The organism is uncultured Sphingomonas sp., from assembly GCF_934560975.1.
Taxonomy (GTDB): domain Bacteria; phylum Pseudomonadota; class Alphaproteobacteria; order Sphingomonadales; family Sphingomonadaceae; genus Sphingomonas_I.
The window spans coordinates 52,421-110,091 of record NZ_CAKTFO010000003.1; the positions used below are offsets into that span (position 1 = coordinate 52,421).

Here is a 57,671-nt window from a genome sequence, read left to right on the forward strand (position 1 = left end):
AGCAGCCGGCTGGTCCGGCCGATGTCCAGCAGCGTGAAACAGGCGTAGGCCAGCAGGAAGGTCAGCGCGATCGACGCCGCGCCCAGCAGGTCTAACACGACCTCCGCAGCCGGCGTCTCGACGCCCAATATTGCATAAACCGCTGCCATCAACAGCGGCGCGACCGGGCCGGTATGGGCGGTAGGCCCGCTATCCGGCCGGAACGCACCAGCATAGCCATGATGCTCCGCCAGGGCCACGGCCACCATCTGGTTCTCGACCGCGAGCGGTTCGACGCCCTTGTACCAGAGGGCGGCGGCAAAGCGCAGCAGAACGCACAGCAGCACCAGCGCCAGCGCCAGCCGCCGCTCGCCGATGCGGCCGATCAGCAGGTCCAGGCGCCCGGCCGCATCATCCAGGATGGTCATCCCTGCTCGTCCATCGCGGAGATGCTCATCGTGCCGGTTGCCGCTTCCAGCCGCCGCATCCGCTCCAGCGTCATTTCAAGCAATTGCCGGTTGTGGTGCAGCAGGTCAGCGACCAGGCCGAGCACGAAGGTGATCAGGCCGATGGTCAGCAGGGACGATCCCAGCACCAACGACTGGATCTTACCCCCGCCAGTACCGGTAAAATAGAAATACAGAAAACGCAGCATCGGGACCGCGCCGATCAGCGCCATCATCATGCCGATCATGGTGAACACCCGCAGCGGCTGGTACATGGTGTACATGCGCAGCAGCGTTGAGCCGGACCGTTCGATGAACGTGAACATGTTCTTGAACAGTCGTGAATCACGGGTCTTGGGATTGGTGTCGATCGGCACGCTGGTGAAGGCCATGCCTTTCATGCCGACCTGGATCAGCATTTCGATCGTGTAGCTGAATGGCGAAATGATGTTCAGCCGGAAGGCCGCGTCGCGCGATATGGCGCGAAACCCGCTGACCGCGTCGGGCACGTTGACGCCCGAAAACTTGCGCACGACCCAGCTGCCGAAGCTCTGCAACGCCCGCTTGCTGGGAGAGAAATGGGCGATGGCGGATGTCTGGCGATCACCCACCACCACGTCGGCGCGCCCTTCGATCACCGGCTGCACAAGCTTTGCAATGTCGGCTCCACAATATTGATTGTCGCCGTCCGTGTTTACGATGATGTCGGCGCCCAACATCAGGCAGGCATCGAGTCCTCGGCGGAAGGAACGGGCAAGACCCATGTTCCGCTTGTTGATGACGATGTGATCCACCCCGATCTCACGCGCAATCTCGATGGTGCGGTCGCGCGAACCGTCATCGATGATGAGTACCTCCACCGAGTCGATCCCGGGAATCGACCTTGGGATATCGGCAACTGTTTGAGGCAGCGTCATTTCTTCGTTGTAGCACGGGATCTGCACAATCAGCTTCATGCAGTGTCCTTCCTCAACAAGGATAATTCTAGTTGATTAGGCGAAGATACTAACGTCTAATATGTGCACTGCAATAATCCTTGGGGCAAGTCCTATGGTCGTTAAGCGGGCATATGTGGGTACCATGCATGGGCTGGGACGTGCCGCGTCTGCGTTCGACGTGTCGCAACGGCTGGAACGCCGGGGCAAGGACAGCCGCCTGGCCCGCTGGATGCGCAGCCTGTTCGCGATCTACGACATTGATCAGATGGTGGCCCTGGATATCCCCTGGTGGACATTCGAGGCGATCGACCGGGTGGAGGCGTTTCTGGGCTCGCGCCCCGGTGCCCGGGTGTTCGAGTATGGCAGCGGTGCCAGCACCATCTGGCTCGGCCGCCGCGCCGGTTCCGTCACCAGCGTCGAACATGATGCCGACTGGTATCCCGTGGTCGCCGCCCGCGCCGCGGCCCATCCGAATATCGATCTGCGGCTGGTGCCGCCCGATGGCGAGCCGCATGGCGACCCCGCTTATGCCTCCACCAAGCCGAACTGGCGCGGACGGACCTTTCACGATTATGTCCACGCGATCGACGGCGTGGCCGGCACGTTCGACGTGATCGTGATAGACGGCCGCGCCCGCACCGCCTGCCTGGCCCATGCCCGCGGCCGCCTGGCGCCCGATGGGCTGATTGTCTTCGACAACACGCATCGCCCGGCGTATCGTGATGCGATCGCGTCTTCCGGTCTTCGTGCGACGCGCACAAAGGGGCTGACCGCTTGCCTTCCCTATCCGGACGAGACGACCCTGCTCGTGCGCACCTGAACGAAGGGGGGCAGGCGAACGGGGATGCGGCGCCGGCCACGGGCCTGGCCGGCAGTCCGGCGGCGCAACGCTTGCTGCTGATCCTGACCTCGCGCAACCATCCGGTGTCGCAGATCCTGCGCTTCGGCCTGATGACCGGCATGAGCGCGGCAATCACCATCGGTCTGCCGGTGCTGTTGCACGAGGGCGCGGGGGTGGCGCCGCAGCACGGGGCCGCGATCGCGTTCGGCGTGGCCTTCGTGGTCAATTTCATCAGCCTGCGCCGGCTGGTGTTCCGCAGCGGCAACGCCGCCACGCGCGACCTGCTGACCTTTGTGGCGAGCAGCCTGGTGTTCCGGGGTGCGGAATATGTCTGCTTCCTGATGCTGTTGACGATCCTGCATGTCTATTATGTGGTGGCGTTGATCGGCGTGCTGGGCCTTTCGGCTTTGGCCAAGTTCTTCTGGTACAGGCGCGTCATGCATCGGACGGTACCGGCTGCCTGAGATGGCGGGGTGCTGCCGCGGCCGTGCCGGTGAACGCCGGGCCACAACTATGCCCGGACTGGCGGCAGCGGGATCGGACGCGCCGCTAAGCAGTTGGAAACCACGATAGATTACACGGGCGTATGATTACATCACACGCGCTGGAGATACTGCGGGAACATAGGGCCGGGATCGTGGCGCTCATCGACACGGCGGCGCGGTTGGTTGAGAGCGAACCGGGCCAGGCACGGCCGCAATTGGCGGCGACCCGCTGGACGGTCGCTCGCCTGCTCGGGCAGTATCAGCTCTTCAAACATTCGGAGATCCTTCAGCCTGCGATCCGCTATGGCTCGGCAGGGCGGGCCAATCGCGCGCGGGAGTTGCTGGCGCTCTGCAATGCGCGTGGCGAGCAATTCCATGTCTATCTGAAATATTGGGCGAGCCATGATGTGGGTCAGGATTGGGCGACCTATCGGCAGGCGATGCTCGACATGGCGGTGACGTTGCGGTCTGCCCTGGAGAAGGAGGATGACGAGATTGCCGGCTTCCTGGCGGGCGTGGAAAGGACGCGGCAACCCAATGGCTGGCCCGACCTGTAGCGGCGTGCCGCGTCCAACCGGGTCGATCGGCGGTTGAGGAGAAGCAGCCCGCTAGCCCCAAGAACTACTCCCCCCGCGTCATCGACGCCGGAACGGCGCTGTCCCACGATGGCTGCGCAAGCAGGGGAGGACGCCATGTTGCCTATGGTGGTGCGTTGCTGCGCGGTCGCCGCGTCGTTGACCATGGTGGTGACGGCCGCCGACGCTGCCCGCTACATCCAGGTCAGGTTTGAGACCGATCCGGTGACCTACTGGCGGCTTCATGCCCCGACACCGCCTTACTTCCTGGAGCCGTATCAGCAGATCGTGTCGGGGGAACTGCTGATCGACACGGCGCTGTCGACGCCGCAGCCGGACGGATCGTTCATGAACGGCCTGCCCGGCGCGTTCGTGAGGTTCACGGACGCATCGCTCTACGTTTACGCGCAGGATGTAAGCTTCAGCTTCAGCTTCAGCTTGAGTCCTGTCGACCTTGGTGCGAACGCCTTCTCGGCGTCGGGGGTCGGGGGCGCTTTCACGCAATATTTCCGGCAAGGCGGCAGCCGCTTCGATCCGCCGCCATTCTCCACCGCACCGTTCCACACCGCCGCGATCCGCGGCTTCAACTCCGCCGAGACGCTCACTCCCTATCGGCGGACCGGATGGGCGAGCCCCAGCCCGACGCCCGAACCGGCATCCTGGGCGCTGATGATCGGCGGCTTCGGCCTGGTTGGCGCCGCACTGCGCCGTCGGCGCCGGCCTGCAGCGGTTGCGACAGGCTGATCCGCCTGCGGCCAGGCGATACTTCAGGAATGATGCGGCGTGTCCGCTGCTCTCTTCCGCAGCCCTGGCAGTGGAAGTCAGGGAGCAGCGTCAGACCGTCCTGGTACGATCACGGCCGAAGCCGAGCAGAGTGAGCCAGCCATGATGGCGGGCAAGCATGTACAGGACGTAAGGACCAAGCAATCCGGCGATGGTTACGAAGACCAGGGCAAAGCCGGGAAACTCCATCGCCCATCCGGCCGTGACCGTCCTTGCCGCCGCGCTTATGATGACATGCGCCAGATAGATGGCCATTGAGGCCTCGCCGAGCTTGGCCAAGATCGGTGCGCGATCCGCCAGCGCGAATGCCAGGCCCAACATGCCACCGATTCCCACCACCGCCAGTGCATATCGACCCACCACGCCGCCTGCTGGCCAGATCGCCAGCAGCGCGAAGCTGCCCCAAGCGAACAGGGTCAAGGCGATTGCCGCCCGGCGGTCCTGCAACCAGCGCGCGACAGGCTGCGCCGTCAGGATCGCGCCCGCGGCAAAATAGGGCAACGCATAAACGGCGCGCGCCAGGATCGATGTCACCTCGAAATGGGTGGCAACGAGAAACCCTGCCGGCGGAAGAATATACAACCAGATACGAGGAAGCAGCAAGGTGAGCTGGCAAAGAAACAGAATGTAGAGAAACCAGAACTGATCGATTGGTCGCCATGCAATGGAAGCCAGCGATCCAAAGGTCTCCGGATTGTTGGCATGGCTGCCGGCGATCATGGACAGGCCTCCTTGCACAACGGACCAGAGTGCATAGGGGTAGACGATCGCCATCAGCTTGCCCCGCAAGAAGCGTCCCGCGGCATGGCTGTCCACCTGACGAGATACGAGGCCTGACAGGAAGAAGAATAAAGGCATGTGGAATGCATAAATCAAATGGTCTTGCCACATGACCGCATCCGTTGACGGCAAAAGGCCCGCTGCCGTCTGGCCGCGTACCGCATGTCCGTAGACGACCAGAATGATGCCGAGCCCTTTCGCTACATCAATCCAAGGCAGTCTCGACATGCTGAGCTGGCTATTTCTATTTAGAAGTGTGTGTGTTCCAAGCAGGTGTCGCAAGGATGAGCCAGGTTCGCGCAGGCGGAGCACCGGTGCGTATTCATCGCCGTTCGTGTCCAACGTACCACTACCCCAATACGTGATCCTGCCTCTGCAACGCGCATGTTCAATTTATCTGGAACAATGCGAGCAGCGATCGTCCCTATGTCGAAAGGACGTATATTTACCTTGTTCGTGCTCATCCCCGCCCCAAACTGCCCCCCAGTTTCAAAGAGCCTGTGCACGACCGGCGCGCTCGCATGCAACATAAATCAACCGACGGAGTAAGCCGAAATAGGGGCTTGATTTCCTTGGATGCATCGTAAGCGGTGATGTTACGGTGCTCTAGAAGGTTAATTTGGCAAACCTCCGAACTCTTGAGCATCGACACGCAATCAGCAGGTCGGAACGATAGCGGCGGCAGCCGTTGCGCAAAAAAGCGAATCACGATGCGGTGGCGGGCTGTTTGCCCGGCCGATCCAGGGCAGCCGCGATCAGATCCACCTGGCGGAATAAGTGTCCGGGGCCCGCTCGTGTGTCAGTGCGCCAGCAGCCAATCCGCCGTTGCCGAGCAGCGTGGAGCCGCGCGTCGGCTTCTCGTTGGCGCGTACCGGATGCATGTCCATCCCGTTACAGCACATCTCCGAACATGAACCACAACAGGGCCAGCCATGCGGCGAGCGCGATCACGCCCACCGGCCAGCCGGCATTGCGACGGAAGAAGTCGAGCATGGACGATGACCTTGCTGATCGGTTCTGTTGGAAGCGCCGGCCATTGGCGATAGCGGCCGGGTCTGCGAGAGTGTTGGAGTGGGTGAAGGAAGCTGGTCGATATCGTAAGCTGGCCACAGCGAAGGTCTGAAGTCCAGCCCAGGTCGATGTGGTCGGACCGGTCATAAGGGCACGCTGGGATGAATAGTAGATGGCGACTATGACGATGTGGTCGCGCTTCAGCGCCCATACCGGGGCGATCGCATGACGGTGCGAGGGCCAGAGTTTCCGACGCGACAGGCGCAGCAACCGACGTTGTTATGAGCGGCTTCGGCTGATTGCGCCAGCCGCTGCGGCGCGCCCTTCGATCACCATCTTTCGCAGGAACAGACGGGTTTTCGCCGATGCGTCGTCTGACAGCGACAGCAGCATGCGGCGCTTGTCGTCCGGATCTGCGCGCCGGACGATCGCGCCCGACTCTTCAAGACCGGCTATGTGGCGCAACGCTGTCGTGGCCGGAACGGCGGAGGCAACGCAAAGGCTGGACACTGACACCGGCTGGCCTTTCGCCTGCTGCACGAACAGATCGAGCAGCATGTCCCAGTTCGGATCGAAGAAGGTGAGATCGCCGAATATCTCATCTCGCACCCTTCGGGCATGGGTGATCCGTGCAGCGCATCTCGCCAGATCGTCGTCTGAGATCCCGACCGCCACCGCTGGCGCATCGTTGCGGATGGCGGCCTCAAGGTGATCCTTCGCGTCTGCGTTCAACTCATCGGCAAGCGAGGTGAGTGAGCGGCCGACATCAGCCAGCATGGCGATCAATTCCGTTTTCAAGCACGCTCTCGTCGTATGGCCGATCGGTTAAACCTAGATCTCGCCGGAGTAGATCGATCGCCATTGCCAAATGCGCCGCCGCCATAAAAGCTTGATTTTGCAATAACTTCGTTTCCGCCTGCTCCATCGTTGCGAGAGTATCGAGCAGGCCGGTTTTGCAGACAGGATAAAGCATGGGGCCGGGTAGGGTTGGTATACTGTCCGAGCAACCAACCAATAGTTACTAACACCGCCACGCCTGCCCAGTTGTGGAACATAGCCGGACATCTGTGCCCTGCGCGTGCATATCCGAAACGACCATCAGGCCACCGATGAACAGGCCCGCTGCCGTCTACGTGCAGGAATATCACGAGGAGTATGCCCGCAACGCCGCTCAGATGAAGCGCGATGGTTTCAAGCTGGAACGCCGCCAGAGCGAAGCGGCGCGCAACGTCGAAAACCTTGTCGCGGCCGTTGCCGCCGGCGCTGGCGACTTTGCCGAGTTCAGGGAGATGCTGACCCAGGCGCGCGCCGATCGCGATGCCGCCGGCGCCGCGCTGGACGAGATCAACGCGCTGCCGGTGGTCGCGCTCCACACCCGCCTGGCAGACAATTATCGCAGCGAAGTCGCCGCCCTCCATGAAGCGCTTGCCGACCCGCAGGCCCGCCTCGAAGCCGCGCCGCTCGCCCGATTGCTGATTGAACGCATCGTGATCTCGCTTGCCGAACAGGGCAGGGCTGCGCAGTTGATGTGGAAGGGCGACTCGCAGCGATCATTGCGCGCGCCATGCGCAATCCGATGCCCAGCCTGTAGCACTTACTGCAACGGTGGAGCGGGTGAAGGGAATCGAACCCTCGTCGTAAGCTTGGGAAGCTTCTGCTCTACCATTGAGCTACACCCGCATAAGGCGGTCGCCGTGGCGATCCGTTCTCACGCAAAGGATCAGGCGTGACCCCGAGGCGGTCGTCATGCTGACCGGGATCCGGACTGCCACAACACAATTGGGTCGTCAATCCGGCCGCGTTCCTAACGGTGCATGGCGAAGGAAGGGGCAGGGGCGGCGGGGTGGGGCCAATCACGCGGCGGCGCGCGTCCATCTTCGCCGTTGGCACGGACGCTTCGCACCTATATCCCATATCGCTTCATAGGCTTGCCGGACGACGCGTGCCGGGCCGCTATCCAGGCTGTTGAGGGACCATGATGCATTCCATCCTCGCTTTGCTTGCCGGCACGATGCTGGCCGGGACCGCCGTCGCTCAAGGTGCGGCGGGCGATGCCAACCCGGACGTCAGCGCGGCCCGGCTCGCCACGCCGCGTTATGGCGATTTCGGCTTCGACATTGCGGGAATGGATCGTTCGGTCAGGCCGGGGAACGACTTCTACCATTTCGGCAACGGCACCTGGGAAAAGCGGACGCCGATCCCCGCCGATCGGTCCAATTTCGGCATGTTCACGGTGCTGGACGAACTCAGCCAGACCCGCACGGTGGCGATCCTGCAAGAGGCCGCGAAGACGCCGGGCAGCCGGATCGGCGACCTTTATGCCAGCTTCCTCGATACGCGCGCGATCGAGGCGAAGGGCATCACCCCGCTGAAGCCGCAACTCGCCGCGGTCGCCGCGATCAAGGACAAGGCGGGCGTGATGGCGGCGCTGGGCGGCATGCGCGGCTGGGCGGGCGGCCTCTATGGCGAGGTCAGCACCGCCGGGCCGATCGACGCGCAGGTGACGCTGGACAGCAAGAATCCCGATCGGACCATCGTCGGGATCAGCCAGGGCGGCCTGTTCCTGCCGGACCGGGATTATTACCTGCAGAATGACGCCAAGATGGCGGAAGCGCGCCGGGCGGCGATCACCTACCTGACGCAATTGTTCACGCTGGCGGGCGAGAAGAACGGCGCTGCCCGCGCGCAGGCGATCCTGGACCTGGAGATGAAACTGGCCCGGGCGCAATGGACCCGCGTCGAGAGCCGCGACGCCGACAAGACCTACAATATCTGGACCCAGGCCGACTTCGCGAAAAATGCGCCGGGGGCGGATTGGGGCGCGTTCCTCCACGCGACGGGTTTCGATCGTCAGCAACGCTTCCTCGTGGCGCAGCCCTCCGCCATCGCGGGGGCGGCCAAGGTCATCGCCGACACGCCGCTGCCTGTGCTCAAGGATTATCTATGGGCGCTGACGGTGGACGACGCGGCGGATTACCTGCCGCAGGCGTTCGTCGATGCCCATTTCGCCTATTACGATAAGGCGCTGAACGGCACGCCGCAGGATCAGCCGCGCTGGAAGAAGGGCGTCGGGCTGGTCAAGTCAGCCATGACCGACGAACTCGGCAAGGCCTATGTCGACAAGTGGTTTCCGCCCGAAACCAAGGCGGCGGCCGACCAGCTGATCCGCAACATCCTGGCCGCGTGGAAGCCGCGGCTGGAGCAGCTCAATTGGATGTCACCGGAAACCAAGGCCAAGGCGCTGCAGAAGCTGGCCGCCTTCACCCCCAAGATCGGCTATCCCGAGCATTGGCGCGATTATGCGTCGCTGACGATCGATCGCGGCGACCTGTGGGGCAATGTCCAGCGCGCCCGCGAGGCCACCTGGGCTTTCAACGCGGCCAAGCTCGGCCGACCGGCGGATCGCAGCGAATGGGGCATGACTCCGATGGAGATCAACGCCTACGCCAACCCGGTGTGGAACGAGATCGTGTTCCCGGCCGCCATCCTGCAACCGCCATTTTTCGATCCGAAGGCGGATCCGGCGGTCAATTATGGCGGGATCGGCGCGGTGATCGGCCACGAACTGAGCCACCATTTCGACGATCAGGGCCGCAAATACGACCCCACCGGGCGGCTGGCCGAGTGGTGGACGCCGCAGGACGTCACCCGCTTCACCGCGCTGACCGACCGGCTGGTGAAGCAATATGACGCCTATGAGCCGCTGCCCGGCGAGCATGTGAACGGCAGCCTGACCCTGGGCGAGAATATCGCGGACCTTGCCGGGCTGACGGTGGCCTACGACGCTTATCGCCTGTCGCTGGGCGGCAAGCCCGCGCCGGTGCTGGACGGGCTGAGCGGGGATCAGCGTTTCTACCTCGGCTGGGCGCAGGTATGGCGGCGCAGCTATCGCGAGAACAACCTTCGCCAGCGCCTGAAGACCGATCCGCATGCACCCTCCGCGCAGCGCGCGGACGTCGTCCGCAACCTCGATCCGTGGTATGGCGCGTTCAAGCCGGCGCAGGGCGATACGCTGTACCTTGCCCCCGATGCGCGGATCAAAATCTGGTAAGGGGATGATCCATGGCGGCCCGGTTTGCGCAGGCCGCCATGTCCGCGCGGGTCAGTGCAACGTGCGCTCCGCCATGTTCCAGGCGCGCAGCCTTGCCACGGCAGGGCCGCGATGCCGTGGATAGCGGATCGTGATCTCGCGTGACTCGCCGGGCAGCAGCGACAGGTAATTGTCGCTGAAATATGCCGGCAGGATCTGTTGGCCATGGCTGTCGAACAGCGTCAGCTTGGCCTGGATGGCGGGGGTGGAGCCGGCATTGGTCAGGTCCACCGTCAACGTGCGCTCTCCCCCTTCGACGCCCGTCTTGAGCGTGGTCCGCAAGGAGGCCTGCGGCATCGTCGTCAAGGCGCGCATGGCGGCTGGATCGGCGGCCTGCCAGTAGAAATTGTCGGACAGGCGTCGACCAGTCTGGTCCAGTGCCTCCAGGCGGACCAGCACCGGGCCCTTCGCCAGGGCCTGGTCGAGGTCGAGCCGCATGACCGGCGCTGTCCCGTTGGCGGGAACGTCCAACTTTTTCTCCACCGTCGCGACATTGCGATTGTCCAGCGTCACCGCGTGGGCGCGGACCGTCACACCGGTCAGGGCGGCGCGGGTGGTGTTGACCATCAATACATGCCGGTCGGGCAGGTTCATCTGCACATGGATCGGCTCGGCGCCCTTTCTGGTGCCGTAGAAGGAGCCATGCGTGTCATAATCGGATGAATAGATCTGGAAATCGGTGGACGGCCAGGTCGGGTGCGTCATCCACAACATGCGCGCGCTGTTGGTGGTCCACAGGCCCGCATTGAATCCTTCGAAGATGGCGCGATGCGATTCGTAGTTCAGCATCTGCGCCTTGCGCTCGAAGTCCGCGAGGTCGGTGCCGGCACCGAAGCACGTGGCGAGCGCGTCCATGAAGCTGGTGACCGCTACCGCCCGCTCCTGATGCCAGTCGTGATAGGCCCATGTGTCGTTGATCGGCCAGCGATCCTCGGCCGGGACGGCGCGGGCCCATGCTTCCCGCGTGGGGAAGCTGTAGGTGCCGACCTCCACCGCGAAGCCCCTGGCGAAATCGGTGAAATAGCCCGCCGGTTCGCGCCAGTCATAGGGGCCGGAGCCGGCGAAGTTGATGATCCGCGAATTGCCCTTGTACATCCGCGTGCCGTCTTCTTGCCAGATCAGGTCCTGCAATGCGGTTTGCAGGATCGGCTGGGGCACGCCTTCGTTGCGGCCGATCCACAGCACGATGGAGGGATGGTTGCGGAAGCGGCGGACGGTGTCGCGGGCATTGGCGACGAACAGCGGCACGTCCTCCGCCTCGGCATCATTGTCCTGGGTGGATTCCCAGAAGTCGTTCATCACCATGATGCCATATTGGTCGGCCAGCGCGTAAAAGGCTTCCTCCGTGCTCTGGCCCATCCAGTTGCGGACGATGTTCATGTTCGCATCGCGATGGAGGCGGAAATAGGGTTCGAGCCGTTCGGGCTCGACCCGCTTCATCATCTCGTCCATCCCCCAATTGCCACCGCGCGCCGCGATCGGCACGCCGTTCACATGCAGCACGAGGTGCGGCGAAAGCCTGGGATCGGAATGCGCCGGCGTCACTGCGGGCGATGTTTCCGCGCCGGGGAAGAGCGAATCCGCCCATCCGCCGGCGACCTTGCGCAGGCTCTGGTGGCGTTCGTCGATGATCGGCGTGCCGAGCCGGCGCGCTTTTGCGAGATCGACCTCGATCCGGCGGAGATCGCCATGGCTGTCGAGCGAGGACAACTCGTAGGTGACCTGGCGCATGCCGAAGCGCAGCTGCTTGCTGTCGGACACCCTGCCGTCGGCGGTGGCGCTCAGCCGCAGCGTGTGGAGCGCGGGATCGCCATAGCCGTTCGGCCACCACAATCTTGGGTGGACGACGCGCAGTTGCGGGTGGGCGGCTGGCTTGAGCGTGACGGTGACGGTCGCGCCGGCGGGGATGACGGCGGGCTGCTCCACCGCCACATCGTCGAATGCGGCACGGATGGTGGTAGCGAGCGGCGTGGAGCCGTGGTTGGTGACGGGTACGCCGATCTCCACCTCCGCCACGGAATGGTCGGAGTCGGGCAGGGTGGTGACCACCTGCGGATCGCCCAAGGTCACGACATCGGTGGCGGCCAGATCCACGCTTTGCCACAGGCCGGTGTTGCGGTCGCGGATGCCGGGGATCCAGTCCCAGCTTTCGCTCGCGTGAAAGGTCGGCCCGTCAATCTGCATCGCGCCGCCATTCTCGCCGCGACCGGCGGTCATGGACTGTTCGTGCGGAATGCCCGGATGGGGCGGGGGCGAGACGCGCACGGCGACCGCGTTGCGCTGCCCCGGCACCAGCAGGCGCGTGACGTCGAATTGCCCCCGGATGAAGGCGCCCTTGATGTCGCCCGCCGGCGTGCCGTTCACCCACACGGACGCGGCATAGTTGATGCCGTTGAAGATCAGCGTCAGCCGCTTGCCTGCTTGATCGGCGGGCAGGGTGAACTCGGTCCTGTACCAATAATCCTGGCGCGCCAGCCGTTCGGGGATCGCCATGTTGTTCAGGCCGATGCGCGGATCGGGGTAGACGCCGCGATCGACCAGGGTGGTCAGCGCCGTGCCGGGTACGGTCGCGGCATACCAACGCGCGGCGTCGAAGCCGGCGCGTGACAGGGCGCCGCCGTCGGCGCTCACCTGCGGTGCCTCCGCCATCCGCCAGCCGTTCACTCGAAAACGCCCGTCGCCTTCGCGCGCCAGGGCTGGACGGACGGGAACGGGGATGGCCTTCGGTTTGGAAAAGGGCGCCTTGCCCTTGGGCAGTGTCCAGGCGCGCTGCGGCGCCGCCTCGCCATATTGGGTGCGGATCTGGAGCGGCCAGCTCGGGCTCGCATCCTCGAACGCCACCAGATCCTCGTTCGGCAGCGTTCCCGCTTCGGCGCGGAGCGTGGCTGCGTCACGCAGTTGCGGCATGTAGGTCAGGTCCGCCACGCGACCGGTGAACACCGGCTCGCCCGCGATGCGGGGACCAACGGCGATCACGGCCAAGGGTGCGGGGGCATCCGCCGCGCCGTGCGCAATCTCTTGCCCGTCGAGCAGCAGGCGGACAGCGCCGTCCTCGCTCGTGGCGGCCAGATGGTACCATTGCCCGAGCGGGAGCGGGTCGGGGCCTGTCACCAGCGTGTCGCCCACCAGCAAGGCTGGCCTGCCGTCGATCAAGGCGAGCGCGCGCAATCCGGCACCCGCCGTCGCACCCACGCCACCCACGATGACGCGACCGGGGGAGGCCCGTTCCGGCTTGATCCAGGCGCTCAGCGTCCAGCGTGGGGCGGGGGGCAGGCTCTCGCCCTCGGCATAGCCCTGCACGGGCCGCACGATGCCGTCTCCCCCGGCAACGAAAGCGGCATTGTACGGGCCGATAGTGGCAAGCTTCGGCCGAGCCAGGCGCGGCGAGGGCCAATCCACCTGCTGTGCAGGCGCGATCCCCGCCAGCAGCAGCAGGCTTGCGCCCCACAGGCGGACCGCCCTCATGCAACCTCGCCGATATAGGCGACGCCGGGCGCGGCGGTGCCGGACCCGTGCGGCGCCAGCCGTCCGTCCGTACCGATCCGGAACGCCGCTATGCCGCCGCTCCGCTGATTGGCCACCAGCAGCCGCGACCGCCCTTCCAGCAGGTGTATCAGGCGCGGCCAGCGCCCGCCGCAGCCGACATGCTGGATCAGGCTGGCCGTCCCGTCCGCCCCAATGCCGAACACCGCGACGCTGTCATGGCCCCGGTTGGAGACGTAGAGCCGCGTCCCCGCTGTGTTGATCACGATGGCGCCGGCGAAGCTCTTGCCCGTGAAATCGGCCGGCAGGGTCGACAGGGTCGCGACCGCGTGCAAGGTCGCGCCGTTCCCCAAGCGCAGCACGGTTACCGTGTTGGCGAGTTCGCTGGCCAGATAGGCAAAGGGTCGCGACGGGTGGAAAGCCAGGTGGCGCGGGCCCGATCCGGGTTCGGCGCGATAGGCGACCTGCGCCGCGCCCAACCGCCCCTGCGCCGCATCGAAGGGGTAGGCGAAGATCGTGTCCGCGCCGAGGTCCACCGCCCGCAACCAGCGATTGTCGGGCGTGAAGCCGATCCAATGGGCGTGGGGCTGCGTCTGCCGCTCGCGATCAGGGCCGCTGCCCTGATGGGCATGGACCGTGCCGGGACCGATCGGCAGCCCGGTCCTGGGGTCGAGCCGGAAGAGGGTGACGCTGCCGCTGCTGTAATTGGCTGCCGCCAACACCGACTGACGCGGATCGAGGGCAAGGTGACATGGATCGGCGCCGCCCGAAGACAGATGGGCCAGTTGCTGCCACTGCCCGTCTCGGACACGAAAGGCATTGACCGTGCCCTCGGTCCCTTCCTGCACCAGATAATGCAGGCCGAAACGCGAGCTGTGCACGGCATAGGATGCGTCCGGCGCCGCGGCGACCGGCTCGTCCGCCTGCCAGCGTTCGTCCGCCGGCGTGTAGGCGAGGGGCAGCACCCCGCGTCCACCCTCGCGATTGTAACCGCCGGCAAACAGCGTGATCGTTGCCGGCTTGGGCGCGGCCGCGATCGGGAGCGGCAGGGTGGCAGCGCCGATCCCGGCCAGAACCGAGCGGCGTGACATAGGCGTGTCGATCATGTTCACCTGCTAGACGAAAAGGTTCAGGATCAGCACGAAGATCAGCCCGAACGTGCCGACCAGTGTCTCCATCAGCGACCAAGACCGAAATGTATCGCGCAAACTGAGGCCGAAATATTCCTTGAACATCCAGAAGCCCGAATCATTCACATGGCTGCACATCAGGCTGCCCGCGCCGATCGCCAGCACCATCAGGCTGGCATTCACGCCGGTGGTGGCGATCACCGGCTGGATCAGCCCGGCGGCGGTCAGGCCCGCCACGGTCGCCGAGCCAAGCGCGATCCGGATCACGCAGGCGAGCAGCCAGCCGAGCACCAGCGGCGGGATCGGCAGGTCGGTCAGCCCAGCCGCCAGCGTCTTGTCGGCCCCGCTGACGATCAGCACCTGCTTCAGCGCGCCCGCCCCGGCGATGACGAGCAGGATCGGCGCGATGTCGCGGATCGCGGCCGTGAACCCTTCCATCATCCGCGCCGTCGTCATGCCGGTCGCGCGGCCCAAAGCGGCCATGCCGACCAGGATCGACAGCAGCAGCACGATCGACGGGTTGCCGACGAAGGCGACCATGGCCTTGGTCGCGGGGGGCAGCGGCAGATAACCGGCGGCGGTCGCGCCGGCGATCAGCACCACCGGCAGCAGGGCGCAGGCGAAGCTGGCGAACGTCCCCGGCAGCATCCGGCTGGTTTCCGGTTCCGGCGCGAACAGGGCCGAGGGCGGGGTCTCGATCCGCTTCAGCGTCATGGCGAACAACGGCCCGGCGATGGCGAGGGTCGGGATGCCGACGATCAGGCCATAGATCAGGGTCAGGCCGATATCCGTCCCGAACTGCGTCACCAGGGCGGTGGGCGAGGGATGCGGCGGCAGGAAGCCGTGGGCGATCGACAGGCCGGCGAGCAGCGGGATGCCGACATGCACCGCCGGCAGCTTCGCCCGGTAGACGACCGAGAAGATCAGGGGCACCATCAGCACGAAGCCGACATTGTAGAAGAGCGGGATGCCGACCAGGAAACCGGTGGTCGCCATGGCGAGCGGCAGGCGCGGTTGCCCGAACAGCCCGATCAAACTGTCCGCGATCCGCTGCGCCGCGCCACTGTCCGCGATCAGCTTGCCGAACATCGCGCCCAGCACGACAATGACCACGATCGGCCCGATCATGTCGCCAATGCCCTTTTCGATCGCGCCCGGCACCTGCGCCAGCGGGATGCCCAGAAACAAGGCCGCGACCAGAGCGGAGATGACGAAGGCGATAAAGGGCGGCGTCCGCACCGTCACCACCAGCACCACCAGCACGGCGATTGCGACCCCGATCGATAGCCAGATCATGCCGTCCGACCGTCCATGCTCACTCTCCTGCTCGCGTCCTATATCGAACCGCAGCATGGCAAGCGCGTGCCGGTGGAGCAAGCAAAGCAAGGCCGGTGCTTGGTCGCTGCCGACCCACGATCGGGCCCGCACGGTGGACAGTGCCCGCGCGGCTAAGACTTAAGTCGGGGGTCGGGGCTGCGCGACGGTGTGCGGTTTGCGCCGCACCTGCCCCGAAACCACGCATCGATCCCGCAACCCGCTTGCCCCGGATCGCGCGACTGCGCAGGAGGCTGATCCGGGGGGACTGGTTGCATGATGGGGCGTGGCGTGTGCCCGATGGGCATGCTTGGGATGATGGTGGCGATTGCGTCGCCCGGTATCGGCCAAACGGTTGGTCAGACGGTGGGGCAGGACGGACGCATCGTCTATCCCGGCAGCTTCTTCACCCAATTCCGTCCCGCCAACGCAAGCGAGATGGTGGCGCGCGTGCCGGGCTTCACCCTGCAGGTGGTGGACGAAGACGTGCGCGGCTTTGCCCAGGCGGCCGGCAATCTCGTCATCAACGGCCAGCGCCCCAGCATTAAGAGCGAGTCGATTGAGAATATCCTGGCGCGCATTCCGGCGAACCGCGTCGCGCGGATCGAGGTAGGCGCGGGCGACCTGTTCAGCGCGGAATATGCCGGCAAGGCGCAGGTGCTGAACCTGGTGTTGAACGGCCAAGGCGGGCTGGCCGGAACGGCGGAGGCGACGGTGCGCCGCGCCTTCACCGGCAAGCTCTATCCGGAGGGCAGCATCTCCGCGCTGCTGCGGCGCGGCCCGTCGACCTTCAACGTCTCCCTGATGCTCGACAATGATTACACCACGGAGGAGGGCTATGATCGGGTGACGTCGCTGCCGGGCGGGGAGCAGCAGGAATATCGCCGCAAGATCAACTATATCCAGCAGCCGAACGGCGCCGCGTCGGCATCGTGGGAATATGTCGGTGGCACCAATCGCACCGCCCATGCCAATGTCCGCCTGGGTTTCGATCGCCTGTCGCTGACCCAGCATAACGACGTCTTCCCCGCTATCGGGCAGGTGCGCGACGATCGGCTGACCCAGCGTTACCGCCGCCGCGACCTGGAGCTTGGCGGCGACGTCACCCGGCCGCTCGCCGGCGGGGCGTTCAAGCTGGTGGGGCTGGCGACGCGGCGGCACCGCAACAATGACGACGTGTCGCTGCTCCGCGTGCAAGGCGACCTGATCGACGGATCGACCCAGACATTGGTGGATGACCGTGACGAGACGCTCGCGCGGCTGGTGTGGACCCATCCCAGCCTGCTCGGCTGGAGCGTGGAAACGGGTGGCGAGGGATCGCTCAACCGGCTGGACAGCAATGTCGCCCTGTTCGTGCTCGACCCCAACGCGCCCCCGGTCCGGGTCGACCTGCCGATCGATCAGGCGGTGGTGAAGGAATATCGCGGGGAGGCGTTCGTCAATCTCGGCCGTCCGCTCACCGCCAACCTGCGCACCGATCTGGGCCTGACCTATGAGGCGTCGCGGCTGACGGTCAGCGGCGATGCGGAGGCGGCGCGCACGCTCAACTTCCTGAAGCCGCGCGCGACGTTCGACTGGCGGCCGAAAGGCGGCTGGCACCTGCAACTCTCTGCCCAGCGCACCGTGGCGCAACTCCAGTTCGAGGATTTCATTAGCGCAGCCGAACTGACCAGCGAACGCGTCAATGGCGGCAACGCCAATCTGGTACCGCAACGTGCGTGGGAGTTTCTGGGGACGGGCGAACATCCCCTGCTCGGCAGCGGGCTGATCCGGCTGGAAATCGGCTATCAGCGCGTATCCCTGGTGCAGGACCGGGTGCCCACGCCGGAGGGCTTCGACGCCCCCGGCAATATCGGCAGCGGGCAGAAATATATCCTGCGCAGCAAGGTGGACGCGCCGCTCGACCGGTTTGGCATCAAGGGCGGGCGGCTGACCCTTCACGGATCTTTGGTCAAGACCTCCGTCCGGGATCCCTATACCTTCCGGCGGCGGCGCTTCTCCAACGCGGAGGATTTCTATTACGAGGTCACCTTTCGTCAGGATCGGGGACAATTCGCCTGGGGTCTGACGGTGGAGGGCAATACCAAGGCGACCGAGTATCGCCTCGATGAAACCGATACGTTCGGCAACCAGCCCTTGCAGGAGGTTTTTGCCGAGTATCGCCCCACCGCGCGCACGACGCTTCGGCTAGGGGTGGAGAACCCGCTGGACCTGGGATCCTATCGCGACCGCATCTTCTACCTGCCGAGCCGGGCCAATCCCAACCCGGACTCGCGCGAACATCGCGGGCGCGATCGCCACATCATGCCCTATGTCACGATGAAACACAGCTTCGGCTGAGGCGCGTCCTCAGACGGGTCGTTGCCGTCAGTTCGCCGCCTGCGCGATCAGGGGGGTGAACCGCTTGGCGGCCAGCGGGGGCGTCTTCACCCCCTGAACGGCGGCCAGGTTGGCGGCCTTGCCCGGGCCGGCCTTGACCAGGGCGACCATGCCCATGCCGTAATGGGGCGGGCACTTGAACCCATACAGGCCGGCCTTGGTCAGCTTGACCGTATATTCCTGATTCACTTTGCCCGCAGGCAAAGCCACGCCCGCCGGAAGCATGCCGGCGACCGGCTCGGCGCTGTGGCCGGGATCGGTGGGGACGAACTTGATCGTGTCGCCCACCGCCGCGCTGACATAAGCAGGCTCGAACACCATGATGCCGGCGCTGCCCTTGTTGCGCATCTGGATCACCGTTTCCCTGGCCGATGCGGGCGCGGCAGCCGCCACCAGCAGCAATGACACCATCGCGAACTTCGCCGAAACCATCATTCTCTCCCGGTTATGTTTGCGAACATTGTGCACATCATGCCAAGATTGTATACCGGATTATTGCGGCAGGCGGCTGATCGTGTGAAGCCGGACCGGCTGATTGGGGGAGAGAAGGCGATGCCGTTTCACAGCCTGGATGGGGCGGCACCCCGATGCGCCGACCCGGGCCGCGTCTACCTGGCGGAGGGGGCGCAGGTGATCGGGGACGTGCGGCTGGGGCTGGACGTGTCGATCTGGTTCAATGCGGTGGTTCGCGCGGACAATGACACGATCACGATCGGGGACCGCGCCAACATCCAGGACGGTGCGGTGGTGCATGCCGACCCGGGTGTTCCCACCCGCATCGGCACCGACGTGACGGTCGGCCACCGTGCGATCATCCATGGCGCGAGCGTGGGCGACGGCAGCCTGATCGGCATGGGTGCGGTGCTGCTGAACGGGGCAACGGTGGGCGCGCAGTGCCTGGTGGGGGCCAACGCGCTGATCACGGAGGGCAAGCATTTTGCCGACGGCTCGCTGATCGTGGGTGCGCCCGCAAAGTGCGTGCGGGCGTTGACGGAGATGGAGATTGCGGGGCTCCGGCGCTCGGCCGACAGCTATGTGGCGAACGGCCACCGCTTTGCCGCGGGACTGCGCCGAGTGGACCCGGTGCCGTCCCCCGACATTGCCGATTTGCGCAGTGCGGAGTAACATGGCGTGATGGCGAAAAAGGACATGGCGGCCGCTCCGCAGGGCGAGCGCGCGGCCACACGCAAGGGCGACCGGCACCAGGAAGCGGTGACGATGCTGCGCCGCATGATCCTGTCGGGCGAGCTTGCCCCCGGCGAACCGCTGCGCGAAGTGGCGTTGAGCGAGCAGTTCGGCACATCGCGCACGCCGGTGCGGGAGGCGTTGCGCACGCTGGCGGCGGAGGGGCTGGTGACCCTGCTGCCCAACCGCACCGTGCAGGTCAGCCACCTGGACGAGCAGGCGGCCTCCGAAGTTTTCACCGTGCTGGGCGCCCTGGAGTCGCTCGCCGCGCGGCTCGCCTGCGAACGGATGACGCCTGAACAGCTGGAGATCCTGTCCGAATTGCAGGACGACATGGCCAGCTATTTCGAGAGCCGGGACCGGCCGCGCTATCTTGAGGCCAACCGCATGATCCACGAGCTGATCGTGGAGGCCTCGGGTAATGCCTCGCTGATCCTGGCATGGCGGCTGCTGCTGCCGCGGGCGGAGCGGGCGCGGCACGTGAGCACGCTGGATCACGAACGCTGGGGCGCGGCATTCGAGGAGCACAAGAATATTCACCAGGCGCTGCTCGACCGCGATTTGCCGCGGGTGACCGACCTGATGGAGGCGCATTTCGACAACGGCGCCACCAGCATCAAGAATGCCCACAAGCGCGCCCGGCGGGAGGAGCGGTCGCGCGCCTATCAGACCGCGCTCGGTACCGATCCCTCATCGGGCGACTGAAGGCTCCTCCGTCCTCGTCTCCTCATACAGCACGCGCGAGGCATCGATGCGGAGGAACAGGATGCCGCCGATCGCGGACAACGCCGCCAGCACGTACATCGCCATCGACCAGCCGCTCCAGTGCAGGATGTAGCCGGTGATCACGGCGGCCAGCGCACCGCCGATATTGCCGAACGTGTTCATCACCGCGGACACGGAACCGGCGAACACGCCGCCGACGTCCAGTGTCAGCGCCCATGACACCCCCACGGTCAGTTCCAGCCCGAACACCGCCAGCGCGAACCAGCCGACGCTGGCGAGCGACGATCCGCTGAGCACCGCAACCGGGATCGCGACGGCCGCCAGCAGGAAACCGACCACCGCGACCGAGCGCCGGGCGAATGTCACCCGGCCGGATCGGTGCAGCAGCCGGTCCGAAATCCACCCGCCGGCCACGTCTCCGATCACGCCGGCCATCAGCGGCAGGCTGGCGAACAGGCCCATGCGCGCCAGGTCGAAGTCCCGCACCTCGCTGAGGTATTTGGGAAACCAGGTGAGAAAGATGTTGATGGAGTAGGCATAGCAGAAATACATGGCCGAGATCAGCCATAGCTGCGGGCTGGACAGGATGGCGCGCCACGGCACCTTGGCCTTGCCGGCACGTCCCGTTGCCTGGGGTGCGAGGGCGGAGGCGATCATATCCCGCTCTGCCGCGTTGGTGCCGGCATGCTGCTGCGGGCTGTCGCGATAGTAGACATACCAGATCGCGGCCCACACCAGCCCCAAGGCGGCAAAGATCTGGAACGGCGCGCGCCAGCCGAAGTGCAGCATCAGCCACACGACCAGCACCGGCGTCAGCGCCGCCCCCAGCCTCGCGCCGGCATGGGTGACACCTTGGGCGAAGCCGCGCTCCGACGGCAGCATCCAGCGGCTGAGCGAGCGGGTGGCGTTGGGGAAGGCCCCCGCCTCGCCGCAACCGAACAGGAAGCGGCAGGCGATGAGCGACCCCGCGCTCCAGGTTGCGGTAGTCAGCGCGGTGAAGCCGGACCACCACACGACCACGACGGTCAGCACCCGGCGCGGCCCGAAGCGGTCGCCAAGCCATCCGCCCGGTATCTGGAACAGGGCATAGCCGATCTGGAACACGCCCAGCACCCACCCCCATGTCCGATTGGAAATGCCATATTCCTGTTGGATCAGCGGCCCGGTGACGGAGATCACCACCCGATCCATATAGGTGATCATGTAGGCCAGCACGGTCAGCCACAGGATCACATGGCGGATGCGGGTGGGACGCAGCGTCGGGGCGGGCGCGTCCACCGCCGCGATCCCGCTCATCGGACCGAGGGAACCCGATTGCCGCCGATATAGACGACGGCAATCTTGCGGCTGTTGAGGATGTTCCGGGTCGGATCGGCGTTCAGCACGACGAAATCCGCCAGTCGCCCCGCCTGGATCAGCCCGCGATCCCCCGTGCCGAGCCATTCGGCCGATCGGCCGGTGGCGGCGGCGATCGCCTCTGACGGCGTGAAGCCGGCTTTCACCAGCTGTTCCAGCTCCCAATGTTCGGAATAGCCGGGCAGTCGGCCTGGCGGACCGGCATCGGTGCCGAAGCCATATTTCACCCCGGCCTGTGCCAGCGCGCGTTCATTGTCGCGCGCCTGTTCGTCGATCTGCGGCAGGGACGGGAAGATGCGGGAACCGGCCACCGTCTTTTCGCGCTCGGGGCTTTCCAGCCCGGTGATGGTCGCGGGGTCCGCCGCCTGGCGGAAGAAGGGGTCGGCCGTGCGCGGATTGTCCCGCGCAAAGGCATAGACGGCCGCTTCCCGGCTGAGCGTTCCCGCACCTTGCCACACGCCGCGCGCCTTCATCGCGGAGATCAGCTCCGTATCGACCGGCTTGTCGCGGACGCTGTGCATGAAGCCGTCGATACCCTGCGCCACCAGCACCTTGGCATCCGCCAGGTAGAAGACGTGGGCGAGCGCGCGCTTGCCGTTGCGATGGGCGGCATCAATGATCGCCTTGCTGATCGGATAAGGCATTTTCGGCATGGCGCCCAGTTCGTCGTCCATCCACAGCTTGATGTAATCGACGCCCTTGGCGGACTGCGCATCGACCTCGGCGGTGGCTTCCTCGGGCGTGGCGACCGGGTGATTGATGCCCGGCACACCACCATAGCCGCCTTTGAACACCAGGCCTTGGCCGGCCGTCAGCACGCGGGTCACCGATTGCGGACCCGTCCGCCCCGCATCACGGATCGGCAGGATGCTGTCCTTGTCGGTGCCCATCGACTGCACGGTGGTGACACCGAAAGCGGCATAGGTTTGCAGATCCCGGCGCACGCTGTCCGGCGTGAAATAGTCGGCCTTCTGGTCGAGGTCGCGCACCGTGCCGATGTGGACATGCAGGTCGATGATGCCCGGCATGACATATTTGCCGGAAAGATCGACGGTGGACGCGCCCGCCGTCCTGGGCGCCTTGCCGGCCGGGCCGACCCAGCGGATCTTGGCAGCGTCCACGATCATCGCGGCGGCCGGCATCGGCTTGCCCCCGCTGCCGTCGATCAGGGTGAAGTTGGTATATAGCACCGGCGCCGCGCCCGCGCTGCCGACGCACAAGCCCGCCAGCGCCGCTATCGTGCCGCGTGCCAGCCCTTTGATCCTTGCCACAGCCGCCTCTCCCTCTCGGTCTTTGCCCCATCCTTGCAGGATGGATGCCGGCCCGCCAGTCGCCCCGGCTCTGCGGCCGGTAGCGTCATCGTCTGTGTGCAGGGAATCGTTGATGTATGCAATCCATCCTGATTGTATGCCTAAACAAAAGGATGTGGGTGAGGACATATGGCAAGGTGGGCGGGGGCGGCCGTGATCGCGCTGGTCGTGACGGTGGCGGGAGCATCGGCGATGCCGACCCTTCCCGATGGAGATTGGTGGAGCTTCGGCCGGGATGAAGGGGGCGGCCGTTTTTCTCCGCTGGCCGAGATAAAGCCGGCCAACGTCGCCCGGTTGCTGCCTATATGGACGTTTGAACTGAAGCCTGCGGACAGCGCCGGCACCCGGTTGCTGGTCAGCAACACGACGCCGCTGGCTGTTGGAGGCACACTCTACCTCGCAAGTCCTTATGGTCGGGTGGTGGCGCTGGATGGCGACAGCGGTGCGCTGCGCTGGAGCTTCGCCTTGGCCGATGGCGATGCAATTGCGGGCCGGGGGATGGACTATTGGCCCGGCGATGCGCGTACCGGCGCGCGCCTGTTCTTTGGCACGCGATCCGGGCGGCTGCTGGCGCTCGATCCGCTGACCGGCCGGCCGCCGGCGGGGTTCACCCCGATCGACCTGAGGACGGCCGAGGTGATGAACGGCACCAATGGCGGCGGTTATCCCGCCGGCTATGCCTATCAGGTCAACAGTGCGCCCGTTCTGTATCGCGACGTGCTGATCACCGGCGCGCGCCTGCAGGAATCGCCGGCGCAGGGGCCGGCGGGAGACATTCGCGGTTGGGACGCACGGACCGGGCGATTGCTGTGGACCTTTCACTCCGTGCCCCAGCCCAGCGAGCGGTTCCACGAGACATGGGGCAGGGGGTGGAAGCGCCGATCCGGCGTCAACGCGTGGAGCGCCCTGTCGGTCGATGCAAAGCGCGGCATCGTCTATGTGCCGTTCGGCGCGCCGGCTTACGACCGGATCGGGGCGGACCGGCCGGGCGCCAACCTGTTCTCCAGCTCTCTGGTGGCGCTGGATGCGCGGACGGGGCGCTACTTGTGGCATTACCAGACCGTCCATCACGACATCTGGGACCTGGACATGCCGACCCAGCCGACCCTGATGGACGTGCGCCGCAACGGCCGCATCATTCCGGCGGTGGTGGCGATGAACAAGTCGGGCTATCTGTTCATCCTTGATCGGGTGACGGGTAAACCGATCTTTCCGGTCAGGGAAACGCCCGTACCGCCAAGCTCCATTGCGGGCGAGCGGGCGTGGCCGACGCAGCCGATTCCTGTCGCACCCGCGCCCTTGATCCGGCAGGCGATGACCGCCGCCGACCTGGCCGACCTGACGCCCGAACATCGGGCTTTCTGCCAGGCGCGCGTCGTGGACGAACATGCCACCTTCGCCGTCCCCTTCGAGCCGCTGCGCAGCGACCATCCGGTGATCCGCGTTCCCGGCAGCGGCGGCGGGCCGAACTGGGGCGGGGGCGCCTATGACCGCAAGCGCGGGCTCTACATCATCAACACCAGCGAACTGCCCAGCGTCGAGCAGATGGGGCAGGACGCACAGGGCAACTGGTACAATGTCGCGCCGCAGCCGATGTGGTTCGGCATGGGCGGCACCCGCATGCCGTGCCAGCGGCCGCCCTGGGGTACGCTGAGCGCGGTAGACGTGCGCGAAGGGCGGATCGCCTGGCAGGTGCCGCTGGGCGTGACCGACAGCTTGCCCGAAGCCTTGAGGGACACAGGGCGGCCCAATGTCGGCGGGCCGCTCGCCACCGCCAGCGGGTTGGTGTTCATCGGTGCGTCCGACGATGCACGCTTTCGTGCGTTTGATGCGGGATCGGGCAGGATCCTGTGGACCTTCCGGCTGGGCGCGTCGGCCCATGCCACCCCGATCAGCTATCGCGGGCGGAGCGGTCGCCAATATGTCGCGATCATCTCGGCCGGCGGATCGTTCTTGGGGAGCGCCAACACCGCCAGCCGGCTGGTTGCCTTTGCCCTGCCGCGCCCCGGCGAGACCGGCGTGGCCGCCGCCGCCACGGCCTCACAGCCGGCCGTGCGCGATGCGCCTCCGCCGACGGTCGCCGCCGCGCCAACCCCCGGCCCAATTGTCCGCTCCGGGGAGTTCGCACCTGGGTCGGAGCGGCCGTTCGTGCAACAGGCCTGCACCGCCTGCCATGTCGCGGCGCAGGTCACCAATCAGCGCAAGTCGCGGGCGGATTGGTCGGCCACGGTCGAAAAGATGGTCGGGTTCGGCGCGCAGGTGCCCGATGCCGAGTTCGACCGCGTGGTCGACTATCTTGCCCGCAACTATCCGGCTGGCTGACCGGCGGCGAGCACGTCCGCAGTCACCCCCGCCACGTCCCGCTGGCCGGTCAGCGCCATCGCCACCGCCAGTTCATGGCGCATCAGCTCCAGCATCCGCGTCACGCCGGCGCCGCCCTGCGCGGCCAGCGCAAAGGCCCATCCCCTCCCGAGCAGCACGCCCCTGGCACCGCATGCGATCGCGCGGAGGATGTCCACGCCCGATCGGATGCCGCCGTCCATCAGCACGTCCGCGCGGCTTCCCACGGCGGTCACCACCGCCGGCAGCGCGGCGATGGCGGAGGGCGCGCCGTCCAGCTGCCGCCCGCCATGATTGGACACGATGATCGTCTCCGCCCCGGCGGTGCAGGCGTCGCGCGCATCGGCCGCGTCCAATATGCCCTTGATCGCCAGCCGTCCGCGCCAGTGCTGGCGCAACCAGTCGAGGTCCGACCAGGTGATGGACGCGTCGAAATTGCGCCCCACCCAGGCGGTGAACTGCGCCAGGCCGGCCCCCTCCGGCATGCGCGGCGCGAAATTGCCGAGCGTATGCGGCCGCCCGTTGATGCCGACATCCCACGCCCAGGCGGGATGACGTGCAATCTCCAACCCGCGTTGCAGCCGCGCGGCCAACCCCTGCTGCCCCGTCAGGCTGCTCCGCACGTCGCGACGGCGCGGGCTGTGCACGATCAGGTCGACGGTCAGCACCAGGGTTTCGACGCCCAGCGCGGCCGTGCGCGCCAGCAGGTCAGCCATGAACGGCCGATCCTTGATCATGTAGAGCTGCAGGATCGGCGGGACAGGGCTGCCGCCCGCCACCTCCTCGATCCCGCAGCAGGCGGAGGAGGAGAGGATGAACGGAATGCCCGCCATGTGCGCCGCTCGGGCCGCCTGTACCTCCCCACGCCTGGCGTACAGACCGGCCAGACCGATCGGGGCGAGCGCCACCGGCATCGACACCGGTTGCCCCAGCAAGGTGGTGGCGAGGCTGATGTCGGTCACGTCGCGCATCACCCGCTGTCGCAGCTTCAGCCGTTGCAGGTCCTCCCCATTGGCCCGCAGCGTTTCCTCCGCATAGGAGCCGCCGTCGATATATTCGAACAGGAAACGCGGCAGCCGCCTGCGCGCCAGTTCGCGAAAGTCGTCGATCGACGCGGGCGTCACGCGCCGGTCCCTATCGTCCGCGCCATGCCGGCTGTTCCTTGGCCAGGAAACTGCGCACGCCCTCGGCAAAGTCCGCGCTGCCATAGATACGTGCGATCAGGTCCGCCATGTCGGGCAGGTCGGTGTATGAGAGGCGGCGCATCGCTTCCTTGCTGACCGCCATGGTCAAGGGCGCATGGGTCAGCAGCCGGTCGATCAAGGCGGCAACGGTGTCATCCAGTTCGGCAGGATCCACCAGCGCGTTGATCAGGCCGAGCGCCTGCATCTCCCCGCCGGTGATGATCTCCGCGCCAAGCAGCATGCGTTTGGCGATGGCGACCCCGGCATGGTGCATCAGGCGAGCATAGCCCCGCTCTGATAGGCAGTTGCCGATCGTGCGCGCCAAAGGTGACCCGAAGCGCGCGCCTATCGCCGCCACCCGAAAGTCGCACGCGAACGACAAGGCCAGGCCGCCGCCCACCGCCCATCCGTCGATGATGGCGATCGTGGGCTGGGGCAGCGCCTCCACCGCGCCGACGTAGGAGTCCATTTCGGCCTCGTAGGCGACGCCTTGTTCGCCATTGGTGAAGGACTGGAAGCCGGCAATGTCGGTGCCCGACACGAACGCCTTGCCGCCCGCCCCACGTAGCGTCACCACCCGCACGTCCGGATCGGCGGCGACGCGGGCGCAGACTTCGCCCAGTTCGCGCCACATGTCCCAGGTCAGGGCGTTATAGGCCGCCGGCCGATCAAACAGGATGCGGCCGACCGCGCCCTGCTTGTCGTAGCGGGTCCGCCCTTCGCTCATGCCCGATCCGCCGTGGCGGGAAGCAGGCCGCGTTCGGCCAGTTCGCGCCGTATCTCCGCGCCATGCTGATCCAGCAAAGGCGGGGGATAGCGCACCGACTGCGGCGTGGCGGACAGCTTCACCGGGAAGCCCAGCGCCTTGAAGCTGCCCTCCACCGGATGCGGAATGTCCTGCACCATCGCGCGTGCCCGGGTATGTTCGCTGGCAAGCGACTGTTCGTAATTGTAGATCGGACCGGACGGCACGCCCGCCGCCAGCAGCGCCTCGACCCAGTGGTTCGCCGGACGCTCGGCAAAGGTCGGGCGCAGCAGCTCGATCAGCTGGCGCGCATTGGCGACACGCGCGCTGTTGTCGGCAAAGCGCGGGTCGTCGTTCAGCTCCGGCCGCCCGATCACGCCCAACAGGGACAGCCACAATTTCTGGTTGGCGGCGGCGAACACGAAATAGCCGTCCGATGCCTGCACCGCCTGGTAGGGGGCGGACATGCGGTTGGCGCTGCCCAGCGGCTTGGGGCTCTTGCCCGTGCCCCACAGTTCGGCGGTCTCCCAGATCGACAGGCCCAACGCAGCCTCGAACAGGGATGCGGTGATGAACTGGCCTTCGCCGGTCCGTTCGCGGCCGATCAGGGCCGACAATATGCCGTAGGCGGCGAACAGCGCCGATCCCAGGTCGCCGACCGGCGTGGTGTTCTTGACCGGTTCCTGGTCCGGCATGCCGACCGCGCTCATCAGGCCGGACATGGCTTGCGCGATCAGGTCATAGCCCGGCCGCATCGCCCACGGTCCGCCCGGTCCGAACCCCGATATGCTGGCATAGATCAGGCGAGGGTTGAGCGCGTGGAGCGTGTCGTAGCCGATGCCCAGCCGGTCGGCCACGCCAGGACGGCCATTCTCCACCACCACGTCGGCGGTTTTCGCCAGCGCGTAGAAGGTGTCGCGATCCTCCGCCGCCTTGAGGTCAAGCACGATGCTGCGCTTGTTGCGGTTGAGCGCGAGGAAGCCGGGGCTGTCGTCGCCCTTCAGCCGGAACCCCATCGAGCGGCGCGAACTGTCGCCGACCACCGGGGGTTCGACCTTGATGACGTCCGCACCCATGTCGCCCAGCAACATGCAGCAGAACGGCCCCGCCATGACCTGCGACACGTCCAGCACCCGGATGCCCGCCAGTGGGAGCGCATCGGTCATCGGATTACCCTCCATGCAGGATCGCACTGCTCCAGCTGGACTAGTCTTGCATGTATCCACAACATGAAAGATGCATACAAGATTGGCGGACGGGAGCAAACGCTGTGTGCGGGCGAGGGTCGCACGTCCGATGTGCGCCGGATGGGGGCGATGCCCGTCATCGCGCCGGCTTGGCCTGGGTGATGGCGATCCCGTTGGACAATGACGGGTCGGGCGGCAGGTCGGCCTGACCGGCCGGGAAGCCGTTGCTCGACAGGATCATCGCCTCGATATCGGCCACCGTCGCTCCGCCGAGCGATCCGGGGTTGTCGAGCGGCATGGTGGTCCTGATGCGGGTGAACAGGGCGCCCGCGCTCTGTCCCTCCCAATTTCCCAGGAACGTGCCCCCGCTGAGCGGTGGGGCGGAGTCGCTGCCGCCCAGCGCATCGCCGTGGCAGGCGGCGCAATGCTGCGCATAGGCGGCCGCACCGCGATCCGCCTGCGCCTGGCTATAGGCGCCGTCCCAGACCGACCTGGCGCCGCCTTGCGACACGGCGATGCCGGGCAGGGCCAACGCCGTCGCGGCCAGCAACCAGGGTGTGACGGACAGGCTCTTCATCACGCATACCTCGTCATCTGCGCCGGTCAGGCTGCCGGCAGTCGAAAGGCGATCAGTTCACCGCTGTAATTGCCGCCGCCGACTGCGATCACGATGTGCTGGCGGCCGTTCAGCATGTAGGTCATGGGGGCGCCGGTCTGGCCCGCCGGCATGTAGACGGCGCCCTTCTGCTCGCCCGTCGCCTTGTCATAGGCGCACAGCATAGCCCCGCGCCGGCCGTCGGGCAGGGTGAACACGCCCGGCTCCCCGCAGATCACCAGGGTCTTGGTCACCAGCGGGCCGACATTGCCGGCGCGGCCGGTCTTGGGGATCTTGAGACCCTTCAGCTTGGGATGGTTGCGGATCTGGTCGGGGGTTTCGCCATGCGGCACCTGCCAGGCGAAGCTGCCGGTCTTGAGGTCGATCGCGGTGATCCGGCCATAAGGGGGTTTTAGCAGCGGCAGCCCCTCCACCGTCAGCACGCCATAGGTGTGCTCGCCCCGCTTCGGCGCCTTGGGCATGCCGCGCACGTTGATGTAGGCGAAGTCGGACAGCTTGGTGTCGTCATTCTTCAGCTCGGTCATCACGTCCGCCGCCGTCTTGGAATAGACATAGACGATGCCGGTCTCCGGGTCCGCACCGCCACCGGGCCAGTTGGTGCCGCCGGTCAGGTTGGGCGCCGTCAGCGTACCCCACGCGCCTTCCGGATCGAACACGGATGCGGGCGTGAAGAGCGGGCCAGTGCGGTAATTCTTGACGTTCTCCAGCGCCTTGGCATGGAGTTCGGGCGTGAAGTCGATCAGGGCATCCGGCGTTACACCCTGCACGTCATAGGCGGGCGGCCTGGACGGGATCGGCTGCGTCGGCGCATACCATTCGCCCGGCACGTCGCCCTTGGGCACCTTGCGTTCCGGGATGGGCCAGACCGGCTTTCCCGTCTCGCGGTTCAGGACGTAGAGGAAGCTCTGCTTGGTCGGCTGGGCCAGCAGCTTCACCACCTTGCCCTTGATCGGTACGTCCAGCAGCATCGCCGCGCACGGTATGTCATAATCCCATAGCCCGTGATGGACGAGCTGGTAGTGCCACTTCCTCTCGCCGCTATCCAGGTCGACCGCGACGATGCTTTCTCCGAACAGGCCCGCGCCGCGCCGATATTGCCCGCCGACGTCGCCGGTCGGCAGCTCGATACCGAGAAAAGCGAGGTTGAGGTCGGCATCGGCCGAAATCTGGCACCACATGCCGGCATTGCCGATCTGGTCGGTGCCGTCGAGCCACGTGTCGTAGCCGACCTCGCCCTTGCGCGGGATGGTGTGGAAGATCCACTTCCGCTTGCCTGTCCGCACGTCGTAACCGCGCACGTAACCGCGCACATTGTCGCGCGTCTTGGGCACGTTGCCGGGCGTATGCGCCGCGCCGACGATCACCGTGTCCTTGGCCACGCACGGAGTGGAGTTCAGGCCCACATCGCTGTCCACCGGATCGATCTGCTGGTCGAAATCCTGTTTCAGGTCGACCACGCCATCGGTGCCGAAGCCGGCGATGCGCTGTCCCGTGCGGGGATCGAGCGCGATCAGGCGATAGCCGATGGTGACGTAGAGCAGCCGCTCCTCCGTCCCATCGGTCCAGTAGGAGACGCCCCGACCCGACAATTGACGCGGGGCCTTGCGCGCGCGCTCCCCTTCATCCTCGCGGTGGATCCACAGCAATTCGCCAGTGGCCGCGTCCAGCGCCACCACGTCGCGCCGGGCGCCGGCCGTGGAGTAGATGACACCGTTGACCACCAGCGGGGTTGCTTCCAGCTGAAAGTCCGAACGCGGGCCGAGCCCGTCCGTCTTGAAGCGCCAGGCGATCTCCAGTTTGTTGAAATTGTCCGCATTGATCTGATCGAGCGGGGCGTAGCGCGTGCTGGCGAGGTCGTTGGCATAATGCAGCCAGTCCGTGTCGCCGGCCGCCCGCTTGCGCGGGCTGATCTGGCCCCAGGCCGGTACGCGCGCCGCCAGCCAGGCGAGCGGAGGCAGCGCCAGCAACGCGCGTCGGGTAAGATCCATGCGATGCTCCTCCGCGATCCTCCCTTGCGATCAGTGCGCCGGTTCGAAATTGTGGAGGATCACCGGGCGGGGATTGATTGGGATGCGCGTGGACATGGGCGCGCTCGGGTCGTTGCCCGGGCGGTGCCAGCGGCCCTTGGCGGCCGCGACAACATCGCCGGGTTCCGACACGAAATAGGGGAAGCCTTCGATCTGGTATCCGACCCGCCCTTCCATGATGAACCAGAACTCGGTCCAGTCGCTATGGAAGTGGCCGCGATTGGTGGCTGGCGGAACGGACTCGGCCGCCTTGCCGCGCAGGATGTTGGACGTGAAATGGTCGTCCCACACGAACTTGCCATTGTGGGGCTTGTCGCCGACCGCGATCGTCTTGAAGAAGTCGACATAGGCCGGGTTGGTGTCGCGGTCCCTGGCCGGGCCGGGATTGCCGGTGACCTTCATGTAGGTGCGACCCGGGTAGGTGTCGGGCGTCTCGCTCGCGGGGTAGAAGGGGGGTGAGTTGGCCTGCCGCACTTCAAACCACAAAGCCGGTTTGTCGCCCACATTCTCGATCGTGTAGACGTGGCGGAACGGCACGCTGACCATGAAGCCCTTGGTGGCGGTGAACGGCTCGACCCCGTCGATCGTCACCTTGACCGATCCGTCCCAGACGATGAACATGACCCGATCGTCGGCAAAGAACCTGGCCTTGGTCGTCTTGCCCTTGCCCAGCGAGACATAATCGGCGTCCTGCTCGTTGTTGCGCAGGATCGGCTGGACCCAGTCGCTCTGTCCGCGATGGGCGGCGAGCACGTCCGACAGCTTCCAATGCACCTTGTTGGGTGCGGTGTAAGCGGTCGGGGTGGTCGGCTTCGGTGCCCAATATTCGCCCGGCATTTTGGGCTGGGTGACCGGCATCGGATCCTCCCGGCCGGAAAATTGCGCGGATGCGGCAAAGGTGGTGCAGATCGCCGCAGCTGCGGCGCCAAGATACAGCAGGCCCTTCATGGCATTCTCCCGATGTGCAGCGCGTGTTCGCGTCTGCTTTGATCCGACCGGCTTACCGCCGTTTGTATGGACAGGTGCAATCTTGTATGCGATCCGTAGGCTCGTCAAGAGAACAATGGCACAAGCCATGATGCCGCCGTCCGTATCATCGGACGCAGAACAGGATGGGGTGAGGGATGATGCGTTCGGGACCGGTGGGGATGATCGCGGCCGTGCTGCTGGCGGCTCCGACGGTGGCGGCGGACTATGTCGCCGATCTCGGCCCGATGCCGCTGGACGACGAAACCAAGGCGGTGATCGCCGGACGGGGCGAGGCCCATGCCACGGTTCGGCAGGGGCGGGTGGACGTGCGCGGCAGCTTCAAGGGACTGCCGTCGCCAGCGACCGCGGTCCACATCCTGCTGAGCCCCGCCATCGGCGTGCCCGGTACCCGCATCCTGTCGCTGGACCTGTCCGGTCAGACCGAAGGTACCTTTTCCGGCAACATCCGGCTGAACGGCAGGCAGGCGGCGGCACTCCGCACCGGACGGCTCTATGTCCAGGTCGACAGCGAAAAGGCGCCGCCCGGCTATAGCTGGGGCTCGAAGGGCACGTTGTGGGGGTGGCTGCTGCCGGCCCATTCGACGGCGGGGCAGGGCGTGCCGCAGCAGGGGCATTGGTTTCTGCCGCAGCTCGACACGCCGGCACGCTGAATGGGGCAGGGACGATGACGATCCGCTCCACCTCCGGCCTGTTGCTAGCCGCCGCTACTACCGCTCTGGCCGTCAGCATCGCCACCGGGCAGGAGGCTGCCGGCACCTTCACCCGGGATCAGGTGACGGCGGGTCGCGCCGCCTATGCGGACCAATGCGGCATCTGCCACCAGCCCGATCTGAGCGGCGCAACCGATGCGCCGGCACTGGCGGGCACGTCCTTCATCAACGTCTGGGGCAAGCGGCCAGTGGCGGCCCTGTACAGCAAGATCCATGCCTCCATGCCGTATGGTCGGGGCGGCAGCCTGGACGATGCGACCTATGCCGCGATCGTCTCCTACATTCTGTATGCCAACGGCGTGCCGGCGGGCACGTCTCCATTCGACAAGGCGACGCAGACCCTGTTGGGACCCTTGGCGAGCGGCAAGGCGCCGGCCGATGCATTTGCCGAGGCCGCGCCCGCCAGCGATGTCGCGGGTGCCGGACCGGCGCCGCGCAGCGCTGCCTCGCAGACCGCCCAGATTGCCGGCGCCAAGGAAGCCGCGCCCGCCAACGGTCCGGGCGGATCGCCGGCACCGGCGACCTCGGCCGGTTTTGCCGCGCCGGGGCAGACGGTGCGCTACGCCGATCCGGGCCGCTTCGTGCTGCCGACCAAGCTGGGGTTGAGCGTCAAGGGCAGCATTCAGGATTATGTGCCGGTGACCGACGCGATGCTGCGCGATCCGCCGCCGGGCGACTGGCTGATGTTCCGGCGCAACTATGCCGGGTGGAGCTTCAGCCCACTGTCGCAGATCGACGCGGACAATGTCGGCCAGCTGCAGCTCAAGTGGATGTGGTCGATGCCGGAAAACGGCACCATGGAGGACACGCCCATCGTCCATGGCGGGATCATGTACATGTGGGGGGTCGGCAACGTCATCCAGGCGCTGGATGCAGGCAATGGCGAGTTGCTGTGGGAAAACCGGCTCGGCCCCTTTCCCAAGAGCGCCGGACCCGGCCCGTCCTCGGTCGAGACGCGGGCGATGGGGCTGTTCGGCACCAACCTCTACGTCAACACGCCCGAAGGCTGGGTCCATGCGCTGGACGCGCGTACCGGCGACGAGGTGTGGAAGACCCACATCACCGACAACAAACCCGGCATCGGCTATTCCACCGGCGGTCTGATGATCATCAAGGGGCGGGTGGTCGTCGGCATGACCAATTGCGGGCGCAAGGGCACGCCCGATCATTGCTACATCAGCGCCTATGACGCGAAAACCGGCAAGCGCGACTGGACCTTCACCACCGTTGCCCTGACCGGGCAGCCCGGCGGGGACAGCTGGGGCGGCATGGCCGACAACGACCGCAAGGGCGGCGAGGCATGGATCGCCGGCACCTACGATCCGGACCTCAACACCACCTATTGGGGCACGGCGCAGGCCAAGCCGTGGCGACGGGACGAGCGAAAGTCGGGCAGCGGTGCCACCGATTATGCCAATTCCACACTGGCGCTCGATCCCGACACCGGCACGCTCAAATGGTGGTTCAATCACGCGCCGGGCGAGACGTTCGACCTGGACGAGGTGTTCGAGCGCGTCCTGATCGACCATGGCGCGCAGAAGACGCTGATGACCATCGGCAAGCCCGGCATTCTGTGGAAGCTGGACCGGGTTACCGGCAAATATCTCGGCTCGGCGCAGACCGTGTTCCAGAACGTCTTCACCAGCATCGATCCGAACACGGGACGGCCGACCTATCGCCAGGACGTGATCGCGCAAAAATCGGACGATTGGCTGGCCTCCTGCCCCGGCCCGGAAGGGGGGCATAACTGGCAGGCGATGAGCTACCATCAGCCGACCGACGCGCTGATCATTCCGCTCAGCCAAAGCTGCGTGCTGATGCTGGGCAATGGCAGCCAGGTCTACTACGAGATGCCGGGCAGCGACGGCAATCTCGGCCGGCTGTCCGCCTATCGCACCGACGACATGAAGCCGCTCTGGTCGTTCCAGCAGCGCGCGCCGTTCCTGACCTCCGTGGTGTCCACCGCCGGCAACCTCGCCTTTGTGGGCGATTTCGACCGCGTGTTCCGGGCGGTGGACGTGCGGAACGGACGCACCTTGTGGAAAGTGCGGCTGGGCACCACCGTGCAGGGCTTTCCCGTGTCGTTCAGCGTCGATGGCAAGCAATATATCGCCGTCACCACGGCGTTGGGCGGCGGCAGCCCGCAGCTGAAGCCCGGTACCATGCTGACGGAGGTGCATCGTCCCGTGACCGGCTATGCCGTCTACGTGTTCGGCTTGCCCGAGGCGCGGTAAGGCATCCGACGCTACCCCGAATGCGCTAAATGGCGATGTCCTGGTTGGGGGCGAGCCGGAGCTGGCGAGGCGGCTGGCCGGGCAAGTCGAGGGTGACGCTTTGCGGATCGATCGCGATGCCGCGCACTGCCACCGGAGTGCCGTCGTCGCGCGTCACCAGCCGCACGGCGCCGCCCCGCACCCGTGCGATCTCCCTCCCGTCCATTCCCAGGGTCGCCACCGGCCCATCGTAGCGCATTTCGACCTTCCGTTTCCCATCGGTCCGCAGCGCAAGCCTGGTGCCCTGTGCGGCGGGGTGATGCGGGCGGACGTTCCAGTGGAGCAGGTCGCCGTCGGCGCGGACGCCCACCAGCCGCCAGGTATAATCCAGCATCACCAAAGCCGCCGGCGAGTAGCCGGGCTGGTCCTGCTGCGTGAAGCGCCCGGTGAGCGGATCCACCTGCTGCCGCATGGAGGAGTCCGCCTGGATCGCGTCGCACCACGCATCCATCATGGTGGTGAATTCGGCCGATCGCCGGTAATGGTCGAACCAGCGGCCGGCGCGCAGCGCGGTCAGCGCCTGGGCGGCACCGCCCCAGCTGTTGGCGGGTATCGGCCTGACGAAGCTGGGATCGTCCAGCGCGATCGAGGGTAGCGGCACCGGGCTCCAGAAGGCCTCGGGATTGCCGAGCTGTTGCTGCCAGATGTGGTCGAACGTCGCCTGGTCGACGACATGCTCGCCGCACACCCGGCTGATCACGTCCCCCCGGATACGCACGAAGCGGCCCTGCGGATCGCGATCGTAGAAGGCCGCATCCTCGGCGCTGTACAGGCGCGACAGGATCAGGCGGCGCATCGTCTCCGCCGATTCTTCCCAGCGATCCGCTTCCGCACCGCGCCCCAGCGCGCGGGCCATGGCGGCAAGCGCCCGCCGCCCGCCGAACACCGTGGCGGACAAATCAGGGCAGAGGCGGGGCAGGGCGGCCAGGGGATGGTGCGCGGCGGCGTCCTTGTTGGGGCATTGATTGGGCAGGCCGGCCCAGCGCGGGCTGTTGTCGTGCCCTGTATCATAGGTGCAAAATCCCTCGACCAGTCCGGTGCCGCGCGTGTTGCGGTGGCGCACCAGCCACCCGTCCCAGGCCGCACAGGCGCGATAGGCCTGTGCCAGCAACGCATCGTCGCCGGTGGCCTGCGCCAGTTCCCACGCCGTGGCGGCGATCGGCACCACCATCTGGATCTGGCCGAACCCCGTTTCCGCAACCTTGTTGTTGGCCGGCAACTGCCCGTTGGCGCGCTGGAGATCGAAAAAGGTGGTTTGGCTGTTGCGCGCCACGTCGGGTCGCCAGTGGCGATAAACCAGCGCCTCGTGCGGGCCGCATTCCTGCCAGATGCCCTGGTATGTCGCGCCCTCGATCAGCACGGGCGCGCTGACATACGGCATGACGCGGACATTGCCGGCGAGCACCGCCAGCGCCTTGTCATACGCCGCCTGCCAGCCGGCATTGGCGGTGTGGAAGATCGGGGCGCCGCTGTCGGCACTCGAAGACTGCGCGCGCGTCGCCTGGGGCAGCAAGGCCGCGGCGGCGGCGCTGCCGGCCAGAAACGCACGGCGGTCCACGGCCACGCTCATGGATTCACCGGCTGGTGATCCACCCGCACCCAGTCGATGTCGACCGCGCCGGCGGATTTCGTCTTGTTGAAGCTGAACAGAGCCGGGCGCGATCCCTTCCACCAGGAAAAGCGCGCCAGCCATGTCGGCGGACCCAGGGGTATGAACCGGCGGCCTCCATCCGCCCTGTAGGCATAACGCACCACCTGATCCTCGCCGATGTCCGCACGAAGTTCGATCACGGCGTTGCGCAGGGCGGGCCCGGCGGTTTCCACGCCTTCGCTGGCAAAGGTGACGCGGCTGACCCCGCCGCTCCGCACGATGCCGATCCAGCTCGGGCGGGCGCCGAACAGCGACAGGCCGGCGCGCTGCCCGTCCGCCATCCGGCTGGTGTCGAAGTGGGCGGTGACGATGCTCGCCGGCCCTTGCAGTACCTGGGTCAGCGTGTTGCGCGCGGTCACCAGATATTGGGCGGGCAGGGCGTTCAGCCTGAGCCAGCCGGGACGGGCCCGGAGGCTCCAGGCGGTATCGTGCGGATTGTGGTTCCACGACCATTGCAGCCCCAGCCGGGGCGAGGCGAACGTGTCGGACGCCTGCAACTGGTCTGTCGTCGGTACGCTGCCGGTCGCGGGAACGGCGTGGGTCAGAACCGGCTGGCCGGCGCTGCGGTCCGGGATCGGGCTGCCGATGATCGGCCAATCGTCCCGCCATTGCATCGGCTGCAGGTGGACGATCCGCCCAAAGGCACCTGTCTGATTGAAGTGGAGGAACCAGCTTTCGCCTGACGGCGTCTCCACCCAGCCGCCCTGGTGCGGGCCCTGGATCGGGGTCGTGCCGGGCTCCAGCACGGTGCGCCATTCATACGGGCCGTCGATCCGGCGCGCGCGTCCCACGGCTTGCGGGCCGGTGCCGACGCCGCCGATAGGCGCGAAGATGTAGTACCAGCCGTTGCGCTTGTAGAGCTTGGGCCCTTCCAGCACGGGCAGGTTGATCTTGTCCTCCGCGATCAGCACGCCGTCGTCGAGGATACGGGTGCCGTCCGGCGACATGCGGTGCAGGATCAGCGGACCCGCGCCCAGCTTGGAGTGGACCAGCCAGGCTTGGCCGTCATCGTCCCAAAACGGGCAGGGGTCCTCCAACCCGGCTTGCGCGATGACCTGGACCGGCTTGGACCAGGGACCGGCCGGATCCTCGGCGGTGGCCATGAAGATGCCTTCGTCCGGCGTCGGCCAGTAGACGTAGAACAGGCCGTCATGGTGCCGGATGCTGGGCGCCCACACGCCGCTGGCATATTTGGTGCCGCCGATCGGCTTGGTGGTGGCATCGGTCAGCAGGTGCGGACCGGGCATGTCATAGTCTCGCGCGAACGGCAGCTTGGGGAGGACATGGCCGACGATGGACCAATGGACCAGGTCGCGCGAATGCAGCACGGGAATGCCCGGCGAGAAGTGGAAGCTGGAGGCGATCAGGTAATAATCGCTGCCGACGCGCACCACGTCCGGATCGGAATAATCGGCGAATAGCACCGGGTTGCGGTAGGTCGCCGGCGCAGGCGCGGCCGTGGCCTGCACCGACAAAGCGGCGGCCGCGATCGCGAGGAGGGGGACGCGCATCAGACCTCCATCCTGTTGCCATAGCCGATCACGATCGTCGCCACGATCAGCAGGGCGATGCCGCCCCACACCTGTGCGCGGACGCTCGTCGTCGCGCTCCGCCACTCGCGGAATGCGAAGCCCCACAATGTCCCGAAGATGATGATGGATGCCATGTGCAGCGTCCAGGACGAAAAGCCGAAGCGGCCCATCTGGCTTTCGCCCATCGTGTAGAAGAAGAATTGCAGGTACCAGGCAAGCCCGGCGAGCGCGCACAGCATGTAGTTGGACAGGAGGGGAGGGCGCTGCGTTACGCCAGGGTCGCCCAAATCGCCGGGTTCGGCGATCGGGCGGGTCCTGCCGAGCCACTGGCCGGCGCTGCGGTTGCGCGCCATCAGGATCGCGCACCAGATGCCGTTGGTGACGAGGCCGCCGGCCATGACCAGGCACAGCACAGGGAGTCCGGTCCAAAGCGGGCCGGTGCCGGCCGCCGCGGACAGCGTCCTGATCGGCTGACCGGCGGCGAGTCCGAAAGCGAAGCAGGACGACATGATGCCGGAAAAGCAGGCGACCAGGATCCCCTTCCTGAAATCGAACTCGGCAACGGCTGCGCGCTTGGCTTCGGCCGACAGCGCGGCATCCTTGCGCGCGCCGGCGGCGGCCACGACGATGATCCCCGACAGGGTGAACACCAGACCCAGCAGGATGATCCGGCCGCTGTCCGTCGCCAGCAGCTTGGCCGCGAAATCGCCCTGCACAAGCGGCGGGATCAGCGTGCCGAACACGGTGCACAGGCCCAACACGACCGCCGTACCCAGCGACAGGCCAAGATAGCGCATCGTCAACCCGTAGGTCAGCCCGCCAAAGCCCCACAAGGCGCCGAACAGGATCGGCCGCAGCAAGACGGAGGCAGGCGCGGCGGCGATCACGCCCAGCAGGTCGCGGGTTTGCAGCGAGGCGAACAGCCACGGCGCGATCAGCCAAGACACGATCCCGCCCGTGAGCCAGAACACCTCCCACGACCATCCCCTTACCCGGCGGTATGGCACGTAGAAGCTGGCGGATGCGATGCCGCCCAGCCAGTGAAAGCCGACGCCGAGCAGCGGATCGGGCGTCATTGCGAACCTCCGGACAGGTTGATGCCGAGCCGGTAGAGCCGGTTGGCGTTGCCGGCGAACATCGCCTGCCGTTCGCCCAGCACCATGTCGGCAACGGCATCGTGCAGGGTGGCGAGTGTCTCGTCGAAGGTGGCGAACAGGCGATCGGTCGGAAAGTCGCTTGCCATCATCACCCGTTCGGGGCCGAACAGGTCGATCGCGGCGCGTATCCGATCGCGTGCGGCGGATGCATCCCACGGCTTCACCGCGAAGCCGAGACCGGAAATCTTGATCGCGACATGGGGCAGGGGCGCAAGCGCGCGCAAGCCGGTCAGCCAGTCGCCCACTCCGTCCACGCCCATCCCGGCATGGTTCACGAAGACAGGAATGTCCGGGTGTCGCGCGATCAGCGGCGCAAGCGCGGCCAGCTGGGCAGGATAGGCTTGCAGGTCGAACGACAGGTCGTGCCGCGCCAGTGCGGCGTATCCGCGCCGCCAGGCGGGATCGCCGGTCAGGTCGCGGGGCGTGTAGCTATGCTGCGGATCGGGATGCCAGCTGACGATCTGCCGGATGCCCCGCACGCGGGAGCGGGTCGCCTGCGCCGCCAGCGACGCTTCCACATGCAGCCCGTCGAGGGCCGCAAAAGCGACGATCCCGTCGGGCGCGCCCGCGTCCGCGTTCAGCTGCTGGAGCCAGTCGGTCTCCGCCAGAGCCTGATCGGCTGCCGCCCCCGCTTCCACATGGACCATCCCCACCACATTCCAGCGGTGCGCCTCGGCCCGATACGCGTCCGTGCCGTAATGGGACGCGATCGACGCGACGTTGCCGTTGGGCCCATCGTCCGAAAAGGGCGGGGTGAGCCAGGTATAACGAAGGTGCGCCAGGTCCCAGAAATGGACATGCGCATCGATAAACGGGAGGGTGTCGCTATCCGCCATTCGGCTATCCTCTCGCAGCAGGCGCCCCCGGCTATTGCCGTGGGGTGCATCGTCGTCAGAAGGTGGTTCGTCCTCCCGACGTGTCGAATGTCGCGGCGGTTGTGAAGCTGCATTCCTCCGACGCCATGAAGCAGATCATCGCGGCGGATTCCTCCACCTCGCCCAGGCGTCCCATCGGGATCTTGCCGCGCATGTAGCTGACCTGGCTTTCCGGCAATTGCTCCAGGATCGGGCTTTCAAACGTCGCCGGGGTGATGGCGTTGGCGACGATGCCGCCGGGTCCGCCCTTGCCGGCCAGTTCCTTGCCCAGCGACTTGGTGAATCCGATCACCGCGGCCTTGGACGCCGAATAGGCCGACGCATTGGGATTGCCTTCCTTGCCCGCCACCGACGCGACGTTGACGATCCGGCCATAGCCGCCGTCCAGCATCAACGGCACCACTGCGCGATTGCAATGGAACAGGCCGGTCAGGTTGGTGTCGATCACCCGTCGCCAGCTGTCCAGCGGATATTCGTGCACCGGGGCGGTGGCACCGGTGATGCCGGCCGAGCAGATCAGGATGTCGACCCGGCCGAGCGCGGCATGGCTTGCGGCGGTGGCCCGCTCCACCGCAGCCGGATCGGCCACGTCCAGCACCTCCCTGTGCGCTGCCCCGATCTCGGCATGGATCGCCGCCAGCGGAGCCTCGTTCAGATCCCACAGGGCGACGCGACCGCCCTCCGCGACGATGCGCGCGGCGACGGCCCTGCCAAGCCCGGACGCGGCGCCGGTGACGATGGCGGTGCGGCCGGCGAAGCGGCCGGCGAAGATCGTCATGCCGCCGCACCCGTGCGGGGATGCTGCCACGCAACGACCTGCTGGGTCTGCTCGCCCAAGCCGTCGATGGCGAGGTGCATGGTGTCGCCGGCCTTCAGGAACACGGCGTCGGGCTTGCGTCCTTCGCCCACCCCCGGCGGGGTGCCGGTGATCAGGAGGTCGCCGGGCTCCAGCGTCACATATTCGCTGACATAGGCAATCAGCTCGTCCAGCGGGAAGATCATCGTGCGGGTATTTCCCGACTGCATCCGCTCGCCATTCACATCCAGGCGCATGGCAAGGTGCTGCGGATCGCCGACCGCATCCGGCGTGACCAGCCACGGGCCGACCGGGCAGAATGTGTCATGCCCCTTGCCCTTGGACCATTGGGTGCCGCGCTGCTTCTGGTTGAAGCGTTCCGACAGGTCGTTGACCAGCACATAGCCGGCGACATGGTCGAGCGCCTCGGCACGTTCCACATATTGGCAGCGTTTGCCGATCACCACGCCCAGCTCCACTTCCCAGTCGGCATGGGTCGATCCGCGCGGCAGCATCACGGGATCGTTCGGCCCGCTCAGGCTGGACAGGGACTTCATGAACATCATCGGTTCGGACGGGATCGGCAGGTTCGATTCGATCGCGTGATCGCGATAGTTCAGCCCGATCGCCACGATCTTGCCGATGCCGGCCACCGGCACGCCATAGCGGGGCGCGCCCTCTACCAGCGGCAACGTATCGGGATCGATCTCGCGCAGGAGGGCGAGGCTGTCGATCCGGATGTCGGCGACCACGCCGGACAGGTCGCGGATGCGGCTGGAGTGATCCACCAACCCCGGCTTTTCGGCACCGGCAGGACCGTAGCGGCACAACTTCATCGGGGGCGTCCTCAGTGCGTGTAGGGGCGATGCAGCGCGACGTCGGGATTGAGCGTCACGCCGAAACCGGGCTTGTCGAGCGCGGACACGGGCATGCGTCCGTTTTCCGGCACCGGTTCGCCCAGGAGCTGCGGTGCGAACATCGGCACGATTTCCGTCGGCCCCGGATGCATCATCAGGAACTCGGCGAAGGGCGAGTTGTGGCGCGTGATCACGAAATGGTAGCTGTAGACGGAGGAGCCGTGCGGCACGACCAGCTTGCCGCGCGCATCGGCCAGCGCGCTGATCTTGAGCAATTCGGTGATGCCGCCGCACCAGCCGACATCGGGCTGGATGATGTCGCAGCATTCCATCTCCAGCAGCATGCGGAAGCCCCAGCGGGTCGCCTCATGCTCGCCCGTGGTGACCAGCATGCCGCGCGGCACGTTGCGGCGCAGCTCCGCATAGCCCCAATAATCGTCGGGGCTGATCGCCTCCTCGATCCACTTCAGCCCATGTTCGTGGCAGGCGATCGCCAGGCGCGTGGCGTAGTCCACGTCCAGCGCCATCCAGCAATCGTACATCAGCCAGAAATCCGGGCCGCATCTTTCACGCATCTCGGCCAGCAGCGCGACATTCTTGCGCAGCCCCTCCGCACCCTCGGCCGGGCCATGGTGCAGCGGCAGCTTGCCCCCGATGAAGCCGAGTTCCCGGGCGACGTCCGGGCGTGCGCCGGTCGCGTAGAATTGCAGCTCGTCGCGCACCGCGCCGCCGAGGAGGCGATAGACCGGTTCGTCCCGCAGCTTGCCGATCAGGTCCCACAGCGCCAGGTCCACACCGGAAATGGCGTTGATCACCAGGCCCTTGCGACCGTAATATTGGGTCGAGAAGTACATCTGGTCCCAGATCTTCTCGGTTTCCGTGGGGTCGCGGCCCTCCAGGAAGCGGGCCAGGTGACGCTCGACGATGTAGCAGGCCGGTTCGCCGCCGGTAGTGACGGCAAAGCCCGTGACGCCATTCTCCGCCTCGATCTCCACCACCAAAGTGCCCAGCACGTTGATGCCGAAGCTCTGCCGGGATGCGCGATATTCGGGATAGCGCGCCATCGGCGTGGCGATGTGATCGTCGATCCAATGGCCTCCGCCCTGATCGTGATAGTCGGCGCCGCCGCCACGCACGGTGAAAGCGCGAACATGCTTGATCCGCGGAAAGCCCATCAGCGTCCTCTATCCGTCAAAAGGGCGGGCATCTCGTTCCACCATGCGGTACAACCGTCATCGATGCGGTACAATCAGCCGCGCAAGGGCCCTATTGCTCCCTGTTAATTTCCATATTATGGGAATGGATACTAGTAAATGAGAAAACCTACGTCAAATGCTGTTTCACCCGATCACGCTTCGGACAAGGGGGCACGCACCGCGTCGGGCAGCCAGACATTGCTTCGGGGGCTGGATGTGATCGAGGCGGTGGTGAACGGTCCGGTGCCGCTGGCGGAGCTTGCGTCCGGCCTGGGCCTGACGCGCTCCACCGCGCATCGGCTGGCGACCGCGCTGATCGAGCGCCGTTACCTTACCTTCACCCCGCGGCTGGGTTATCAGTTCGGGCCCAAGCTGCTCGAACTGGGCTTCGCGGCACAGCGGCAGACCGACATCGTCCAGGTGGCGCGGCCGCATCTGGAGGAACTCGCCGCCCAGACCGAAGACACGGTTCACATCGGCGTGCGCGACCACGATCGGGCGCTCTACCTCGACAAGATTTCAGGCCGCCGCCGGGTGGAGATCAGCAGCCGCATCGGCGATCGCCAGCCGCTGACGGCCACCGGGCTCGGCAAGGCGCTGCTGCTGGACGATCCCAGCGCGGACTGGGCGCAGCTGGTGGCGGAGGATCGCCGGGCCGGCGCGCGCGAGATCGATTATGCGACCTGGGCAACGCGGATGCAGGCCTATGTTGCCGATGGCTTTGCCTACGATCTTGAAGAGAATGAGGACCTGATCCGCTGCGTCGCGGCGCCCCTTCGCGATGCGAGCAGCCGGATCGTCGGCGCGATCAGCGTGTCCAGCGCCGCGCAATATATGGACGATGACCGCATGGCGCGGCTGGCGGGGGAGGTGCGCGACACCGCCATCGCGATCAGCCGCGACCTTGGCTGGTCGGGCTCCAAGGAGAAACCGGACATGGGAGCGGCATGATGTTACTCGACGGCAAGGTCGTGCTCGTGACCGGCGCATCGGCCGGCATCGGCCGGGCGGCGGCGATCGGCGCGGCACGGCACGGGGCGGACGTCGCCATCAACTTCGCCCGCGATCAGGCGGGCGCGGACGACGTCGTGGCCGCGATCGAGGCGCTGGGCCGGCGTGCCATCGCGGTGCAGGGCGATGTTGCCGATCCCGAAACCGCCCGCGACTTCATCGCCAAGGCAGTGGATGCGTTCGGTCGGACAGACGTATTCGTCAACAATGCCGGCATCTGTCCGTTTCACGCATTCCTCGACATGCCGGTGGAGACGTTCGAGCGGACCATGCGCGTCAACCTGCACGGCGCCTATTTCATGGTCCAGGCGGCCGCCAACCAGATGGTGCAACAGGGGGATGGCGGCGCGATCGTCGCGGTGTCGTCCATCTCCGCTCTGGTCGGCGGCGAGTTCCAGACCCACTACACGCCGACCAAGGCCGGGGTGCATTCACTGATGCAGTCCGCCGCGATCGCGCTGGGCAGACACGGCATACGCTGCAATTCGGTGCTGCCCGGCACGATCCTGACCGATATCAACAAGGACGACCTGGCCGACGCGGACAAGCGTGCGCGCATGGCCGCCCGCGTGCCGCTCGGCCGGTTGGGCGAGCCCGACGATCTCGCCGGTCCGATCATATTCCTCGCCTCCGACCTGGCTCGCTACGTTACCGGGGCGGCCTTGCTGGTCGACGGCGGCGCGTTCGTGAACCTGCAATAGGATGGGACAGGCAGCCTCCACGCTCGACTTCCGCCAGCGTGCGCGCCGGCGCCTGCCGCATTTCCTGTTCGAATATATCGACGGCGGCTCCTATGCCGAAACTACGCTCCGCCGGAACGTTGCGGATCTGGAAAAGGTGATGCTGCGCCAGCGGGTACTGCGCGACGTGGGCAGCATCGCATTGTCCACCACCCTGTTCGGGCAGCGCATGGCGCTTCCGGTGGCGCTCGCGCCGATCGGGCTTGCCGGCCTCAATGCGCGCCGGGGCGAGGTTCAGGCGGCGCGGGCGGCGGCCGATGCGGGCGTCCCGTTTTGCCTGTCGACCGTGTCGGCCTGCCCGCTGGCGGAGGTGCGCCGCGGAACCGACCAGCCCTTCTGGTTCCAGCTGTACATGATCCGTGACCGGGCGTTCATGGCCGACCTGCTGGGCGAGGCCAAGGCGGCGGGTTGCTCCGCTTTGGTCTTCACCGTCGACATGCCCGTGCCCGGATCGCGTTACCGCGACTATCGCGCGGGGCTGGCGGGGGCGGCGGGCCGCGTCGGCGCGCTCCGGCGGGCGTGGCAGGCGTTGCGGCGTCCGCGCTGGATGTGGGACGTCGGCGTCCACGGCCGGCCGCACCAGCTTGGCAACGTCGCCCCCGTACTCGGCAAGAACACCGGGCTGGAGGATTTCTTCGCGTGGATGCGCAACAATTTCGACCCGACCGTCACCTGGCGCGACCTGGACTTCGTGCGCCGGAACTGGGACGGGCCGCTCATCATCAAGGGCATATTGGATGCGGAGGACGCCCGTGAGGCGGCTGCCCTGGGTGCGGACGGGATCGTGGTGTCGAACCATGGCGGCCGGCAGCTGGACGGCGTGCCGTCCAGCGCCGCGGCCCTGCCGGCCATCGCGGCGGCGGTAGGGGAACGGATCACCGTGCTGGCGGACGGCGGCGTGCGATCGGGCCTGGACGTGGTGCGGATGCTGGCGCTGGGCGCACATGGTGTCCTGCTCGGGCGGGCGTGGGCGTATGCGCTTGCCGCCGATGGCGAGGCGGGGGTGCGGCGCATGCTGGCCTTGGTCGAGGCAGAGATGCGGGTCGCAATGGCCCTGACCGGCTGCACCGATTTGTCCGCCGTCACCCGCGACATATTGGTGAATGGCGCGGCTGTGGCCGAAACTGGTTTCGATCCACTTTAAGGCCGGCCAGGCGCCGCATTGGTATGTTGGGCGGCGCGCATCCGATTGGAATTACTGCCGCTTAAGGTGCGGTGTCCTCGACACGTTGGCCGATCCGCCGTTTGCACGGCCGCCCAGGCCTCCCGTCAACCGCATGGTTGACGACTTGAGTTTCAATAGATAAGAATAATTCCCACAATATGAGACTGATTGGCGTATCGCCATTACGGTTTTGCAGCGAACCGGAAAACCGGTCGCATCAACAAAGAGGTCCTGTCCGCATGGTGGAGAGAGCCTCGAACAGGGAGAGAGCTAGACATGATCAGCATGATGGATCGCGCGCGGCTGCTTGGTGGCACGGCCATCCTGGTGTGCGCGGCAACGGTGCAGGTGCCGGCCTTTGCGCAGGCCAGCGCGCCGGCCGTCGCCGCGCCGACCGCTGCCGGACCCGCCGACGCCGAACCCGCCATTGCCGCGCCGCCGGCAGCTCCGGCTACGGCCGCAGTTCCCGCCGCTGCCACCCCCGCTGCCGCCGACAATGACGGTGATGCCGAGATCGTGGTGACGGGATCGCGGCTGGCGCAAGACGGCTTTTCGGCGCCCACGCCGGTCTCGGTGGTCAGCGCCGCCGATATCACCCTGTCCGGCACGGTGAATGCGGAGCGGCTGCTCAGCCAGTCGCCGCAATTCGTCGCCTCGCCCACGGGTGGCTCCACCGTTTCCGGCCAGAGCGCCGGGCAGGCGGACCTCAACCTTCGCGGCTTCGGCTCCACCCGCAACCTGGTGCTGGTCAATGGCCGTCGCTTCGCCATCGCCGGGCCGGATCAGACGGTCGACATCAACACCATCCCCACCGCCTTGCTGAAGCGGACCGAGGTGGTGACCGGTGGATCCTCAGCCGTGTACGGCTCCGACGCGATCACGGGCGTGGTCAATTTCATCCTGCGCGACGATTTCGAGGGCGTGGAGCTGCGTGCGCAGGGGAATGCCAATTCGGTGTCCAGCGCGCATACCAAGGATTTCACCATCACGGTCGGCGGCAATTTCGCGGAAGGCCGTGGCAATACGGTGGTCTCCGCCAATTACCTGAAGCGTGATGCGATCACCCGTGGCGATCGGGGCGGTTATACGGCGTTCGCGCTTGCCGACGGCTGCGTCGTGCCCGGATCGGAGGATCCGACGTTCGGGCTGGGCACGCCCTTTGCCGTACCCGCCGGCCAGTCCTGCCGATCGGCGGGCGGGCAGCCGGGCTTCATCTTCGGCGGTTCGGGCGACATTCCCAACGGCCGCATTTCCGGCATCCCGACCTATGCGGCCGCCAATGCCGGCCTGCGCGCCGCCTATGACGCGGCGGGCCTGACGGGGCTGGGCTCGTTCGGGCTGACCTTCAACGATGCCGGCACCACCGCGCGCCCGGCACTGGATCCGGCCGACCGCTACAACCTAGCGCCCGACAATTACCTGATCATTCCGCAAGAGCGGTACATGATCAACAGCCTGAGCCACTACGATTTCACGCCGGGCGTCACCGGATATATGGAACTGCATTATTCGCAGAACCAGGTGCGTGCGCAGCTGGCGCCGTCCAACGTCGGCGTGTCCACGCTGCTGAACGTCAACAATCCCTATCTGACGCCAGCCCTGCAGAACGTGCTGCGCCAGCTGGACAGCGCCGAACAGGGCACGATCAGCGTCGCGTCGGGCCCGGTCACGCGCACCACCACCGCCAATGACGGGCTGGCCGTGCTGACGGTGGGCCGCCGCTATCAGGAGGTCGGCCCCCGCACCGCCAACCAGCGGCGCAACGTGTTCCGCGGCGCGTTCGGCCTCCGCGGCGACATCGGCGACGTGATTGAAGGCGGCCTGCGCGACCTGTCCTACGACGTCTATTACAGCTACGCGAAGACCAACTTCACCGAAGAGCTGGGTCAGGCCCTGTCGCGCAGCGCGCTTCAGGCGAACCTGCTGTCGGCCGGCGGCGCGGCCCCGGTCTGCAACGTGTTCGGCGCGAACATCAGCGACGCCTGCATCCGCGCCATTTCGGTCAGTGCAACCAACACCACCGAAGCCAGGCAGCAGGTGGCGGTGGCGACCGTGTCCGGCAAGCTGTTCGCGCTGCCGGCAGGCGACATCGCGTTCAGCCTGGGCGGCGAATGGCGCAAGAATTCCGCCCGGTTCCGCCCCGACCAGTTCCTCTCCTCCGGTGACGTGGTCGGCTTCAACGCCGGCCTGCCGACGCAGGGCAGCATCACCGCCAAGGAAGTGTTCGGCGAGCTTCGCGTGCCGATCCTGGCCGACCTCCCCTTTGCCCACTCGCTGACCGCCAACGGCGCGTTCCGCTATTCGGACTACAACCTGTCGGGCGTCGGCGGGGTGTGGACGTACCTCGGCGGCGGCGAATGGTCGCCGGTTCAGGACATCAACTTTCGCGGGCAGTATCAGCGCGCCATCCGCGCACCCAACGTGAACGAGCTGTTCGGCGGCCTCAACCGCACCGTCGCGAACGCGACCGACCCCTGCTCGGACCGGCAGCCCGCGGCGCAGCGGTCCGACGCGGTTCGCACGATCTGCGCGGCGACCGGCGTTCCGGCGAACAATATCTTCACCTCCAGCGTGCAGCCCAACGTCTTCTTTCCGGTCGACCAGGGCGGCAATCCCGCGGTGGGCGAGGAGACGTCCGACACCATCACCTTCGGTGCCGTATTCACGCCGCGCTTCCTGCCGCGCTTCCGGTTCAGCGTGGACTATTTCCAGATCAAGCTGGACGGGGCGATCGCGCTGCTGGGCGGTGGCCTGAACAACACGTTGAACCTCTGCTACAACGTCATCCGCGACCCCGCGAGCGAGTTCTGCCGTGCGGTGCAGCGCGATCCCGGCACCGGCGCGATCACCGACCAGTATCCGGTGCGGATCGTGTCCGCCAACACCGGCAAGCTGGAAACGTCGGGCATCGACTTCGTGGTGCGCTACCGTCAGCCGCTCAACTTCGGTCTGTTCGGCCTGGCGGAGACCAGTTCGCTCAGCTTCGGGTCGGATTATACCTATCTGCGCAGCTACACGTCGACGCCCGTCGCCGCATTGCCGTCGATCAAGAACAAGTGCGCCGGTGCGTTCGGCCTGACCTGCGGTGAGCCGCTGCCGCGCTGGCGCGGGGTGACGCGCCTGACGTGGGACATGGGACCGACCAGCCTCAGCGTGCGCCATCGCTATGTCGGCAAGGTCACGGACGATCGCTACCTTGTGCCGCTGCGTCAGGGCAGCGCGACCGCGCCCAACCTGGCCGACCTGTCGCACCCGAAACTGGGCGACCAGCATTATGTCGACATTTCGTTCACGGCCGACGTGCTGAAGAATTTGCAGGTGTTCGGCGGCGCCAACAACGTCTTCTCCAACACGCCGCCCCTGGTCGGCAGCGCGCAGGTGCGGGCGAACACCTATCCCGCGACCTATGATCCGATCGGCACCGAATTCTTCCTCGGCGCGTCGGTGAAGTTCTAACAACCCAAAGGCGCGGGGCGGCCGGCGGTCGTCCCGCATCATGTTTCGGGAGGGGCCGTGATGCTGCTCGACAGGCGATCGCTGATGCTGGGCGGTGCGGCGGGGGCAGGGCTGCTCCTGTCCACCACGGTCGGCGCGCAACGCCTTTATTCCCCCTTGCCGGACGACGCCGTCGTGGACGTGCGCCGGTTCGGCGCCAAGGGCGATGGCCGGACGATCGACTCGCCCGCCATCAACCGCGCGATCGAGGAGATTGCGGCGCGCGGCGGGGGAACGTTGTACTTTCCCGCCGGCACCTATGCCAGCTACACGATCCGGTTGAAGAGCCGCGTGACGCTCCACCTCGCCAACGGCGCGACGATCCTGGCGGCCAAGCCGACCGAAACCGCCGGCTATGACCATTTTGAGGAGCAGGATCCGCGCGCGGTCGGCTATCAGGATTTCGGTCACAGCCACTGGCGCAACAGCCTGATCTGGGGCGAGGGGCTGCATGATGTCGCGATCACGGGCGAGGGGCTGATCTGGGGCAAGGGCCTGGGGCGCGGCGACGGCAAGGACAATTGGCTGAAGGACCCCAGCGGCCCCGGAACCGCCAACAAGGCGATTGCCCTGAAGAATTGCCGCAACGTCCTGATCCGCGACATCCGCATCCTCGAAGGCGGCTGGTTCGCGATGCTGGCGACGGGGGTGGACAACCTTTCCATCGACAATGTGCTGTGCGACACCAACCGCGACGGCTTCGACATCGACTGCTGCCGCAATGTGCGCGTGACCAACTGCACCGTCAACGCGCCCTATGACGATGCCATCTGTCCCAAGAGCAGCTTCGCTCTGGGCGAGGCGCGGGTGACCGAGCATGTCAGCATCTCCAACTGCCTGGTGACCGGCAACTACCAGGTGGGATCGGTGCTGGACGGCAGCTGGCGCAGGATGCCGCCCGAATTCGCGCCCAAGATCCACGGCCGCATCAAGTTCGGCACCGAATCAAACGGCGGCTTCCGCAACATCACCATCAGCAATTGCATGTTCGACCAAAGCCGCGGCCTGGCGTTCGAGACGGTCGATGGCGCGATGATCGAGGATGTGACGGTCAGCAACGTCACTATGCGTGGCACGGTCGACGGGCCCTTGTTCGTGCGCCTGGGCAAGCGGATGCGCGGGCCCGCCGGACGACCGATCGGCACGGTGCGGCGCATCTTCATCCAGAATGTGGTGAGTTCCGACGCGACCCTGCTGCCGTCGGTGATTGCGGGCCTGGCGGACCATCCGATCGAAGATCTGCACATTGCCGACAGCTACTTTCACCATGTCGGCGGCGCACCCGCCACCATGGCGGCATTGCGCCCGCCGGAAAACGAGCTCGGCTATCCGGAAGCGACCATGTTCGGCGATCTTCCGGCGACGGGTTTCTTCGTGCGCCACGCCCGGGGCGTCACCATGAGCAATGTCGAGGTGGCGGTGGCGGTGGCCGATCCGCGTCCGGCCCTGCGGCTGGAGGACGTGACCGATGCCGAGTTTGCGCGGATGCGGCTGCCCAAGGGTATCGGCTATGCGCTGGACCGGGTCGGCGGGTTCCGCCTCTCCGACAGTCGTGGGTTCGGCGATCGCACCATCGCCGGGCCGTTCACCGGTACGCTCTAGCCGTGCATGGGCCTGGCCCCGAACGCGCCGGCAATGGCGGCGCGTAGCGGTTTCGGCCGGAAATCGGCATCATAGGGGCAGGGGCGCTTGGGCGTTCCGTCGGGGCGTGGGCGCGATCCCGCCAGCCACGTATATCTGTCGCTCAGCCCCCAGCACATCACCGTCTTGCAGGCCGGATAGGACAGCATGAGGTCGAGATAGGCGCGCGCATGATCCGCAACGGCGCGATCCCGTACCTCGATCGCGGTTGGCAACGGGTTGTCGTGCACGTCCAGTTCGGTCACCAGCAGGTTCAGACCCATGCCGACCACCTCGTCGAGGAAGGCGCGCCAGGCCCGCTCGTCCACCTGGCCCAACCCGGTCGGAGCATCGCTATATTTGCTGCCGAGATGGCTTTGCACGCCCAAGCCGTCGATCGGCACGCCGCGCGTCTTCATGCCTTCCAGCAGGCGCAGCACGGCGGCGCGGTGGCGGCCATCGTCGGCGCGCCACGTCATGAAGTCGTTGTAGACCAGCTCCGCGCGCGGGGCGGCCTCCCGCGCCGCGCGAAAGGCGATGTCGATCGTCGCCTCGGCCCCCAGGTGGCGTGACAAGGCGGTTTCGCGCAACAGGCCCGTATCCGGGTCGATGCCTTCGTTCACCACGTCGAAACTGTCGATCCGGTCGGCGTAGCGGCGGGCAACGGTGGCGACATGCTCGGTCAGCAGCCGCTCTGCCTCCTTGCGCGGATCGGGTCCATAATCATGCTTGGCGACCCAATCGGGCATCCACCGTTCCGAATGCCACAGCAAGGTGTGGCCGCGCACGCCCATGCCGTTGGACGTGGCCCAGTCGACGATCCGGTCGGCGGCGGCAAAGTCGAACGTGCGCGCGTCGGGGCGCAGGGCGACCCACTTCATCTCCGTCTCCGGCACGATCAGCCCGCACTGGCTTGCATTCAGCTGCCGATAGGCCGGGTCCAGGAAGTTGCGCAGCCCCATTGTGCTGCCGAAGCACATGCCCTTCGCCTGCGCGATACGCGCCAGCGATGGCTCGGCCGCCGCCTGTGCCATACGCGGCGCGAGGGCCAGCGCCGCCGCACCGGCCAGCACGGTGCGCCGATCTACCAGCATGACGGCCACCTAGGGACGGAGTTGGACATGGCATCGATCCTTGACATGGTATTCGTACCATATTGTGGATAGACGTTCCGTCAATCGGGAACATGGTTGCGCGGCCCGGAACCTGGCGATCCACGTCCGTGCGCCAGCGGCCGGAACTCCGCGCGGCGATTGCCCCCGACTTCAGCGGAACAGTCGCAGGTCGATCGCTTCACCGATGCGCGTCTCGCCGCGGCCATCGGGATGGAGATTGTCGCCGCTTTGCAGGCCGGCGGCGATGCGGCGTGGATTGTCGGGGTCCGCGACCACCCGCTCCGTGTCCACCACCGCATCGAACGTGCCGCTGGTGCGGATCCACGCATTCACCGCGCGGCGGATCGCGTCCCGATCGGGTGAGTAATAGAATGCGCCCTCGAACGGCAGCAGGGTGAGCGCGATCACCTTGATCCCGCGTTCGTGCGCGCGGGCGACGAACTGGCGGTATCCCTGGATCAGGTCCGTCGCCGTGATCGGCGGATTGGCGACGCCATGCCGGATCAGCCCGCTATTGCCGATATCGTTGATGCCTTCCAGCAGCACGATGTGCGACACGCCCGGCATCGCCAGCACGTCGCGGTCGAGCCGTGCCAGCGCGCTCGGCCCCGTGCCCGGCGCAAGTACACGATTACCCGAAATGGCCTGCGTCACGACGACGTGCGGCATGCCGGCCTTGGCGAAGCGACGGCCGAGCACATCGCCCCAGCGGCAGACCGGCACCGCATCGTTGGGGCAACTGCCGACGTCCGTAATCGAATCGCCCACCGCCACCACGATCGGCCGCTTGCCGTCCGCCAACACGTCGAGCCCCGCGATCAGTGGGCGCATGTCGGACGTGGAGACGGGCTGGAAGTCCTCCGCGCTGTGATCGCCGTGCGGCGACACCTGCGTCGGTTGCCCCGCAACCTCATGCACCGTGGTCAGCCGGGTCGGCCCCGGCAGGTAGAGCGACACCTCCACAATGTCGAACGGCTTGACGGGCAGCGGGATCGGATCGCTGACCAGCGGCGCGCCGACCGGCATATCGGGGTGCGGATCGCCCCCGAACGTGACCCGCACCGCCGGTTGATGGGGAAGGCGCACGGTTGCCGCCCCGATGGCGAGGATGCCGCCATGATCGTTCGCCAGACGCAGGCGTAGCGCCCGCCCGCCCGCACCGACGCGTATGGCGGAACGCAATGTCACGTCATGGACGGGCACCGCCTGCGCCTCGTTCGCCTGCCACATGCTGGCGGTCCAGGCACGGGTCCATGCCGGCTGGGCGGCATTGGCGACGTGCGGCAACAATGTCGCCAGCAGAAGCGCGCTCGATCCGAATAGCCGCATGTGCAGGATCTCCCAGGCGGAAAGGTGCCGGTGAATAACAGGCGGACACCGTGCGCCGAACCATTCCGTCCCGCCAGGCCGATGCCGGGGGCGTGGCAGCGAGCTGCTACAGCGCCGCCAGGTCGATGGCCGCGTTGCGGTCCAGCCAATTGTCGGCGGGCGGCATCGGATATTTGAGGCCGGTGGCGCAGTTGAACAGCACCACCCGCTCGTCTGCATCCACGATCCCGTCGCGCAGCGCCTGCGTGTAGGCGGCGAGGGTGGCGCCACCTTCCGGGCAGAGCAGCAGGCCGTCCTGCTTCGCGCACGCATCCACCGCCGCCAGGATCGCCGGATCGCCCACCGCCAGCGCACGGCCCCCGGATTCGCGGACGGCGCGCAGGATCAGGAAGTCGCCCACCGCCTTGGGAACCCGGATGCCGGCCGCGACCGTGGCGGCGTCCTCCCACCGTTCGGCATGCTCCTCCCCGGCCTCGAAGGCGCGGACGATGGGCGCGCAGCCGGACGCCTGCACCGCATACATGCGCGGGCGCTTGGAACCGATCCACCCCAGCCGTTCGAGCTCGTCGAACGCCTTCCACACGCCGATCAGGCCGGTCCCTCCGCCGGTCGGGTAGAAGATCGCGTCCGGCAGTTCCCACCCGAATTGGGCGGCGAGTTCCAGGCCCATCGTCTTCTTGCCCTCGATCCGATAGGGCTCCTTCAGGGTCGAGAAGTCGAACCAGCGCCCCTCGGCCGCGCCCTTGCCGACGATGGCGCCGCATTCGTCGATCTGGCCGTTGACGCGCCATACCCGCGCGCCCTGCTGGGCGATTTCGCGCACATTGATTTCCGGCGTCTCCTGTGGGCAGAGGATCACCGTCTCGATCCCGCAGCGCGCGGCATAAGCGGCCAGCGCAGCCCCGGCATTGCCGTTGGTGGGCATGGCGATGCGGGTGACGCCCAGTTCGCGCGCCATCGCCACCGCCATCACCAGGCCGCGCGCCTTGAACGATCCGGTGGGCAGCCGCCCTTCATCCTTGACCAGCACGTTGGCGCCAGCCGATCGAGGGATCGGGACCAAGGGCGTCTCGATCTCGCCCAAGGAGACGATGCTCTCCGTCCGCCGCACCGGCAGCAATTCCCGCCAGCGCCACAGGTCGGTCTCGCGCGCCGCCAGCGTATCGCGGGACACCGCCCGGCCCACGCCGTCCAGGTCGTAGCGCACCAGCAAGGGCCGGCCAGCCCGCGACAGCCCGTGCAGTTCGTCCGCCCCATACCGTTCACCCGTCAGCGAACATTCCAGATGGGTCACGAAAGTCGGACGGTCTTCGGTCAGGTTGCGGTTCATATGCGCTCGCTTTGCAGATGCCCGGCCGACGCGACGTCCGGGTGGTCAGAGGGTGACACGATGCTGGCACAGCGCCCCACCGGACATTCCGTTCATGTGAAAACCGGATCGGCGTTTGCCAGGCCCGCGTCCCGGACATGGCCCTACCATATATGATCGGACAGCAAGGGAAAGGTGGCGAGTTACGCCATCGCGCCACGCCCGCGACGGGTCGCGGCGCAGGACGGCTTTGCTGTAAACCGGATGTAAACAGCCCGTTTTCGCTTCAAACTTCTTGGCGGAAACGTGGTCGGGGAGACAGGATTCGAACCTGCGACCCTCTGGTCCCAAACCAGATGCGCTACCAGGCTGCGCCACTCCCCGACGAAGTCCACTTAGCGCAGAGATTGCGTCAGTGGAAGTCGCGTGAGGGGGGCATGATGCGCACGTCGCGGGGGTGGCGGCGGCCGCCCCAGCCCTGGGGCGTGTAATTGGGGTGCTTGAACACGTCGGCGCGGCTCAGTTCGGTGCGAGTCGGGCGGTCTTCGGACAGGCGGTTCAGGTCGCCGGTGCGGTCGATCACATGCGCGCCCATCAGGTGCAGCACGCCTTCGGGGCTTTTCTGGACGACGCCCCACACCTCCATCAGGCGCGAGGCCATCACGGCGCGGCGATATTTCTCGAAATCGCGTGCCCAGAGCAGCACGTTGACGATGCCGGTTTCGTCCTCCAGCGTGACAAAGATCGCCTTGCCTTCGCCGGGACGCTGGCGGACCAGCACCACCCCCGCCGTTTTGGCACGACGGCCATCGGACATTCCGGCAAGCTCCTTGGCGCTGCGGATCCCTTCCGCCCTGAACAGGTCGCGCAGGAAGGCTATCGGATGCCCTTTGAGCGACAGGCGCGTGGTCTGGTAATCGGCGGCGACATGCTCGCTCGGCGGCATAGCGGGCAGGCGGGCATCCTCCTCCGCGCCCAATTCCCGGGCATCGGTCGCCGCAAACAGGGGGAGGGCGGCGGACGGCGTGCGTTGCACCTCCCACAAGGCGGCGCGGCGGTCGATGCCGAGCGAGCGGAAGGCGTCGGCATCCGCCAGCAGGCGCATCGCGCGTGCCGGCAGGATGCGGGCAAGCCCTTCCAGATCCCTGGCCTCGACCTCGGCGATGCGCTGGGCCCAGGCCTCCCGGAAGCCGTCGATCTGGCGGAGGCCGAGCCGCACGGCGGGCCAGCGCGTGCCTGGCTCCAATATGCTGTCCCATCGGCTGCAGGCGATGTCGACCGGCCGTATGTCTACCCCATGGTTGCGGGCGCAGCCGACGATCTGGGCCGGGGCGTAGAAGCCCATCGGCTGCGAGTTGAGCAGGGCCGCGCAGAAGGCGGCGGGATGGCGCTTCTTGAGAAAGGCGGAGGCATAGACCAGCAAGGCGAAGCTGAGCGCATGGCTTTCCGGAAAGCCGTAGCTGCCGAACCCCTCGATCTGCTTGTAGCAGCGTTCGGCGAACTCCTCGGCATAACCGCGCCTGGTCATGCCGCCGACCAGTTTTTCCCGGAAATCGTTCATGCCGCCCATGTTGCGGAAGGTCGCCATGGAGCGGCGCAGCTGGTTCGCCTCCGACGAGGTGAAGCCGGCGGCGACGATCGCCAGCTTCATCGCCTGTTCCTGGAATAGCGGCACGCCATAGGTCTTGCCGAGCAGCTGTTTGAGTTCGTCCCGCGGATGAGGCGCGTGGGGGGAGGGATATTCCGCCTCCTCCAGTCCCGCGCGGCGGCGCAGATAGGGGTGGACCATGTCACCCTGGATCGGGCCGGGACGCACGATCGCGACCTGCACCACCAGATCGTAGAACTCCTTCGGCTTCAGGCGCGGCAGCATGTTGATCTGCGCCCGGCTTTCCACCTGGAACACGCCGATACTGTCGCCGGTGCGGAGCATCGCATAAACGTCCGGCTGCTCGCGCGGGATCGTGTCCAGCGCATAATCGTGGCCCTGCCCCTGGCCCTCGACCGTAAAGTCGCGGATCAGGTCGAACGCCTTGCGGATGCAGGTGAGCATGCCCAGCGACAGCACGTCGACCTTCATCAGCTTCAAGGCGTCGATATCGTCCTTGTCCCATTCGATGAAGGTGCGCTCCTCCATCGCCGCGTGATGGATCGGCACCGTTTCATCCAGCCGGTGCTGGGTCAGCACGAAGCCGCCGACATGCTGCGACAAATGGCGGGGAAAGGGCGCTTCCACCAGCAGACCGACGAAATGGTTGAGCCGCTCGATCTCCGGATTGTCGAGGCTGAAGCCGGTTTCGTGGAACCGCTCCACCTCCATCCGGGAGGAAAAGCTGCCCCACACCGTGCTGACCAGGCGGGAGGTGACGTCTTCCGTCAGGCCCAAAGCCTTGCCGACCTCCCGCACCGCCGAGCGGGGGCGATAGTGGATGACGGTGGCGACGATGCCGGCGCGGTGTCGGCCGTAGCGTTCGTAGACATATTGCATCACCTCCTCGCGCCGTTCGTGCTCGAAATCGACGTCGATATCGGGCGGTTCGTTGCGGTCCTCCGACATGAAGCGGGAGAAGAGCAGGTCATGCTCGGCCGGATCGACCGAGGTGACGCCTAGCAGGTAGCAGACCATCGAATTGGCCGCCGACCCACGCCCCTGGCAGAGGATGCCCTGCGATCGGGCGAAGCGGACCAGATCGTGCACGGTCAGAAAGTAGAAGGGCAGGTCCGCGCGGCTGCCGATCAGCGCGAACTCCTCCTCCAGCATCACCTGTGCCTTGGCCGGTATGCCGTCCGGCCAGCGCAGGGCGGCAGTCTCCTCGACCAGATGCTTCAGCCAGTCGAGCGGCGCCCACCCGTTGGGCACCGGTTCGTGCGGATATTCATACCGCAACTCGCCCAGATCGAAGCGGATGCGGGCGTGCAGGCGCAGGGCTTCGTCGATCG

At 66.6% G+C, this 57,671-nt stretch carries 44 protein-coding genes and 2 tRNA genes (2 of these 46 running past the window's edge); 16 read left to right on the forward strand and 30 right to left on the reverse strand.

Annotated elements, in window-relative coordinates:
• On the reverse strand, window positions 1–407 hold the beginning of the coding sequence (locus Q0D93_RS03410; RefSeq protein WP_294391430.1) for a hypothetical protein. It extends 949 nt beyond the left edge of the window; only the first 407 of its 1,356 coding nucleotides appear in the window; the start codon lies at window positions 405–407; its stop codon lies off the left edge, out of view.
• Window positions 404–1,381, reverse strand: coding sequence for a glycosyltransferase family 2 protein (locus Q0D93_RS03415; RefSeq protein ID WP_294391433.1), 978 nt, complete (start codon window positions 1,379–1,381; stop codon window positions 404–406). The genes Q0D93_RS03410 and Q0D93_RS03415 overlap by 4 nt, the downstream gene beginning before the upstream one ends.
• 124 nt (window positions 1,382–1,505) lie before the next feature.
• On the opposite strand from Q0D93_RS03415, the gene Q0D93_RS03420 reads away from it, so the two are divergent.
• The 4 genes from Q0D93_RS03420 (at window position 1,506) to Q0D93_RS03435 (ending at window position 4,008) form a co-directional block, all read left to right on the forward strand.
• Entirely contained in the window at window positions 1,506–2,183 is a 678-nt protein-coding gene (locus Q0D93_RS03420) for a class I SAM-dependent methyltransferase (RefSeq protein ID WP_294391691.1), read from the forward strand.
• The gene (locus Q0D93_RS03425; RefSeq protein WP_294391436.1) at window positions 2,138–2,668 is read left to right on the forward strand and encodes a GtrA family protein; all 531 of its coding nucleotides are present in this window, start codon (window positions 2,138–2,140) and stop codon (window positions 2,666–2,668) included. The genes Q0D93_RS03420 and Q0D93_RS03425 overlap by 46 nt, the downstream gene beginning before the upstream one ends.
• A gap of 173 nt (window positions 2,669–2,841) precedes the next feature.
• Entirely contained in the window at window positions 2,842–3,246 is a 405-nt protein-coding gene (locus tag Q0D93_RS03430) for a hypothetical protein (RefSeq protein WP_294391439.1), read from the forward strand.
• 135 nt (window positions 3,247–3,381) lie between these two features.
• On the forward strand, window positions 3,382–4,008 hold the full coding sequence (locus tag Q0D93_RS03435) for a PEPxxWA-CTERM sorting domain-containing protein (protein WP_294391441.1): 627 nt from the start codon (window positions 3,382–3,384) through the stop codon (window positions 4,006–4,008).
• A 90-nt stretch (window positions 4,009–4,098) separates the two neighbouring features.
• Here Q0D93_RS03435 and Q0D93_RS03440 read toward each other — a convergent pair whose 3' ends face one another.
• From Q0D93_RS03440 to Q0D93_RS03455, 4 genes are all read right to left on the reverse strand, one after another.
• On the reverse strand, window positions 4,099–5,055 hold the full coding sequence (locus tag Q0D93_RS03440) for an acyltransferase family protein (protein WP_294391444.1): 957 nt from the start codon (window positions 5,053–5,055) through the stop codon (window positions 4,099–4,101).
• A 1,062-nt stretch (window positions 5,056–6,117) separates the two neighbouring features.
• The gene (locus Q0D93_RS03445; protein ID WP_294391447.1) at window positions 6,118–6,636 is read right to left on the reverse strand and encodes a hypothetical protein; all 519 of its coding nucleotides are present in this window, start codon (window positions 6,634–6,636) and stop codon (window positions 6,118–6,120) included.
• Window positions 6,633–7,256, reverse strand: a complete 624-nt coding sequence (locus Q0D93_RS03450) for a hypothetical protein (RefSeq protein ID WP_294391450.1) — start codon at window positions 7,254–7,256, stop codon at window positions 6,633–6,635. The genes Q0D93_RS03445 and Q0D93_RS03450 overlap by 4 nt, the downstream gene beginning before the upstream one ends.
• Window positions 7,257–7,444: 188 nt before the next feature.
• Window positions 7,445–7,518 (reverse strand) — tRNA-Gly (locus Q0D93_RS03455).
• Between the two features lie 295 nt (window positions 7,519–7,813).
• Between Q0D93_RS03455 and Q0D93_RS03460 the strand changes: the two genes are divergently transcribed.
• Window positions 7,814–9,889, forward strand: coding sequence for a M13 family metallopeptidase (locus Q0D93_RS03460; RefSeq protein WP_294391452.1), 2,076 nt, complete (start codon window positions 7,814–7,816; stop codon window positions 9,887–9,889).
• A gap of 51 nt (window positions 9,890–9,940) precedes the next feature.
• Here the strand turns inward: Q0D93_RS03460 and Q0D93_RS03465 are convergent, their stop codons facing one another.
• The 3 genes from Q0D93_RS03465 to Q0D93_RS03475 are packed head-to-tail and all read right to left on the reverse strand — an operon-like array spanning window position 9,941 to window position 15,837.
• Window positions 9,941–13,393 (reverse strand): LamG-like jellyroll fold domain-containing protein, encoded by a 3,453-nt coding sequence (locus tag Q0D93_RS03465; protein ID WP_294391454.1) that lies wholly within the window; start codon window positions 13,391–13,393, stop codon window positions 9,941–9,943.
• On the reverse strand, window positions 13,390–14,517 hold the full coding sequence (locus Q0D93_RS03470) for a lactonase family protein (protein WP_294391456.1): 1,128 nt from the start codon (window positions 14,515–14,517) through the stop codon (window positions 13,390–13,392). The genes Q0D93_RS03465 and Q0D93_RS03470 overlap by 4 nt, the downstream gene beginning before the upstream one ends.
• 9 nt (window positions 14,518–14,526) lie before the next feature.
• On the reverse strand, window positions 14,527–15,837 hold the full coding sequence (locus Q0D93_RS03475) for a gluconate:H+ symporter (protein ID WP_294391460.1): 1,311 nt from the start codon (window positions 15,835–15,837) through the stop codon (window positions 14,527–14,529).
• A gap of 318 nt (window positions 15,838–16,155) precedes the next feature.
• Here Q0D93_RS03475 and Q0D93_RS03480 point away from each other — a divergent pair, with 318 nt between their 5' ends.
• Window positions 16,156–18,195, forward strand: a complete 2,040-nt coding sequence (locus tag Q0D93_RS03480; protein WP_294391462.1) for a hypothetical protein — start codon at window positions 16,156–16,158, stop codon at window positions 18,193–18,195.
• A gap of 27 nt (window positions 18,196–18,222) precedes the next feature.
• Here Q0D93_RS03480 and Q0D93_RS03485 read toward each other — a convergent pair whose 3' ends face one another.
• Window positions 18,223–18,669: a pseudoazurin gene (locus Q0D93_RS03485; protein WP_294391465.1), complete on the reverse strand. Its 447-nt coding sequence runs from the start codon at window positions 18,667–18,669 to the stop codon at window positions 18,223–18,225.
• 117 nt (window positions 18,670–18,786) lie between these two features.
• Here Q0D93_RS03485 and Q0D93_RS03490 point away from each other — a divergent pair, with 117 nt between their 5' ends.
• Together Q0D93_RS03490 and Q0D93_RS03495 are read left to right on the forward strand one after the other, a co-directional pair.
• Complete coding sequence (locus Q0D93_RS03490) at window positions 18,787–19,359, forward strand: gamma carbonic anhydrase family protein (RefSeq protein WP_294391467.1); 573 nt, start codon at window positions 18,787–18,789, stop codon at window positions 19,357–19,359.
• Window positions 19,360–19,368: 9 nt separating this feature from the next.
• Complete coding sequence (locus tag Q0D93_RS03495; RefSeq protein ID WP_294391470.1) at window positions 19,369–20,124, forward strand: GntR family transcriptional regulator; 756 nt, start codon at window positions 19,369–19,371, stop codon at window positions 20,122–20,124.
• Here the strand turns inward: Q0D93_RS03495 and Q0D93_RS03500 are convergent.
• Complete coding sequence (locus tag Q0D93_RS03500; protein WP_294391474.1) at window positions 20,110–21,441, reverse strand: MFS transporter; 1,332 nt, start codon at window positions 21,439–21,441, stop codon at window positions 20,110–20,112. The genes Q0D93_RS03495 and Q0D93_RS03500 overlap by 15 nt on opposite strands.
• The gene (locus Q0D93_RS03505) at window positions 21,438–22,772 is read right to left on the reverse strand and encodes an amidohydrolase family protein (RefSeq protein WP_294391476.1); all 1,335 of its coding nucleotides are present in this window, start codon (window positions 22,770–22,772) and stop codon (window positions 21,438–21,440) included. The genes Q0D93_RS03500 and Q0D93_RS03505 overlap by 4 nt, the downstream gene beginning before the upstream one ends.
• A 168-nt stretch (window positions 22,773–22,940) precedes the next feature.
• On the opposite strand from Q0D93_RS03505, the gene Q0D93_RS03510 reads away from it, so the two are divergent.
• A complete protein-coding gene (locus Q0D93_RS03510; RefSeq protein WP_294391478.1) occupies window positions 22,941–25,133 on the forward strand; it encodes a PQQ-binding-like beta-propeller repeat protein in 2,193 nt (730 codons plus the stop codon).
• Here the strand turns inward: Q0D93_RS03510 and Q0D93_RS03515 are convergent.
• The 6 genes from Q0D93_RS03515 to Q0D93_RS03540 form a co-directional block, all read right to left on the reverse strand.
• Entirely contained in the window at window positions 25,118–26,275 is a 1,158-nt protein-coding gene (locus Q0D93_RS03515) for an L-lactate dehydrogenase (protein ID WP_294391480.1), read from the reverse strand. The genes Q0D93_RS03510 and Q0D93_RS03515 overlap by 16 nt on opposite strands.
• A gap of 10 nt (window positions 26,276–26,285) precedes the next feature.
• Window positions 26,286–27,062 carry an enoyl-CoA hydratase gene (locus Q0D93_RS03520; protein WP_294391482.1) on the reverse strand — a complete coding sequence of 259 codons (777 nt, stop codon included), beginning with the start codon at window positions 27,060–27,062 and terminating at the stop codon, window positions 26,286–26,288.
• Window positions 27,059–28,246, reverse strand: coding sequence for a CoA transferase (locus tag Q0D93_RS03525; RefSeq protein ID WP_294391483.1), 1,188 nt, complete (start codon window positions 28,244–28,246; stop codon window positions 27,059–27,061). The genes Q0D93_RS03520 and Q0D93_RS03525 overlap by 4 nt, the downstream gene beginning before the upstream one ends.
• A gap of 157 nt (window positions 28,247–28,403) precedes the next feature.
• The gene (locus Q0D93_RS03530) at window positions 28,404–28,844 is read right to left on the reverse strand and encodes a c-type cytochrome (protein WP_294391485.1); all 441 of its coding nucleotides are present in this window, start codon (window positions 28,842–28,844) and stop codon (window positions 28,404–28,406) included.
• A gap of 26 nt (window positions 28,845–28,870) precedes the next feature.
• On the reverse strand, window positions 28,871–30,871 hold the full coding sequence (locus Q0D93_RS03535) for a PQQ-binding-like beta-propeller repeat protein (protein ID WP_294391487.1): 2,001 nt from the start codon (window positions 30,869–30,871) through the stop codon (window positions 28,871–28,873).
• A 30-nt stretch (window positions 30,872–30,901) separates the two neighbouring features.
• Window positions 30,902–31,858 (reverse strand): cupin domain-containing protein, encoded by a 957-nt coding sequence (locus Q0D93_RS03540; protein WP_294391490.1) that lies wholly within the window; start codon window positions 31,856–31,858, stop codon window positions 30,902–30,904.
• 176 nt (window positions 31,859–32,034) lie between these two features.
• Between Q0D93_RS03540 and Q0D93_RS03545 the strand changes: the two genes are divergently transcribed.
• Both Q0D93_RS03545 and Q0D93_RS03550 read left to right on the forward strand, forming a co-directional pair.
• Window positions 32,035–32,550, forward strand: coding sequence for a CHRD domain-containing protein (locus tag Q0D93_RS03545; protein ID WP_294391493.1), 516 nt, complete (start codon window positions 32,035–32,037; stop codon window positions 32,548–32,550).
• 14 nt (window positions 32,551–32,564) lie between these two features.
• A complete protein-coding gene (locus Q0D93_RS03550; RefSeq protein WP_294391495.1) occupies window positions 32,565–34,844 on the forward strand; it encodes a PQQ-binding-like beta-propeller repeat protein in 2,280 nt (759 codons plus the stop codon).
• 25 nt (window positions 34,845–34,869) lie between these two features.
• On the opposite strand, the gene Q0D93_RS03555 is transcribed toward Q0D93_RS03550, so the two are convergent.
• The 7 genes from Q0D93_RS03555 to rhmD are packed head-to-tail and all read right to left on the reverse strand — an operon-like array spanning window position 34,870 to window position 42,926.
• On the reverse strand, window positions 34,870–36,453 hold the full coding sequence (locus tag Q0D93_RS03555) for an alpha-L-rhamnosidase (protein WP_294391498.1): 1,584 nt from the start codon (window positions 36,451–36,453) through the stop codon (window positions 34,870–34,872).
• Window positions 36,450–38,045, reverse strand: coding sequence for a glycoside hydrolase 43 family protein (locus tag Q0D93_RS03560; protein WP_294391499.1), 1,596 nt, complete (start codon window positions 38,043–38,045; stop codon window positions 36,450–36,452). Before Q0D93_RS03560 ends, Q0D93_RS03555 begins: the two co-directional genes overlap by 4 nt.
• Window positions 38,045–39,142 carry an L-rhamnose/proton symporter RhaT gene (rhaT, locus tag Q0D93_RS03565; protein WP_294391501.1) on the reverse strand — a complete coding sequence of 366 codons (1,098 nt, stop codon included), beginning with the start codon at window positions 39,140–39,142 and terminating at the stop codon, window positions 38,045–38,047. The genes Q0D93_RS03560 and rhaT overlap by 1 nt, the downstream gene beginning before the upstream one ends.
• Window positions 39,139–40,059, reverse strand: coding sequence for an amidohydrolase family protein (locus Q0D93_RS03570; protein ID WP_294391503.1), 921 nt, complete (start codon window positions 40,057–40,059; stop codon window positions 39,139–39,141). Before Q0D93_RS03570 ends, rhaT begins: the two co-directional genes overlap by 4 nt.
• A gap of 55 nt (window positions 40,060–40,114) precedes the next feature.
• Window positions 40,115–40,876, reverse strand: coding sequence for an SDR family NAD(P)-dependent oxidoreductase (locus Q0D93_RS03575; RefSeq protein ID WP_294391505.1), 762 nt, complete (start codon window positions 40,874–40,876; stop codon window positions 40,115–40,117).
• The gene (locus tag Q0D93_RS03580) at window positions 40,873–41,730 is read right to left on the reverse strand and encodes a fumarylacetoacetate hydrolase family protein (RefSeq protein ID WP_294391507.1); all 858 of its coding nucleotides are present in this window, start codon (window positions 41,728–41,730) and stop codon (window positions 40,873–40,875) included. The genes Q0D93_RS03575 and Q0D93_RS03580 overlap by 4 nt, the downstream gene beginning before the upstream one ends.
• 11 nt (window positions 41,731–41,741) lie before the next feature.
• Window positions 41,742–42,926 carry an L-rhamnonate dehydratase gene (rhmD, locus tag Q0D93_RS03585; protein ID WP_294391509.1) on the reverse strand — a complete coding sequence of 395 codons (1,185 nt, stop codon included), beginning with the start codon at window positions 42,924–42,926 and terminating at the stop codon, window positions 41,742–41,744.
• Between the two features lie 138 nt (window positions 42,927–43,064).
• Here rhmD and Q0D93_RS03590 point away from each other — a divergent pair, with 138 nt between their 5' ends.
• The 5 genes from Q0D93_RS03590 to Q0D93_RS03610 all read left to right on the forward strand — a co-directional run bounded on the left by Q0D93_RS03590 (window position 43,065) and on the right by Q0D93_RS03610 (window position 50,960).
• A complete protein-coding gene (locus Q0D93_RS03590; protein WP_294391511.1) occupies window positions 43,065–43,898 on the forward strand; it encodes an IclR family transcriptional regulator in 834 nt (277 codons plus the stop codon).
• Window positions 43,895–44,659 carry an SDR family NAD(P)-dependent oxidoreductase gene (locus Q0D93_RS03595; RefSeq protein ID WP_294391514.1) on the forward strand — a complete coding sequence of 255 codons (765 nt, stop codon included), beginning with the start codon at window positions 43,895–43,897 and terminating at the stop codon, window positions 44,657–44,659. Before Q0D93_RS03590 ends, Q0D93_RS03595 begins: the two co-directional genes overlap by 4 nt.
• Before the next feature lies 1 nt (window position 44,660).
• On the forward strand, window positions 44,661–45,842 hold the full coding sequence (lldD, locus tag Q0D93_RS03600) for an FMN-dependent L-lactate dehydrogenase LldD (RefSeq protein WP_294391516.1): 1,182 nt from the start codon (window positions 44,661–44,663) through the stop codon (window positions 45,840–45,842).
• 297 nt (window positions 45,843–46,139) lie between these two features.
• On the forward strand, window positions 46,140–49,319 hold the full coding sequence (locus Q0D93_RS03605) for a TonB-dependent receptor (protein ID WP_294391518.1): 3,180 nt from the start codon (window positions 46,140–46,142) through the stop codon (window positions 49,317–49,319).
• Window positions 49,320–49,379: 60 nt separating this feature from the next.
• Entirely contained in the window at window positions 49,380–50,960 is a 1,581-nt protein-coding gene (locus tag Q0D93_RS03610) for a glycoside hydrolase family 28 protein (RefSeq protein ID WP_294391692.1), read from the forward strand.
• On the opposite strand, the gene Q0D93_RS03615 is transcribed toward Q0D93_RS03610, so the two are convergent.
• From Q0D93_RS03615 to Q0D93_RS03635, 5 genes are all read right to left on the reverse strand, one after another.
• Window positions 50,957–52,072 (reverse strand): endo-1,4-beta-xylanase, encoded by a 1,116-nt coding sequence (locus Q0D93_RS03615; protein ID WP_294391520.1) that lies wholly within the window; start codon window positions 52,070–52,072, stop codon window positions 50,957–50,959. The two genes, Q0D93_RS03610 and Q0D93_RS03615, sit on opposite strands and share 4 nt — an antisense overlap.
• A gap of 171 nt (window positions 52,073–52,243) precedes the next feature.
• On the reverse strand, window positions 52,244–53,422 hold the full coding sequence (locus tag Q0D93_RS03620; RefSeq protein ID WP_294391523.1) for an SGNH/GDSL hydrolase family protein: 1,179 nt from the start codon (window positions 53,420–53,422) through the stop codon (window positions 52,244–52,246).
• A gap of 106 nt (window positions 53,423–53,528) precedes the next feature.
• On the reverse strand, window positions 53,529–54,752 hold the full coding sequence (locus Q0D93_RS03625; protein WP_294391524.1) for a threonine synthase: 1,224 nt from the start codon (window positions 54,750–54,752) through the stop codon (window positions 53,529–53,531).
• Window positions 54,753–55,038: 286 nt separating this feature from the next.
• Window positions 55,039–55,115 (reverse strand) — tRNA-Pro (locus tag Q0D93_RS03630).
• 28 nt (window positions 55,116–55,143) lie between these two features.
• A protein-coding gene (locus Q0D93_RS03635; protein WP_294391527.1) for an error-prone DNA polymerase crosses the window boundary here: on the reverse strand, window positions 55,144–57,671 show its 3' portion. It continues 1,006 nt past the right edge of the window; 2,528 of the gene's 3,534 nt are visible here — the last part of the coding sequence; the start codon falls outside the window, past its right edge — the gene reads right to left on this strand; its stop codon occupies window positions 55,144–55,146.

Coding starts and splice junctions, on each gene's coding strand:
- Q0D93_RS03415 (WP_294391433.1), bottom strand. CDS start 1,381: ATGAAGCTGATTGTGCAGATCCCGTGCTACAACGAAGAAATGACGCTG.
- Q0D93_RS03420 (WP_294391691.1), top strand. CDS start 1,506: ATGCATGGGCTGGGACGTGCCGCGTCTGCGTTCGACGTGTCGCAACGG.
- Q0D93_RS03435 (WP_294391441.1), top strand. CDS start 3,382: ATGTTGCCTATGGTGGTGCGTTGCTGCGCGGTCGCCGCGTCGTTGACC.
- Q0D93_RS03440 (WP_294391444.1), bottom strand. CDS start 5,055: ATGTCGAGACTGCCTTGGATTGATGTAGCGAAAGGGCTCGGCATCATT.
- Q0D93_RS03450 (WP_294391450.1), bottom strand. CDS start 7,256: ATGGAGGGCGGCGACTTCGCTGCGATAATTGTCTGCCAGGCGGGTGTG.
- Q0D93_RS03460 (WP_294391452.1), top strand. CDS start 7,814: ATGATGCATTCCATCCTCGCTTTGCTTGCCGGCACGATGCTGGCCGGG.
- Q0D93_RS03465 (WP_294391454.1), bottom strand. CDS start 13,393: ATGAGGGCGGTCCGCCTGTGGGGCGCAAGCCTGCTGCTGCTGGCGGGG.
- Q0D93_RS03470 (WP_294391456.1), bottom strand. CDS start 14,517: ATGATCGACACGCCTATGTCACGCCGCTCGGTTCTGGCCGGGATCGGC.
- Q0D93_RS03475 (WP_294391460.1), bottom strand. CDS start 15,837: ATGATCTGGCTATCGATCGGGGTCGCAATCGCCGTGCTGGTGGTGCTG.
- Q0D93_RS03480 (WP_294391462.1), top strand. CDS start 16,156: ATGGGCATGCTTGGGATGATGGTGGCGATTGCGTCGCCCGGTATCGGC.
- Q0D93_RS03485 (WP_294391465.1), bottom strand. CDS start 18,669: ATGATGGTTTCGGCGAAGTTCGCGATGGTGTCATTGCTGCTGGTGGCG.
- Q0D93_RS03490 (WP_294391467.1), top strand. CDS start 18,787: ATGCCGTTTCACAGCCTGGATGGGGCGGCACCCCGATGCGCCGACCCG.
- Q0D93_RS03495 (WP_294391470.1), top strand. CDS start 19,369: ATGGCGAAAAAGGACATGGCGGCCGCTCCGCAGGGCGAGCGCGCGGCC.
- Q0D93_RS03500 (WP_294391474.1), bottom strand. CDS start 21,441: ATGAGCGGGATCGCGGCGGTGGACGCGCCCGCCCCGACGCTGCGTCCC.
- Q0D93_RS03510 (WP_294391478.1), top strand. CDS start 22,941: ATGGCAAGGTGGGCGGGGGCGGCCGTGATCGCGCTGGTCGTGACGGTG.
- Q0D93_RS03520 (WP_294391482.1), bottom strand. CDS start 27,062: ATGAGCGAAGGGCGGACCCGCTACGACAAGCAGGGCGCGGTCGGCCGC.
- Q0D93_RS03525 (WP_294391483.1), bottom strand. CDS start 28,246: ATGACCGATGCGCTCCCACTGGCGGGCATCCGGGTGCTGGACGTGTCG.
- Q0D93_RS03530 (WP_294391485.1), bottom strand. CDS start 28,844: ATGAAGAGCCTGTCCGTCACACCCTGGTTGCTGGCCGCGACGGCGTTG.
- Q0D93_RS03535 (WP_294391487.1), bottom strand. CDS start 30,871: ATGGATCTTACCCGACGCGCGTTGCTGGCGCTGCCTCCGCTCGCCTGG.
- Q0D93_RS03540 (WP_294391490.1), bottom strand. CDS start 31,858: ATGAAGGGCCTGCTGTATCTTGGCGCCGCAGCTGCGGCGATCTGCACC.
- Q0D93_RS03545 (WP_294391493.1), top strand. CDS start 32,035: ATGATGCGTTCGGGACCGGTGGGGATGATCGCGGCCGTGCTGCTGGCG.
- Q0D93_RS03550 (WP_294391495.1), top strand. CDS start 32,565: ATGACGATCCGCTCCACCTCCGGCCTGTTGCTAGCCGCCGCTACTACC.
- Q0D93_RS03555 (WP_294391498.1), bottom strand. CDS start 36,453: ATGAGCGTGGCCGTGGACCGCCGTGCGTTTCTGGCCGGCAGCGCCGCC.
- Q0D93_RS03560 (WP_294391499.1), bottom strand. CDS start 38,045: ATGCGCGTCCCCCTCCTCGCGATCGCGGCCGCCGCTTTGTCGGTGCAG.
- rhaT (WP_294391501.1), bottom strand. CDS start 39,142: ATGACGCCCGATCCGCTGCTCGGCGTCGGCTTTCACTGGCTGGGCGGC.
- Q0D93_RS03570 (WP_294391503.1), bottom strand. CDS start 40,059: ATGGCGGATAGCGACACCCTCCCGTTTATCGATGCGCATGTCCATTTC.
- Q0D93_RS03575 (WP_294391505.1), bottom strand. CDS start 40,876: ATGACGATCTTCGCCGGCCGCTTCGCCGGCCGCACCGCCATCGTCACC.
- Q0D93_RS03580 (WP_294391507.1), bottom strand. CDS start 41,730: ATGAAGTTGTGCCGCTACGGTCCTGCCGGTGCCGAAAAGCCGGGGTTG.
- rhmD (WP_294391509.1), bottom strand. CDS start 42,926: ATGGGCTTTCCGCGGATCAAGCATGTTCGCGCTTTCACCGTGCGTGGC.
- Q0D93_RS03590 (WP_294391511.1), top strand. CDS start 43,065: ATGAGAAAACCTACGTCAAATGCTGTTTCACCCGATCACGCTTCGGAC.
- Q0D93_RS03595 (WP_294391514.1), top strand. CDS start 43,895: ATGATGTTACTCGACGGCAAGGTCGTGCTCGTGACCGGCGCATCGGCC.
- lldD (WP_294391516.1), top strand. CDS start 44,661: ATGGGACAGGCAGCCTCCACGCTCGACTTCCGCCAGCGTGCGCGCCGG.
- Q0D93_RS03605 (WP_294391518.1), top strand. CDS start 46,140: ATGATCAGCATGATGGATCGCGCGCGGCTGCTTGGTGGCACGGCCATC.
- Q0D93_RS03610 (WP_294391692.1), top strand. CDS start 49,380: ATGCTGCTCGACAGGCGATCGCTGATGCTGGGCGGTGCGGCGGGGGCA.
- Q0D93_RS03615 (WP_294391520.1), bottom strand. CDS start 52,072: ATGCTGGTAGATCGGCGCACCGTGCTGGCCGGTGCGGCGGCGCTGGCC.
- Q0D93_RS03620 (WP_294391523.1), bottom strand. CDS start 53,422: ATGCGGCTATTCGGATCGAGCGCGCTTCTGCTGGCGACATTGTTGCCG.
- Q0D93_RS03625 (WP_294391524.1), bottom strand. CDS start 54,752: ATGAACCGCAACCTGACCGAAGACCGTCCGACTTTCGTGACCCATCTG.